Raw genomic sequence first — 56,119 nt, forward strand, 5'->3', positions numbered from 1 at the left:
TAGGGGAGCATATCACATATGATTGTTTGGGTTTTTATTCACTTTAAAAAGATAGTTTTTAGTTATCATCTACAAACTGATTCACTCCGTTTTTCCCTGGGCTATAATTATTTTCGAAAAAATTGAAGTGGAGCGGAGATAAGGACACTCCACTCCTACAATAAGAATAGACGCTCTTAAACCTCGACGGCACGCTCTTACGAATAGATGTCAGCAAGGCATTTATTTAAATTTATTGATTCGTCTTTACCTTCTTATTTAGTTGTTTGTCAGCCTTATTATTAACAAACTAAAAAACACTAATCCTCATCTTTAATGTCTAAATCCTCAGGAATTGGCTCACTTAATACTTCTTCTACAAACGTTTTATATTTTTCCACTTGCTTAAAATGCGTATTAAATTGCTCCTTGTTAATAAGATAATCCGTCCCATCATAAATAGCCCTAATCTGATTTTGTAAAATAAGGTTTTTCACTTTCATTTCTGAAATCGACAGCAATTCTGCGGTTTCTTGCACGGATAAATACATAAAAACACCTCTTTCATCTATTTGCTATTCATCTTTACACTGACTCCATTTAAACTTAACTCTGTCTTTATACTGCCTTCATCAATAAACGGTATAGTTACCATATCAGCACCATCAAAAGGAGGATGAATAAATGAATTTCGTTCTAAACAGCTTATTTTTAGTTATGATCTTTTGTTGTTTCTCTTTCATATTTTATCAGTCTTTCTTTGCTAAAACTAGAAAGGAAAATGCCCCCATTTTACCAACTATTAAATTAGAAAATGATTCTTGTAAATCAAAAAATACAGGAGCCTTCTCTAAAGATATTAAATTATCTGCAGAATAGTCACATAAATCAACCACCCTATTTCACTTATCATTTCTATTTATCTCAAAGATCCCACGAAAAGAAAAGGATCATCCTTTCTTTTAACTTAAAAGCGGATGATCTTATTTTTCAAAATTCTATCCTGTTTTTTCTTCTTCAAACATATAAAGCCACTCTTCCAAAGCAAGATTATTCATCGGTTTAGCATAATAATATCCTTGGATAATCGGCCATTTATTTATGGTAGATAAATATTCAATCTGCTCTTCTCTTTCTACCCCTTCTATCACAATGCATAAATGCAAAGAACTTGCCAAGGCAATAATAGCTTTAATAATTTCTCCATCTTTTTGCGATTCTGGAACTTCATCAATAAAGGATTTATCTATTTTCAATGTATTGACTGGAATTCTTTTTAAATAGGACAAAGATGATACCCCAGTACCAAAATCGTCAAGAGCAACAGAAAAACCTGCATTTCTATAAGCTTGCACGGATTGAATTGCTCCTTCCATATTACCGACGGCGCTTGTTTCAGTAATCTCTAACTCGATTAATGATGGACTTAGCTTATATTTCTCTACATACGCTTTTAAGTTTCTCATTAGTCGTCGAGAAGTAACATAAGGACCAGGAATATTAAATGCCACAGATAGGCTTCTATCTTGATTTTGCCATCTGGCCATTTGCTTGCAGATCTCTTCCATAATCCAGTCAGTAACTTCCCACATTTTGTCAGACGCTTCTAAAATAGGAATAAAAACTCCTGGAGAAATCTCCCCATATCTAGGATGCTTCCATCTTAATAAAGCTTCCACTCCTGCTACTTCCTTTGAGTTTAAATTTACTTTAGGCTGATACACTAAGTATAATTGTTTTTTTATGAGGGCATCTTCTATCTCACTCACAAGATGATTAGCAAATGTTCGCTTATGTTTACCTGAATCATACTTTATTATTTCATTTTCATAGCGAAGCGAATAATGAGTTAAAACTGCTTCAGCATTTAAATATATTTGTTTGGCAGAAACCTTTTTCTCATTAACAGACAATGCAATAGCTGTCTCTATCTTGATCATTTGATCATCAATTATTACAGGACTAGATATTATGGCTGTTAGACGATTAAGTTCTAAAATTAATTTCTCTAGATCCTCATTTGTCCTACTTAAGAACGCAAAACGATTTCCTTCTATTCGGAACAATTCTATATTATGGCCTACTAGCTTCCTACACACTTCTTCTATATAAATAATGATTTTATCACCAAAATAGTAGCCATACTTACTATTCCATTTATTTATATTATGAATATGAAGAATTGCTATCCCACTTAAATAAGTAGCAGAGCCTATCACTTTTTCAAACTGCCTGCGATTGGGGCGCTTCGTTAATGCATCAAAATGATTTAACCGATAGTCGACATAGCGATCCAGCAAGCTAGATAAAAAAGAAAATAAAAAAAGAATAGCCATACCAATTGATATACCGAGAATGATTGATTTTATACTAAGATGATTTGCGTGGGAATGAATAAGTTCTCTTTCTGAATCCACATAATACCTGACAGCATGCATTCCAGTATAATGCATACTTGATATCGTAATTCCCATCAAAAGAGAGGTAATACATTTCACAATAAAGTTATTCATATATGGCTGTAACTTTAGAAAAATAAATAAGGAAGCAAAAGAAGCAAGCACGGCAATAACAACAGATAAAGTAAAATAGCCAAAATGATAGGCATAATTAGCCTCTATAACCATTGCTCTCATTCCAATATAGTGCATAGCACTAATACCAATCCCCATAAATATCCCCGCGAATACAATTAATCTACTAGAATTTCTAGCTTTGCTTGATAGGCTGAAAGCCAAAAAAGCAGCTAGAATAGCTGGTACTATTGAAAGTATCGTTAATGGAATATTATATTTCATATTTACTGGGAGCATAGAGGCGCTCATCCCAATAAAATGCATAGACCAAATTCCGAACCCCATGGTAATAGATGCTAATCCTAACCAAATATATCGATGAAAAAAACTATTATAAACAATCCGCTCATTCATGGAAAGCGCCGTATAAGATGCTAAACATGCGATTAAGATCGATAATAGAATAATAGGAATAGAATATTCCACTTGTAAATAAGTTACTGAATCAGCATTAGGCAATGTAAAAATAGTAATTTCCCCTCTAAAAATATTCTAATAAGCGATTTCTCTTGATTATCTCTTTTTCGCTTTCGATTAACGCATGTTATTCAAAACTTTTTACCTAAGACTTTCTACTTGTATAAATTGAATATAAAGGAAAAATTCACTTTAGACAATCCTTTCATTAATGGTATTATCTCCCAAAAAAAATTAAAATAAATTAAATCCCGTTAAATCTTTAAAGATTTAACGGGCAAGAAACAATGCCTAATAAAGAGATTGATAAATGATAAACGTATCCTTTTCTGTCCTATTCCCGACTTTCACCTCTCCTTTCTTTTTGAATAATGCATGGTTATCCATAAAAAATCGATATTCATCTGAAGGAAAATAGAGAATAATGTTGACCTTGCGACTATTTTGTTCCAGTGAGTACACGATATTACTAATAATTTTTTGAAAGATAGGCAAGGAAAAAGGATTAAAAAAATAGAAATAATTATCTTCTGGCTGTACCAAAAAATCCTCTGCTCTTCCTAAATAAAAATGTATCTTTTCTTTCTTTTTCTTTCTGCTTTTTGCGTATTGTTCTAAATTAAGAAGCGCTTGATAATAAAAGTCTTCATTGATTTCAACTCCCTTTACAGTCGACTGAAATACATAATGAATATAAAAGTTTAAACGCCCTTTTCCACATCCAAAATCAACTACATAATCTGTCTCACGAAGCGGAAATTCGCGAAATAATTGCTCCAAATGCTCATATGGAGTTGGTTCATATCGATGATAATGATAGGACTTATGGAATCCTACTTGTATTTCTTCTGTTTCAATATGTAATAATTTATCGTAGTTCAAAGCATTCACCTTTCATCTAGTTTCCTAATACCTAAAAAATCCCAAATATACATTTTCACTCTATCTTATTTCCATCTCACGGTATTCATTAGGTGAAACACCTATGATTTTTTTAAATACTTTGCGAAAATATTTATCATCTTGGTATCCAATCATATTAGCAATATCATAAACTTTCAAATTACTGCTTTTCAATAATTCTTGAGCTTTTTTCATTCGGATGGTAACTAAATACTCTGAAATATTGACATGATACTCTTGTTTGAATTTTCTTGAAATATATTCTCTACTGATGTAAAAGTGCTCCGATATTTCTTGAAGCTTAATCTCCCGATGAAAATTTGCTTTTATGTACTTTTCAATTTCGTGAATAACATTTTGCGATCTTCGGGCATTTTGTCTTTTTACTCGTCGAAGAAACAATGCTATTTCTTTTTTCTTCCTTGCTTTATATGCTTCCAACTGAAAAATACCCTCTTTGTCCATAAATGAATAAATACGCTCCTCAATATTGGAGGGAATTCTTATCGGGAGATTGAACTCCTTAAACCATCTTGTACTTATCATTAAATATTCATGCTCCAAATGCAAAAGCTGGCTTAATGATAATGGTGGATTATTCATCATATCTTTTTGGATCTGCCCAATAAGTGATTGAAAAGCATGTAATTCTCCCGTTTGAATGGCCATTTTTATCGAGCTTGAATAACCCATTAAGCTTTTTATCTCATATTCTTTTTTCTCTGTCATTATTTTTCCTTGTTGATTCCCCAAAACATCTCGATTCATCATAATAGACTTAGCATACTGATAAGAAAGATTCAACTGGTTAACGGAAGTAACTTCTAATCCCATTGATAAAGTACAAGAGATTCCTAATAACTTTAGGATAGTAGTATGTACTTCTCTCATGATGACAACCGCTTCCTCTTTCCTTCTTAAGAGAAGAAGGACAATTTCTCCTCTTCCGGTTACATAATGAAAGGCAATTCCCTTATTATTGCTTCTAAGCTCCTCATTTATTACATTCAAGAGTGTAAAAAGAGTGAGATCTTTATCCCATTTAAATTCTTCCACGATTCCATTACTTACTTGTAAGAGTCCGATTGTATAGGCCTGTGCTTTGGTTAAAAGAAATTCCTCCAAGACATGTTTATCGAATGGATCATTATTTAACATCTGTGTTAATTGGTGATCACGATACGCTGGCTTCATTTTATTAATAAGTTGTGTTCTATTAAGCTTCCTTTTCCTTTCCTCTTCCTCTTGTTTCCACTCGTTCACTACCCTCCTTAATGTATCATTCAGCATTTCAGGGTTAATAGGCTTCAATAAATAGTCTGAGCTTCCGTAATGCATTGCCTTCCTCATGTAATGATAATCATCATAACCTGTAACTACTATCGTCTTCCCATGAGCGTAATGCTCATCCATCCATTTTAAAAGCTGAGTACCGTCGACCTTTGGCATTTTCATATCAGAAAAAATAATTTCGGGATTTGCCGCTTCTATTATTTGAATAGCATCTTCTCCATTACTTGCTTCGTAAATGTCTGTAATTTCATTTCCTGACCAATCAGCAAGAAGCTTAATTCCTTCACGAACATGCCTTTCATCATCAACGATTAGTGCCTTCATCTTCATTCACTCCTTCATGTGAAATTATTGGGATACGAATCATTACGGTAAACTCTTTCTTTTCGATACTGTCGATTACAAAGCTTGCTTGTCCCTCATAGTAAAGTTGCAAACGATCGTAAATATTATTTAATCCGATTGATTCTCTTTCTTTATCCTCCTTTCTTCGTTCCTCATAATATAATTTTTTATGAATCGTCTGTAGTCTTTCACTGCTTACTCCTATCCCATTATCCTCGACAATAATTACTAAATCATCATCCTCTGTATAAGCACGGATTGTAATTCTTGCGCCCTCCATTTTATTACTAAAACCATGTTTAAAGCAGTTTTCAATAATTGGCTGTAGCAGCATTTTCGGAACAACAATTTCATGTGTGCTCGGTTCGATTATTAATATTATATTTAGCTCATCCTCAAACCTCTGTTTTTGAAGAGACAGATAGGATTGTGTATGTTTTAATTCTTTCGATAGCGGCACCATAGCTTCTCTCATATCCATACTGTATCGCATCATATCCGAGAGAGAAGTCAATAATGTATAAACAGGAACTGCATTCATTTTTAGAGCAAGTGTGCCTATGGACTGAAAACTATTGTATAGAAAATGGGGATTTATTTGTGATTGCAATACCTTTAATTGAGCTGACTTATTCTCAATTTGCAGTTTATATTCTTTGTCTATTAATCTATTGATTTGTAATACCATCGATTTGAAACGCCTACCAAGCATTCCGATTTCATCATTTCCTCCCGCCTCAAAGTTTGCCACAAAAATCCCCTTCTCTACCTTTTTCATATTTTCCATTAAAACTTTAATTGGAGCAGTAATCTTAAAGGAAATAATCATTGTTATGACTAATACAATAATTAAAGCCACTAAGGCAATCATCGTATTCATAAATGCCGTTGCCCTCGCACCTTGATAAAGACTAGAGTAAGGGATACTTTTTACCATATACCAATTATTATCCTGAACAGCAATATTTTCATAAAAAATAACCCCTGAAAAATCTTTACTTTCCCACTTTATGTTATTTTGTTGGGGATTTGTTTGAACTTTATAAAACCATTTATCCTTTGTTTTTTTGCCGATTACAGCTTTATTGGAAGAGTAAATTACAGTTCCATTTTCATTTATAATGGAAATACCTTCCTTATCTTTATATAGCCTATTCACAATCCCATCTATTTTTGAAAGATTTATATCAATAGACATAAATCCCAAAATATCATTAGATGGCACATTTCTAATCTTATTATGAAGGGATAGAACAGTTGATTTCTCAGAGTTAGGAATAATCGATAAGCCATTATAACTGTATATCGTATGTGGTGGTTCGATAAGCGAATAATTTGTTTCACTTTCCTCTAATCTCCGATAATATGGATGAAAATAGATATTTTTATTTTCACCTCTCCCACTTATGCGCGAGTGATAATTTGTAACAGAATCTCTCCCTTTATTAATATATAAATGCATTTGCTCTATTTCTGAACGAGAATTGTACACATATGCCAGCACTCGACGTACCTCTTCCATATTCTCCTTGTTATTCTCTCCCACTCCCTGTGTTAGTACATTCATGAAAGGAGTATAACGATATAATACGGTAGACATTAAAGCAATATCCTCTAAGTACGTACCTAACTCTTCCTTTCCCTTCTTCATTAACTCTGTATTGTATGCAACTGATTCCTTGTTAACATGATGAATGGTTTGAAAATAGGTAAGGACGATACTGCTTCCAAAAGGAAGAATAGTAGCAAGAAGCAAGAAAATCATTAATTTTTTTCGAATACCCCATTTCATTTTCGGTCGAGAAGCCTTAAATAAACTCCGTTTTTTTGATATACGCCTAAAGTGGACATTATTCTAATCTCTCTCTCCTCCTCTCCAAACCATTCCTTATAAAAATAATACATAAGGAGTGGTCAATATATTACACCTTCCTTGTCAATGTAAGCGGTTACCCAAAAGGTATAACCATTATATTATAAAAATAGGAGGTGCAGAAAGTGAATAATCCAAATAATATAGAAAAAATAGAAACTCCCCCTGTACACCAGTCAAGTGTAACGAGAAAAAAACCACTCTCTACAAAAAAGAAGAAGAACTGGAAGGAAGCAGGTTTATTTTCTCTATTTGTAGGTCCTGTTTTTATTGCATTTACAATTGTGGTGCTTGTTCCATTTTTTTCTGGCATCTATTATTCCTTTACCGATTGGAATGGCATAACTGGAGAGATTAAGTGGGTTGGATTGGATAATTTTAAGTATATCTTCACAGACGATAAACAGTTTCTCCAATCTTTTAAGCTGACTGCTGTTTACACTGTTGTAGCGATTATTTTGACAAACGCCATTGGTTTTAGCCTAGCACTGCTTGTTACTCAAAAACTAAAATCTAGCAATCTATTACGTACTGTATTTTTTATGCCTAATCTACTCGGCGGCCTCTTACTCGGCTTTATCTGGCAATTTATCTTTATTAGAGGATTCGCTTCTATTGGAGAACTTACAGGGATACCACTATTTGAGTTAGCATGGTTAGGAGATAAAAATACCGCCTTTTGGGGAATTGTAATTGTCAGCGTATGGCAAGGAGCAGGATATATTATGCTCATTTATATAGCTGCATTGCAAAACATACCAAAAGAACTAATTGAAGCAGCAAAAATGGATGGAGCAAACCGCTTTCAAGTGCTGCGAAATATTAAAGTTCCACTTGTTGCTCCTGCTGTGACAATATGCTTATTCTTAACAACTGCATCTTCCTTTAAAATATTCGACGCCAACCTTTCGTTAACAAATGGAGGTCCTTTTAAATCAACGGAAATGCTGGCTCTTAATATTTATACCGAAGCCTTTGTTAACAATCGCTACGGAATTGGGGAAGCCAAAGCACTTATCTTCTTTATTGTTGTAGCAGCCATCTCCATTTTACAGGTTACTCTTACTAAGAGAAAAGAGGTGGAATCTTGATGGAAAACAGGTATACTAGCAAAACTTTCTTAATGGAACTGCTTGGTATTATACTAGGCTTATTATTCTTGATTCCCTTTTATTATGTGATTTCTAATTCACTCAAGCCTTTTTCAGAAATACTAACAAATACCTCTTCCTTACCAAGTACGTTTGAATTTGGAAACTATCTAAATGCTTTTGAAAAGTTAAATTTCCTAAAGGTTTTTAGCAACTCTCTTCTTATAACGATAGCTAGCAATATTGTATTAGTCGTATTCTGTTCGATGGCTGCTTATATGCTGGTCCGGACGAAAAAGAAAATTAGCACGATTATTTTCATGGCCTTTGTTGCTGCCATGATTATCCCTTTCCAATCTATTATGATTCCACTTATTAAAACAGCCTCAAGTTTACACTTACTTAATAGTATTTGGGGTCTAGTATTTATGTATTTAGGCTTTGGGTCTGGGATGACTATCTTTTTATATCATGGTTTTATTAAAGGAATTCCAGTTGAACTAGAAGAAGCTGCTATTATGGATGGCTGCTCTCGTTTTGGGGTGTTCTGGAGAATTGTTTTTCCATTATTAAAACCAATTACCGTAACAATCATCATCTTAAATAGTCTTTGGATATGGAATGACTACTTATTACCATCACTTGTCTTACAAAATCCAGAACTGCGGACAATACCACTTGCTACTTTCTTCTTCTTTGGCCAATACACAAAGCAATGGGATCTCGCTCTAGCAGCACTAATGATAGGAATTGTCCCACTGTTAATCTTCTTCTTTTCGATGCAAAAGCATATTATACAAGGGATTACTAGTGGATCTATTAAATAGGGAGCTAAGAGGCTGTGTTCACAAAGCCACCTCTTCCATATAAATAAGCTATTTCTATAAACAGGAGGAAATCAAATGAAATTTAACAAAATGAAAAGGTATTCCTTATTAACTGGTATCTTATCTGCTTCTCTGCTCTTTGCAAGTGCTTGTTCAAATGAGGGTGCCTCAAGTAACACCTCTTCAAGCAAAGGAGAAAAAGTAGTGGTGGACTTGTTTAACGGAAAAGTAGAAATTGCGGATCAATTAAAAGCATTGACAGATCAATACTCAAAAGAACATCCAGATGTAACCTTTAATATTGAAACAGTCGGTGGAGGAGCAGATGGAACGGCTGCTTTAAAAGCAAAATTCGCCTCCAATACAGCTCCTGATATTTTTGGAAATGGTGGATATCAAGAAGCCTTAACTTGGCTGGATAAATTAGAGGATTTGTCAGATCAACCATGGGTAAAGGACGCATATGAAAGTGCCTTAGTTCCCATGACAGTAGATGGAAAAATTTATGGCCAGCCAGTTAACCTGGAGGGATATGGATTTGCCTATAATAAAGCATTATTTAAAAAGGCAGGTATTACGGAAATACCAACAACATTTTCTGAACTAGAAGCAGCTGCTAAAAAGTTAAAAGCTGCTGGAATTACACCTTTTTCGATTGGTTATGGTGAATGGTGGGTTTTAGCTAACCATGGACTAAATGTTCCTTTTGCTTATCAAGAAGATGCCGACGCCTTTATTAAAGGATTAAATGACGGATCGGCAAAAATCGAAGGGAATGAGCATTTTGACAAATACTTTAATTTACTGGATTTAACCATTGATTATGGTAATAAGAATCCATTAACAACAGACTATAATACCCAAGTAACTCTTTTTGCAACAGGTGAAGCTGCGATGATCCAGCAAGGAAACTGGATTCAGCCGATGATTGATAAAATTTCTCCTAACTTGGAGGTAGGCTTTATCCCAATGCCATTAAGTGATGAGAAGGAAAAATCGGATAAGCTAATGGTGGATGTGCCTACAAACTGGGTTGTTCATAAGGATGCTCCTGAAAAAGATAAAGAAGCAGCATTAGATTTCTTAAACTGGATGGTTACTTCCGATTTCGCAAAAGAATCTATTGTAAAGGACTTCAAATATGTTCCAGCATTTGAAACAATCACTGCCACAGCTGAAGATATCGGTCCCTTAGGCGCAGAGATTCAAAAATACTCACAGGAAGGCAGAACATATACATGGCAATTTACGAAATATCCTGATGGTGCTGGACAGGAGTTTGGTGCTAGTCTTCAAGCATATGTAGGAAGTCAAAAATCACGCGAGGAAACAATGAAAGCATTGGACGATACTTGGGCTAAACTAAAAAAATAGTAGATGCACAATATGAGATACTAGCTAATATTCATACATTTATCTTATCTTAACAATTTATTTAAGATTTATTGATAGTTTTGTCATATATTATTCATAATATATGGGTATGATATAGCTATAGTCATTAAATTTCTTTTTCAAGTCCCCCCTTGAAAATAGATAGTATGAAGGAGTGCCAAATAAAAGGCATTCCTCTTTTTTTCGCAAAAAAAAAAGACTCTTCACACCTGAGAGTCTATATAATAAGAAGAATAGTATTAAATTAATTCAAGATTTTTATTTTGACTGTTTTCCGTCCCCAAGCCTTTGCTTTGCTAGTTGATGGCATTAACACGTCTATTTTATGTCCTTTAATTGCTCCGCCTGTGTCTCCTGCCACAGCTTCTCCATAACCTTCTACCCAAACTTTAGAACCTAATGGAATGACTGCTGGATCTACTGCAATTAATTTCATATTCTTATTCTTTTTAATATTATATCCAAGTGCCGTAAAATCAGATTTTGTATCTTGATGACTATAAGCAGTTGAGGTTACATAAATAACATCTTTACTGCTTGAAGACTTACTAGAAGGTGATTTGCTCGTAGTAGGTTTTGAGTTAGTCGATGCCCTAGCAGCTTTTTTAGCTGGACTATTTACCTTTACGACATTCTTCTTCGCTTCTTCTTGCTCTTTCTTCAATGCGGACTCTGCTGCATTTATTTGATCAAGTACTGCTTTTTTCTGGTTCTCAGCTAATTCTACTTCTTTAGAAACAGAAGCATATTTTTTCTGTACAGCCGTTACTGCCTCTTGTCTTTGAGCAACATTTTGCTGCAGTTCATTTTGAGTAGCCGCTAATTCATCATATTGTCCTGTTAATTCTTCTTCTTGCTGATCAATTGCTGCCTTTTCTTCTTCAATTTTCTGAAGATCTGCTTGCTGCTGCTCTAATATATCTTTATCACCATCAAAAATCATCGAAATAGCTGTTGCTCTACTAATAAAGTCAGCGAAGTCCTTTGAATTAAACAGCACTTCTAAAACAACATTTGTTTGGTCTGTATTCTGCAAGGAAACGAGACGATCTTTCATCACGTCTTTACGTGCCAATACTTTATCTTCTAGAACAACAATTTCTTCTTTCTTTTTCTCTATTTGTTGTTGCGTTTCTTCAATTTTCGCCTGCAGATTTGCTATTTTATCTTTATTTTGCTGCATTACTGTTTCAATAGATTTTAAATCCTCTTGAACAGCTTCCAACTCTTTTAAAGTTTTTTGCTTTTCTGCTTCTTTTTCATTAATCAATTGCTGATTTTGATCCAACTGATTTTTCGCCTTGTTCAGTGTTTCTTGACTCGTTTCTGCTTGTACCATAATCGCTGATGTCAAAAAGATGACACTACTTAACGAAATGGCCATTAGTTTTTTTAAGGAACGCATCTAAAAACCCCTTTCTCTATTGTTATAACACATGAAAGAGGCTTCTAAATTACAATTCTATTAAAATAATAAGTCAATCCTTTTAAAATTAGTTTACAAGCCAGCTATTAAATATCGCATATTTTCTAGCATTCTGTAAGTCTAGAAGGGAAAATGACCCTTTGTTACCTTTGTAATAATTCTGTTAATTATTAATATTTACCCTTTTCGAAATTGAATTATATATCCTGTTTGAGCTTTATCATATCCATACACTGAATTCCATTTTCATAGATTTCCTCTTCATAGTGCTGGAGAAAAAAATCTTTCTCAATTCGATCGATTCGAAACCCGCATTTTTGATAGAGAGCAAGTTGTGAAATACTGCTATTCCCAGTCCCTACTTCTATTCTGTTATATCCTAATTTTCTCGCCTCTTCAATCGCGTGCATAACTAACCTTTTCCCTAAGCCTATTCCTTGATAGCTTTCGCCCACAGCAAGATTGATTAATTCTATTGTTTCTTCTTCCATTGGTAATAAAACATAGACACCGATAGTTTGATCCCTATCTTCCGCAATATAGCAAATGCCCTTTTTAAGATATTCTCTGATTAAATGTTCAGATGGGTCTGCTAATAATAATAAATCAAAAGGGGGAGTTTCTCCTTCTCTAAGCTTACGAATCTTCATCAATCGTTCATCCTTTCTATAGACAATGCATCATTTTTTCCGCTTCTTGCCAAGGAACCGTATATCCTGCGCCTTTCGCACAGAAAATAGATGAGGATGTATATGCTGGATCAGCATTTTTATCATAGTCTAGTCCAGCAATCACTTCTTTTTCATTATGACAAGGGTAATAACCCGCAAAGGTAAAGGAAAGCTGACCTTTTCCTTGTGTAAAAGAGGCTAAGATTGTGCTGTATTCCATAAATGTGGCAACGGGAGCCTTGCCGGTAATAATTGCTTTATTATCTATTGTTTCGGGCGTATCAAATGCTCCATGGGCCATTTGAATATCAGCCAGCACTCTGCCCATTTGTTCGATAGCTACTTTTATTTTGAAAGCATAATAAGGCTCTAATAACCGGTTCTGTACTTTTTCTAGTCCTTGGCGCAATGCTCGAAAAGTAGCTTCCCGAAAATCACCGCCGTGTGTATGTTTATTATGGGCTCTCCCTGTTAATAATGTCACTTTTATATCTGTTAAGGGGGAACCAGTCAAAATCCCATGATGATCTCGCTCAAAAAGATGCTGGCAGATGAGATGTTGATTTGCTATAGATAAGTCATCTGTATGGCATCTACTCTCAAATGTAATACCTGTATTTCTTTTTCCTGGCTCTATACGGAGATGTACCTCCGCATAATGACGTAATGGTTCAAAGTGTCCATATCCGACAGTAGCTGTTTCGATTGTTTCTTTATACAAAATTTCCGGTTGACCAAAGTGCACATTTAAAGAAAATCTTTCTAATACTAGCTCCTGAAGAACCTCTAATTGTATTTTCCCCATCACATGCAAGTGAATATCTTGCTGTTTCTCCTCCCATGTTATCTGAAGAGATGGATCCTCTGCTTCTAATATCCGAAAAAGCTTTAGTACCTCTTTTTTATTTACTCCGTCTTCAACTACCACTTTTGAACGAAGCGTTGGTACCAATTCATATACTGCTTTTTCAAGCATTGCTCCGACTCCATCTCCCACAATTGCCTCTGTAAGACCTGTTACAGCAAAAATTTCTCCGGCACCGACTTCATTTACTTGTTGAAATTGTTTTCCATTATATTTACGAATTTGCGTAATTTTCTCTACCATTCCATCTCCATATGGAAGTTCATCTCTGACATGCAGAGTACCACTTATTGCTTTTAGAAAAGTAATTCTTGTTCCACCTTGCTCGTAGCGAATTTTAAATACTCTTCCTGCAAAAGGTTGATCCTTCCTATATATTGTTTTTGTTAATTGATGAAACTGATCGAAAAATTCCTTTATCCCAATATCCTGAAGTGCTGAACCATATCCACAAGGAAAGAGCCGCGACGAAATAATCATTTCTTGGATTTTTTCCATCCACAATATCGGTTGATAGCCATTATCCATATAGTAATCCAAGAGCTCTTCATCCCGCTCTGCAATAAATTCTATTTGCTCTTCCGACATACTGCTATTATCTAAAGAGGAAATATCATATACATCTGTCGTAAATTGGGAACGAATTTCTTCCAGAACACGCGCTGCATCCGCTCCTGTCCGATCTGTTTTATTAATAAAGAAAAATGTAGGAATCTGATGCTTCCTTAATAGATTCCACACCGTTTCGGTATGCCCTTCAATCCCTTCTACCGCACTAATAATCACAATAGCAAAGTCCATTACTTGAATCGCTCTTTCCATTTCTGGAGAAAAATCAATATGTCCAGGAGTATCAATTAAATAATAAGTAGAATCTCCATGTTCAATGATTCCTTGGTCTGCAAAAACCGTAATCCCTCGTTGCTTTTCAATTATATGACTATCTAAAAAGGAATTTTTATGATCTACACGGCCTCGTTTAGTTATACTATTTGTATGATATAGAAGCTGCTCTGAAAAAGTAGTTTTTCCCGCATCAACATGTGCTAATATTCCAATTGTCTTGTTCATTTTGAAAGCGACTCCTGCTTTTTTAGTTTATACCTTTCATTATAGCTGAAATGGCCATAAGGATGGTATAACTACCAGAAAAATCAATTGTAGATCAGCCTCTTTTACTTCTCCAAACAAAGAATGTATCTACTATACAAGCCAGTAAAATTCCTGCTGAATAGCGTATTAAATCCATTAATAGGAAGCCCTTTCCTAGAATTAACGCTCCAATTGTTGTATCTCGAAGCTGATTAAGCCAATCCGCTTGATATAATTGACTGCCTTCGATTCCAAAACTGAATAGTATGCTCAGTATTCCTGCAACTAGGAGGCTATTTCTGATAAAAAGAAACCGAAACCCAAAGTAAACCATCATCGCCCAAATCATATCTCCTGCATGAACGCTTATAAAATCAGGAAGATGATTACTAAATTTTCTAGAAGATAGTCCTAATAACAGCATAAGTATGGCTGAAACAAAATAGAATAATCGATACATTTTTTTCACTCACAATTATATTTTATTTAATATAGCTTGATAATCTCTCCCCCTCCTTTCCTATCTGCCCCTAAAAAAAAGAGACCCGATTTACTGATATGGTCTCTAGAATTCAACTAATTTTCTATTTGTTTAACATTTTGTGCCACTTATCCTAAAAATAAATCTAAAATATTAGAACCTTTCGATGCTTGTTTATTATAAAACTCTGAGTACCCGCATTTCTTGCAAAAGACAACCGTAAATGTATTATGCTGGATATCCATTAACTTGGATAAACCCGTTCCTGTCATGGCCACATCTTTTGTTCCTATATCTGTTCCACCGCATTTTACACAGCCTTTGCTTTCCATGTTATTACGCTCCTTTTTTGTTATATCTTTGCTTCTGTTTTAACATCTCCTTTATTATTACGAAGTAATACGATATTTAGTTTCATTTCTCTCAATACAAATAATGATGAATTATTTGTAAAAGTTTATCTAAATTTTCTTCCGAGACATTTTCACTTAATCGTGCCGCTGCCACAATTGGAATCCATTGAAGGATATCTTCTTTCGTTAAGCCTGTCTTGCTGCAATATATATGCAGGTATAAATCTGCTAGATCCTGATGATTTTCCGCATAGAGAAGATAAGTTCTGCATACATCTGCCCGAGAATCTCCTGCTCCTGCATCCACCCAATCGATTATCCAAACACTGCCCTCAGCTTTTACAAGATTGAATAAATGCAAATCCCCATGACAAAGCCTTGTTTCCTGCGGCATTGTTTTTAGTTTGTTTAAAAGAAGGGATTTACTTTCTTCGTCTAGAATCTGAGAGTCCGCTATTTGTCTTCCCCATTTGTAAGATATCGGCTCAAGTGCTATTCCATCATGCTGGTGAATCTGTTGTTGGATATCAATAGACAAGCTCATATAATATTCAGCTTTCTTTTCGTTTTTAAAAAGAAGCTCCCCCAATGTATTTCCTTTTATATATTCCATTATCAAAACTTGTTTGTTCTCTACCATTGTCACATCTAATACTTTTGGAACAGGTAACCCACAAGCGTGAGCAAACCTTTGTTTCCTTGCTTCCATTTCCGCTTCGGCAGGTGGAAGATAATCTTTATACACTTTCATAATCGTTTTATCATTTACATAAATAGTTGCCGTATTTCCGGTCGCAATGGCTTTCCCAAACTTCAACTTACCCACCCCTTTTTAAGATTCTTCCTCTCGCAAAGATATTATTTTGTTGTCATTTCAAGAGGCTTTTCACACAAAAAACGAACGTTATTTTATTACAAAGTAGGAGTATTAGGAAATAACAGATATTTATCTTAATCCCCAGTGATTTCGGTTCCATAGATAGGAGCTTCCTTTTGAAAAAAACACCTAAAATATTCCATGCATTTGAGCTAGTTCAAACTTCCGGATGAAATTCATACTAATTTATAAAATATTTGCTTCCTATAAAATCGCAAGAAATTATTAATAAAATTCACTAAATTTGTTGCAAAATAATACGCTTAGAAAAAATAAGGAAAATAAATAGCTACTGTTAAAATAAGGGATAGAATAATGAAAATAATCTGTCCTAGAATCACAGAATTCACTTTTAAGGTGAATATCTTAACACTTCCTGTTTCCATTCCCGTCCATCCTTTATTGCCTGCGTTTAATAGATTATTTGTTTGATTTATATTTAGACCAAATAACCAGTACACACCAAAGATAAGTACACTCCCTACTAACACTAAATCTGAAAACCTCCATCCTATTAACTTGGACACAACATAAATAAGTGTTGCCTCTATTAATATGGTTATGATGATAACTATTAGCTTTTTCATACAATTCCCCCCTATTTTTTATCTATTCAACTCTCTTAAAGACTTGAGTTATCATAAACAGCTGGAAAATAAATATATGTATACTATTCAAAATTATCACATTAAATATTCATTTTCAATTTTTTTGAAAATTAACCTATTTTTACATAATGAAAACCCACTCTCGTGCTAGAAATGCAAAAAATTGGCTGGCAAGAGTTCGGTTATTACCGATTTATGCCAACCAATTCACTATTTAAAATATATATTGTTTAAGTTATATTAGCCTACTATCCCTGTCTCATCAGCATTCTTCGATTCGAAATCATCAAGCATAGCACGGACATCATCAGACGATTGCGTACTCATCAATTGATTTCTCAATTCACTTGCCCCTCTAAATCCTTTCACATAAATCTTGAAAAAACGGTGAAGGGCTTTAAAAGATCGTGTTTCTAATTCCTGTGAATATTTGTCATGAAGATCCAGATGTAATCGTAATAGATCAAGCAGTTCTTTACTGCTATGCTCTTTCGGTTCTTTTTCAAAGGCAAATGGATTTTTAAAAATACCGCGCCCTATCATAACACCATCCACTCCATATTTCTCAGCCAGCTCCAACCCAGTTTGACGATCAGGAATATCACCGTTAATCGTTAAGAGTGTATTTGGTGCCACACGATCACGAAGTTTTTTGATTTCTGGAATCAATTCCCAATGTGCATCCACTTGACTCATTTCTTTTCTTGTACGCAGATGTATCGAAAGATTCGCGATATCTTGTTCCAAGATATGTGTTAACCAGTCCTGCCATTCCTCTATCTCCGTATAACCAAGTCTTGTCTTAACACTAACAGGCAGCCCGCCTGCTTTTGCTGCTTGCACAATTTCCGCAGCAACCTCTGGACGGAGGATAAGTCCGCTTCCCTTCCCTTTTGCTGCGACATTAGGAACAGGACAGCCCATATTGATATCGATTCCCTTGAAACCAAGCTTGGCCATGCCTATACTCATTTGTCGAAAATATTCAGGCTTGTCTCCCCAAATATGTGCAACCATTGGCTGTTCATCTTCTGTAAAAGTCAAACGTCCACGTACACTCTGTGTTCCCTCGGGATGACAATAACTCTCCGTGTTAGTGAACTCCGTAAAAAACACATCAGGTCTAGCCGCCTCACTGACTACATGACGAAAAACAACATCCGTCACATCTTCCATCGGGGCTAATACAAAAAATGGCCGTGGTAATTCACGCCAAAAATTATCTATCATATAAAACTCAGTTCCTTTCATATAGATCCAAGATTAAACTTCTCGTCTCATAATTAAAACGAAAAATATCCCTTCCTACTTGATCCTTTCGTTTCAACAAGTTATATCATCCGATCACTTAAATCGAAAATTTATCATTTATTAGTAAATCTTTTAAAATTATACCGTCTTCTATATTAAAAGGCTTTAATTCCTCTGTCAAATCAGTATATCTCTTGCCTGTTATAAGTCCCCTCAGTACTGGAAAAAGACTAAAAATATTTTCTTAATCTGATTAGTATTCCCCTTTAAACTAATCAGATAGACAAAATCATTTTTCTTATAAAGGTCTAAAATTTACATCCTTTTCATATTTAAAATAAGAAGGGTTTTTCCAATGCAGTAATTTTTTGAAGCATACATCCATTTCCAAGAAATTCTTTTACCCCTTTCTTAAGATTCTTGATTGGCCCCTCCAGCTAATCTGGTTCATCCGCTTGTAAACAATCATCCTCCCATTTACAAACAACACATATTTCCCAATCATTACGTTCACCTAACATTTTATACTCACAACAAGGACAAGCAACTATTCTTTTTCTTTTGTTTATCAATATATCCATTTCTTACTCCCATAATAATCTACGGTGGATAAGTTTTATTCTTGATAATCAAAACATTTTCTTCTATTCGCTTTCTTTATATCATAAAATATATCAATACGCCTCTGTAGCTATAGAAGGGAAGAGCGCCGGAAAACATTGTTGGTACCGGGTCGCAAGGCAAGGGTTTCAGAAGCACCGAAAAGCAAAAAAGCTGAGGCAGGTGAAATTCCTAGCCGGTGAAAGTCCGTAGGGAAGCGTGTTCCCCCTAGCCTATGCTTACGAAAGGAGTGCGGGTTCGAATCCCGTCAGAGGCATCTTATTTTCTTCCAATGAAACTTTCTACCATCAACCGTGTTACTGGTAAATAATCCAAAGGATGAGGATGTCTGTGAAGCTGAATTAACTAACTTAATTACCAATCTAGTATGCTTTCCCTTTTGCACTCCACAACTCTAGGTACTTGGCTTAAGGTGGTCGCCATACTCGGATTTTCCCTTAGAGCAGCGTATGACATCACTAAGTACCGTAAAAATAAATCTCATGATTCTTAACGGCATTCTTGATGAAAAATCCACTAAAATATACCTATTACCACAATTAATTAAGGTATTAATACCTGATTTTCCACCACTTCTTTTTCCCTGTTTTTAACAATTTCCCCATTATTGATTTACTTTATAAAGACTTAATTTTAAACTTAATAAAAAGTCTGATTGAGGTGGTTTCCTTGAAGTTTAAATCTATAATCTGTTTCCTTAGACGAAATCATAAATTTAGTTATTACTCAAATAGCTGTATTAGGTGCGGGAAAAAAAAATCTCATTAGGGATTCTTCTGTCCTCACTCTCCCAACTGATAGAAGGAGAGTGAAAATCTAATCTATGATGATACTATCATGTAACCCCCACCCCTATTTCTACTTTCATCAGGATCCAAAACATTCTAAATAAAATGCTATTTGTTGAGTTTTAATCTCCATAATAGAATTGCTAATTATTTAGCATTCGTACAAACCCTAGAAATAGCGTTATATCAACGCTTCTAGGGTTTTTTATTTATTTTCTGCTTTGTAAAATACAATATTTTAAAATATTTATTTGGGGCTCATTGGGGCTTAATTGGGACTGATAAAAAAAGTCGTGGACAGACTTCCCTTAATTTTATTCACCACCCCATCTTTTTCTTATATAACTGTTCCTTAATCATTTGCTTTGCAAAGTCATCCTCCACATAATCAGCGGCCGAATTAAGATAAGCATAATCATCCCTTGATTCAGCTTGATTAATTAACTTTCCAATTTCAAATGCATTCACTGTTCAAAGATGACAATAGACACATATATTCAAAAAATAAATGTAACATTTTGTCTACTTTTGTCGAAATAATAGTATCTTATAATCGCAAACTATAAGATATCATTAGATAAACAAAAGTAGGGGGAATAACTTTGAAACAAATTATATGGCCAGTGTTATTAGGAATACTGATTTTATCTGGTTGTGGTAATAGTGTACATGAAAATATTAGCGAAGAAATGGCAACTGATACAGAGCAGATACTTGAAATATTCGACGAGAATATTAAAGAAGAAAGATCACTAAATGAGCGTGAAGAAAAAATATTTGAATCATACTCAACAAAATATGGAGCTCATTATAAAACAGATGGCGATCTAACAGAGGAAGAAACGAGACTTTATATATTAACGAATAATTTAATAGACATGTACGATCACTTAACAACACTTTCTAGCGATAAGGAAAATTATGAAAACCAAAAATCTGTAATCAAGAAAGTAATCAAAGAAGGAGAAATTTGAATATCTTCTTTATCGCCAAATAAAATAATAGCCCAACTCATTTGAGAAGGGCTTTTATTCATACTCTCTTCAATTGCAAAATATCCATAAATGGAACTTTAATTGTTTCGGTGAATCTTTCTATATGTATGAGTTTTGTGTTTCCGTCCATCTTTACTACTTTCCCCCGGACTGGATCTTCTCTCTTCCATACGGTTAATCTAAGTTCACTTTTATCCTCTAACGCTTCGATTAAAGTATTAGCAATCTCCTCTAGTTCAAATTCGTCACGGCTTGGTCTTGATGGCTTTTTAACCTTCTTAGGTTTTGTTAACGTCATAATTATGCACCTCTCCTTATTTTCCGAACTGGTCCAACTGATAGAATGTTGCTTATCTTAAAAGTGCGTTGCTGCTTACGAGTAAAGCAATAAGCACTAAAGGACTCTTCATTCATTTTAATAACCTGAATCCTACGTTGGCTGAATTCCCCTTTATTGTTTTGATAAATCATTTCTAAAACCTCTTTACTTTCTGCAGCTCTTTTAAGTAAACCTATCATCAGTTAGACCTCCCTTTTTGGATATATTATATACGAACATCCGTTCGAAAACAATATTGAAATCGAACAATTGTTCTTATATAATTATCCTATCGAAAAGGAGATGGGGATATGTTAAAAGACCGGGGTACTAAAAAGTGGGTTGCAATGATGCTGCCAGAACATGTAGCAGGAGTAAAAAAAGTTATTGAGAGCCAAAATAAGATTGAGCAGCCTGTGCTGAACGAAGACAAATTAAATGATATAGATATACTAATACATGAAGGTATGGAATATAATCAGCTGCTTAAATTTAGCCTTTTTAACAAGGGTTATATAGATACTTTGATTGGCCGCACTGTTTACATAGATTATTTAAACAACCAGCTACGTATTCAGGATGAAAAAGATTATATACATTACGTATCATTTAGAAAATTAGTTGATGTAGAAAAAGAATAAACGGAGCAAAATTTATGAGTAGACTTAATGATGAAGAAAGAGACATTTTTGAGAATGCTATATATTTACCGATGCTGTTAACCGTGCTTGATCGTGACTTTAAGGTAGCTGAGACTGCACCGTTTAAACTCAATCAAGTCTACCTAAACTTAATTGAACACACAATGAAAAAAGTTCAAAAGGACATGCGTGAAAATAAAACTAAGATGTATAAGAATAAGTGGAAACTAACAAAGGGAGAGAACGATGGGTATTTTACCGAGTATAATTTCTATTTTAACGGGTACCATGAGGTGCACAGATACTTTAATGACAACTTACGGAATAACACAGAAAAGCTACTTAATTATTATTTTTTACATCGTCATTTGGATTGATCAGCAGGAAAGTTATTTAAAAAGGTTTCGATTAGAAGTTTTAAATCTGAGGTGTCTTGCGTAGATTCATATTGTTCTTTCAGCTGCAGCAATATTTCAAAGTCGGTCATTTTATCCCTCCTTTCTATAGGAGGTTTCTTTATTGTGGAAGTAAATTCCTTTTAGTTCACAAAAAATACAAAATAAAAAAGCTCCTACTCAGAGTGAGTGGAACTTTAGTTTTTGGTTGATATCTTGAATTTCCCTCGCATATCTTGAACTATGATAATTATTGCTATTAATGAAACAACCATAGAGATTATTGCTGTAACAGCGTTAGAAAATATGTTGTACAATAAATTTGCTAATGCCACTATTACTATTAAGCTTACAATAAATACTTGTCTCTTTCTTTTTTCACTCATTACAAATCCCCCCTCTAATATTATATTCTATAAATATTGAAAAATCCCTTCCAAAAACAAAAATGCCCCACTCCAAAGAGCAGGGATTTTCGAGGTGTTCATTTAATGTGAACGATTATATTATACTCTCTATTAAAACATCTTATTCCAAGTGTATTTACCGACAATGCCGTCTGCTTCTAATCCATGGCGTTTTTGATATGCTTGTACAGCTTTTTTAGTAGCATTACCAAAGATTCCATCGGCTATTACCCCTACTGCACGTTGGATACGTTCAACGTCTTTTCCTTTACTTCCAACCTTGATTATATGCCCTGGATAAGGTACTATAGCTTCACTATTCGCTTTATTCAGTGTGGATGGCTTCTTATACTCGTCTAACTTATTAGCTGTGACAGGACCATATACTCCATCTACTGCTATTTTTACAGCTTTCTGAAAAGCTTTGACTGCATTAACTGTCTCATCTCCATAATGTCCGTCTGCTCCGTATTTCGTTAGTTTAAAACCTTTATCAATTAGTTTTTGTTGCAACTTTTTAACGGCAGTTCCTTTATCTCCTTTTTCTAATACAGATGGAGTAGTAACAATCTCTGAACCAACTTTGGTTTCTTCTGGTACCACCGTTATTTTTCCAGTGTACTCTAGATGTGGATTATCTTTAAAGCTAGTCCAGTCTCCACCCCATTCGAACCCTTTGGATTTTGCGATAGCTGCAACACGTTTCCAATCTTTATTAACTGTCCAGTATGCTGCTGTACCTTCTTTATTTGTTAAACAAAAGTCTACCGCAATACCTTTATTGTGGTTAGATTGTCCACCTTTTGCATTTGTAACAATCGGGCCCGGCTTAGTTCTGCCTTGGGCATATAACGCATCTTGTTCAGCGTTTGATCGGTAACCATCTGTAATTAGAACGTAAATTCCTTCATCATACGCTTCTTTAATGATCTCTAATACTTTTGTTACAACAATTGCTTTCATTCCAGAACCCATACGTTTAATAGCTTTATCTTGTAAAGTTTTCAAGCTCATTCATTCCACACTCCTTAATATTTTTCGTTTAATAAGATTTCAATTTCTTCTTTGTCTACTTTGCTAAAGAACCATTTAATTTTCTTAAACACCCTTATCACTCCCATTTAAAAAGAGCAGCCGTTAAGCTACTCTTTCCTTCCATTTACTTTTTCTTTTAGCACTGCAATGATATTGCCCAACGGTCCTAATGGAACGCCAATCTTTCCAGCATTTTCAGTAATGCTAATAAATTCAATTGCAATGTATGCCCATGCTGCTCCTTCTCCACCTGCTGCAGTTCCGTTCAAAGATATTTCAATAAGATATAATAGACCAATTAAAATAAGGACAATCAACTTTTTTATAAAGCCTCTTGTCCCCTTTGCGCTATTTAATTCTTTATTAACAAACGCACAAAATATTCCGGTCACATAATCAGCAAGCATTACTACTAACAGTACTGATACCGCTAGACCAAAGCTGCCAACCATTACTGACCAAATACCTCCAATAACCCCAATCACAAAACTTAACCAATGTTGTTTTTCCATATTTCTCTCCCTTTCAAAGCAAAATAAAAAAGCCTATTCGGCTTCTGTTCCTACAATAGCATCCATCACTTTTTCTTTTACCTTATCTTTTAAACCTTCTATGTCATTTGCGATTGGAGTGTATTCTTCAAATGTAAGTGGGATATACCCGTTTAAATTTATTGTTTGATGCTCATGTGTTGCAAAAAAGTTAACATTAACCCCACTGACTACCCCTTTTGAATACGCAATATTCACGCTCGTTACTTCAATTGTAATCATTATTCATTTTCCTCCTTTAGTTTTTCACTGGTCTCAAAAGCTTCGTATAAATAAGCATAATCATACGATTCTTTTCCTACCCACTCAACCTCTGACTCTTCTAACGATTGTTTAACAGATTTTAGGAATACTGGCGAATCACCCCCTTCGATTACTACTGTTTCTTTCAAAAACTTGTCCATATCTTCTTTTAAGGCATCCATATCTTCAACATCGTATTTTCCATCGATTACAATTGCTTCTCCCTTCTCATCTTTTTTACTGTGGTCTTTCTTTAGTTGTTCTTCTTCTTTGGACACGCGTTTTAGATTTTCGATTAGAATGTTTGCTAGTCGTGTGCGGTGTATTGATTTAAGACCCTTAATCTGTAATTTCTCTAGAACTGAAATACATCCCACAAGTTTTCCGTTTTCAATTGCTATTTTCATGTGTTTTTCCTCCAATTTAAAAAGCTGACCATATTAAATTGATCAGCTTTTCTTCTAATTTTTTATGCTGCATAAACAACCTTTTCTAACTCTGCTACTCTTCGCTTTAAGGCAAAGTTTTCTACTTCTAATGCTTTATACAATCCGAACAATTCCTGAATACCTAACCATGATAAACTGTTCATTTGATATTGCTCAACTCCGTCTCCGTCCACAACACAGGAGGGGGTGTTATATCCTGGTCCGATAACAAGTCCGGTTCGAACTCTGTCCTTACCTTGTGCAACTTCTGAGCGTAATCGATAATCATAGATAGTAGCACTATTAATAATAGCTAGGGCACTATCGGTGTGCGGTCTAATATCCTGTTTGTACTCGGCAAGGGAAGCAGTGGGAAATGACGATGCACGTACAGGCACATAGCTATCTGTTGTATTTTCTAGGGTTGCTCTTACTTCTCCTCCAGAAGCAGGCTTAATATAAATATTAATACCACTTGCTCCACTATTTCTTTGTAAAGTATTTGCAAACAATTGCCTTGCTCTTAAATCAACATAACTTTCTGTCGTATTTGCTGCTGTTAATCTCAATTCTCCGCCTGCGCTCGGTTTAACATAAATGTTCGTTCCGCTAAAATCGTTGTTGTACTGAATGGTATTAACAAATGCTTGCCTTGCCCGCATATCTCCATCCACAAACAACACATTATCGCTACTTGAAGCTCTTGTTAACGTGATTCCTTGAGTAGCTTCAATTCTTAAACTCTGCCCAGAAAAAATATGCATTCCAAGACCTTGCACACCCGAAGTTAACGTTTCGTCAGCAAAGAAATCTATGAATCTAGCGCCGTTTTTATCGGTTGTTCCCGAGTGAACCGCGCGCTGTGTTGTGATTCCTTTGTCAGTTAACATCGTTGCTCTACCACCCGCAGAATCTACCCTTTCAACGCCATTTGATTTTTTGCTAGTTATACCTACACGAACCACACCGTTGTAAGAATCAAAAGTAGAAACATATGTCGCTATACTAGAAGCGCCAAATATTCGAGTGATTGTACCCGTAGAAGAAATATTTCCCCCTGTAATCTCTGTTGTATCTCCGCTTGCTGTTGAAATAATCCTAACACCGCTTAATGTTCCTGTTTTGATATTGGAAGCATTAAGATTTACAACACTTACTTTGGCAGCATCCAATGTGCCTGTAGTTACTTTCCCCGCATCTAAGCTAGTGATATTACCACTAGCGACTCTAAACGAACCATTTACGGTTGTATTTCCATCTAAAATAAGGTTCTTCCCTTGTATTAGGATACCTTGCGGGTTTAAGTTAATTTGAGTCATTAAGTCATCTTTTGTAACTCTTAGATTGATAGCATCTGATAGTTGACTAAATTGTGATGCGGTTGCCATATCCTCTGGTGCAGGAGTAAAATCGGTTGCTTTATTACCTTTTTCTAGCTTTACATTAGCTATTTGGAACTTTGTAGATACCGTAGATGTAGTGATTCGAGGTGTTCCATAAACAGATACCATTCCGACAGGAACTGTAAATGTCTGCACTAGACGATACCATTTACCTTGTTGTAAATCAGTAGTTACTCCCCCGATAGGATTGCTTTCCCCTCCGCTACTATTTCTAAATTTAAGTAGCATACCAACAATTCCATTTCCTGCTGTGGTTCTTTTTATCCAAACAGAATAAGTATAAATTTCACCTTCATTTACACTTACTGGATTGTGCGCAACAGCTGGTTGTCTGCTGGATGATGAACTATCTATTGTAGCTTCTAATACCTTTCCGAATGTCGAATCATTCACTACGTCTATCTTTACTACATTCTGAAAAGTTCTCCATCCGTGACTAGATTGAAAATTACCATTTTGAACTAAATTTCTTCCACCAATTTCAAGATTATCTAAATTGGTTTGAACACTAGAAATTTTACTTGTTAAACTGTTACTAGTTTGAGTTAACTGACTTTGTGTAGCAAATTTATTATTAGCGTCCGTTGTGCTAATCTTTGTATCTACAACAGTAGCTAATTGGGTAACGGTTGATTTATCAGCTTTATTTGAAACCGTAGTTTGAACGCCGCTTAGTGTTTGTGAAATGGAAGAAATATTTCCTTCAGCATTTGAAATTCTAGTAGCAAAACTACTAGCAGTTTGTTGTAAAGAGCTTATATTTCCTTCTGAAGTACCAACCCTTGTTGTGATTCCGTTCACTGTTTGTTCGATTGTACTGAATTGAGCGATTGTTACCATGTCTTCTGGTGCTGGTGTCCAGTCGGTAGCTTTATTTCCTTTCTCTACTTTTGCTTCTTTATATCGGACAGTATCACTAGGTGTAGAAGAAGAGCTATGTCTAATACCATATTCTATTATTTTAATATCTTTATTAGGAACAGTAATCGTTACTGTAGAATATCCCTCTTCTCCTGCTTTTATTATATTTCCTCTATATTGACTATAAGTATTATCTTCATAGCGGACATGAATCATTATCGATGCTTCTTGGCTTGTAGGTTTTAAATAAATCCTACCTGTTAAAAGCATCCCCTTTTCCCAATCCATAACTTTATCTTTAAATATATAATCCCAACTAGAAAAAGTTACGGACTTAAAATCTTTTGACGTATTAGTAACTAAGTTTCTACCACCAATTTCAAGGTTATCGAGATTGGTTTGAACTTGTGAAACAGAAGAAATAATTCCATCTGCTTTAATATCAAGACTAGCTATATTGCTATTAATAGTGTTAATATTTGATTCTGTAGAAGAAACACGATTAGTTATACCATTTATCGATAAATCAATTTGAGACATCTTACTTGTATAAGTAGATGTATCAACTTTTCCTTTCAAAGAAGAATCAACTTGTGCCTTTGTATAAACGTCCTCGGCTTTAGCCATGAGCGATATTTGTCCAGCCATAGACTTGATATTGCTCTCTGTGTCGGATACTCGCCCCGTGAGTGTGTCTACACTTGTTTTAGTTGCTCTTAACTCTATTTTTTCATCTAGTGCTGTAATAACCGTTTGTTGTTCCGATACAACTCCATCTAAATTAGATAGCGTTCTAATTGTTGTAGTTAAAGAATTATTAATCGTATCCACATTTTGTTCAATGGTGGTTATTTTGCCGCCTGCTTCTGCTAAATCATCACTTATTGATCCCACTTCTGTCTCTAAAGAAGTAGCTTTATTTAAAGCATTTTGAGCATTTTGTTTTGCCGTATTAGCCACATTTACCGCATCAACTGCAATACTATTGACAGCACTTGCCGTATCTAATGCATCCTGTGCTTTATCAAATGAAGTTTGGGCATCTTCAATAGCTTTTTGTGCATTTTCGGTTGCTTCGTTAGCTCTGTTAAAAGCATCTTCCGCTCGTTGACTTGCTTCTGCAGCTTCTTGTTTTGCCGCATTAACATCCATGTCCACAATTAGTTGCCATTGAATCCCATCGAATCGATAGGTTTGAGTGAAATCATCATCAACTAACTTGAACCATAAATCACCCTCTAAGAAAGACCCGACAGGTTCATTAGGGCCAAAATAAGTATTGTTTTTTCCATTAGCAGAAACAATTGCTTGATTTGCTACATTGAGAGCTTGTTTTACCGCATTTTCCATATTGGTTGATTTATTCACTTTATCTGTTAAACCAGCCTGTACACTTCCGATGCCTACTGCGCTATTTTTCTGTGCAATAACATCATATTCAATGCGATTTACTTTCGCGGTTACATCAATCCCCATCTTAGTATGACGGACTGTGACAGTATCGCCCATCCCAACTAATTCTAATACCGCTAAATTTTTATACTCTTCTGTATCCCATAATGGCTCAAATTCAACGTCCATGGAAACCGTCGGTAAATCCTTCCCGCCAGTGTTGAAATAGTTTTTCGAAGCATTATATAAGCTTGTGGAATCCGTTATATTTTCATCCCCGGAAAAGTCAACGGGTTCAATTTTGATATGTTCATAAGCGTTGATATTTGGACTGTCAATATACTTGTTTGGGATAGTAATAAGCACATCGTCCTTTATCGCAAAAGGAAATATCCTTGTTACTACGTTAGACATATCAAATTTCGCTTCTAAGCCTGTTAAATTCTTTTTATATGCTATAAGTACCCCATCATCTTTTCCGCGTCTAGCGTGCATTACAAGGCGGAAATTATCACGTTCGATTTCTCCGCCCCAATTATCTAAAATAGATCCATCCATCCCAGCAACCATTTGCAGTGGATTAGTACGATATAATTTAGTACTGGATCTAGTCGTTGTATTAGGACTAGAAAAGGTGATCTTCGAAGGATAAGCAAGTTTGGATTGAAGTGTTTGCATTGCTACATCAGTCGTGACATTATTTAACTCTAATTCTTCTACAAAGTTGCCAGCTGCATCATATGTAATATGCTGACAATGTATCAAAATATTATCGTTTTGAAAGCTCTTATCAAAGGAATAAATACGGAATAATTGTTCTTCTTGTTTATCATTAACTTTTGCTTTAACAATCATCTCATAATCTATTTCATCGATAAGAAAGCCTTCTGGATCATATTCAATTTCTAATTCAAATAACCCATTTAGTTCTTCTATTGCTTTTACGCTTATTGCATCTTTTAAGACACCTAACCCATTGTGGATGAAAGATGTCTCATTAGCTTTATAAAGTATCGGAAACATTAGATCCACCTCCATCTTGGGTTAATTTCAAGCTTAGTTATGTCTCCATCAAATTTAATTACATTACTTCCACTCACTAAAACAGGAAAATCACCAATCATTTTATTGTTTAGATTGGTGATTAATCCATTTTCATTTCTATAAGCATTCATCATAGTGGAATCTATTTCAATTGTTCCATTTACATCTTTGATTGTAATTACCTGTTCCCCAATATATACCTTTCCTGTTCCCGTTACATGAGCCTTTATATATGGTTCAGATTCATATCCTTGGTTGTTTAAAGTAGTTGGGCCCGTAATTGTTTGGATAGGGTTAGTCTCATATTGGAAAGGATCCAATGTAAATATGACAGTAAATTCCCCGAACCTTTCAACCAGATTTTCTGCAGTTTCGATTTGAACACTTTTCACTTTATAATGAACTTCATCGTCATCATCAAACGAAAGTTTTTTAGCATTAAATAGATACATTTTCGCTTTTCGAAAAGCCTTTTTAAATGATTCTTCACGAATCGTAAAATGAACTGGTAAAGGAATATCCTTAAATCCATATTTCCTTGTAAGTGATCCATTCCTACCCTTGATTTCTTTATACTCTATGTCCTGTTCAGGAGTTGGAATTTCAATTCTGTTTTTGGGATGGATATTATATTCCTCTGTATAAACACTATTTATTTTCACTTTAGAAGCATTTAATTTCATTCTCATCCACCCCACGCTGCTCTTCTTCTATCAGAAATTCCATTCAAAAACTTATCTGTATCTTTTGCTGTTACCTTCGCTATTTCTTTTCCACCAATTTGTATACTTTGCCCAGATTCAATAGCTAAAGCGATTCTCATTAACAAGCTCAAACTTTGTTGCAAATGAGTATTTTGCTCCGATATGGCTTGTATTAAGCTATTGTCATTACTGTTATTAACATTCACACTCGATAATTGATTAGGACGTTTACTCTCTTTAATTTGTTTGCCCGCTAACGCTAATAGTTTCATTGAATCGGTTTTAACCGGATTGTTAGAAACAGATTTAAAGATATCTCCTATCCCATTAGCATATCCGGGGAAACCATAACTTTTGAGAATGCTTTCTGTTTGCTTATTAGGAAGAACAGCTGTCCCTCGCGGAAGATTAGGATGAAATTCTGCGCCTTTTGTTCCGAGTAACGTCATTCCTCTTCCAGGTATAAAACCTAATTCAGGACCTTCCTCACCTACAATTGCAGGACCGCCCGGATGACCTGTTGAAGGAGTACCAGTTGCATATCCAGGTTCAGCGTGATATCCACCAACAGTACGAATATTAACGGTTTTTGCAGTTGGATCAGATAAACTTCTGTAATTACCATCCAATGCTGTAAAGATTGTTACCTTTTTTCCTACATTACTTGAAAGTTCTCGATTAAGATTTTGAATAGTAGGTGAAGTTGATACTTTTACATTTTTATAAACTGTTTTACCTGCTACTTTATTCATTTCAGCAAGTTTCTTTTTTGCAGCATCGATCTTGTTTTGTTGCTCATTAAGCGCTGAGTTTTGACGTTGATATTCATTAAGACCGATTTTTTGTTGGGCAAACTGTTCTTTTAATTTCGCTCTTGCTGTATCAATTTCTTTTTGTTCTTTCCTTAGAGCTTCATTAGCTTTTCCTTTTTCAGAAACAATACCTTGTTGGTATAAAACTTGTTGTGCATAGTCAGAAAGTAATCCATCAAATGCTTTAAGTTCTTTTTCGGTTTCTTTTAGAGAGTTCTTTTTCTTTTCTATCTGTGTATCTATACGGTCAATATTATCGTCCAATTGATTATTATGAGTAGTTAACTTGCTACTTTCAGTTTCCAATAGTTTAATCTTGTCGTCGATCTCTTGGCGTTGTTCTATATTACCATTAAGCTTTTGGTTTTCTAAATCAACTAACTCTAAATCAATTTCACGTTGTCGATCGTTATTTGCTAAAATCTTTTTGCTGAGACCCTCTCTCCATTGTTCCTTGCTTTTAATCTCATCTTGTAATCTGATTTGTTTTTCGAGATTATCACTTTGCTTACTCATCTCATTGGTTATAGCCATGTAAGTATCATCAACGAGTCTTTTTCTTTCAACATCATTTAATTTTTTTAACTCTTCTACAGTTCCGGCATAAGCATTTCCTTGTTCGGAAATAGCCTTGGTTGTGGATGGAGATTTTTCAACGATCTTATCATTTAGCCCTAAGAATTCTTCCATTTCTTTGTTGGTGAGTCCTGATTTTTCAAGCAATCTGCTTTGCTCATCAGATAATGCTTTGATAGCATCTTCACCTTTGGTGTTTTTTAACTCATCCACAATATCCATGTAGCGTAATGTTTCATCTGTTGATAATTGATTCTTTTTTTGTAACCTTTCATATTGTGAAATAAGTTTATCTGTAGAATCAATTTCCTTTTGTCGAGATTCAATAGATTCGGCGATCCTTTGGGTGCTTTCCTTACTAGCTTCTGAAACCGCGTATATACCTAATGCTAATGCCCCAGCTCCTGCAATAGCAAGACCTACGGGATTTGTCGCTAATGGTCCTAGCATGCCGATTTTTCCGAGTAATCCTGCACCTCCATCTTTTCCAAGAAGACTTACCAATCCTCCTCCTGCCTTCATAAGCCCGCCTATACCAGTAGAAAGACCACCAATTGCAACCATTGCTGGTCCAGATGCAGCGGCAATTCCAGCGATAGCAAGAATAGTTTTTTGTCCTTCTGGTGAAAGTTCAGCAAAAGCACTAGTAACCTTGTCTACTGTATTAGCAACTTTCGGTAGAACATCTTCTGCGATATCCAGCATTGTTTCGCCAACTGGTTCCATATCAGCAACAAAATCTCGCCAAACTTTTGTAGCGCGAGCACCAAGATTATCTTGAAGAGCATCACTTGCCTTTTTTGTAGCTCCTTCCACATTCTTTAAGCCTTTGCTTGCACTTAACATTGCATCAAAAGCTTTTCCGCCTAAATCTTCGTATTGGGTACCAAATAGCCCTACAGCAGCAGCGTTCCGTTCTCCTTCATCTTTGGTATTCTTAATAGCTTTAACAACCTTAGCGAATGCTTTCTTGGCATCCTCTCCGCCTTTATTAAACTGCTTAGTCATTTCCTTCGCATTTAATCCAAGTGCTTTATATGCCTCTGTACTGCTCTTAGAACCATCTTTCGCACGGAGAGTGAATTCCTTCATTGCATCCCCAATTTTATCTAACTGAAACGCTCCACTTTCAGCTCCAGCTTTGAACTTTGCAAACATATCTTCTGCAGACATTCCAAATTCAGCGTAATAAGTTGAGTACTCGGAAATACTATCAAGGAATTCCCCGCTATAATCTAAATTATCTTGGAAGCCCCTTGTAATATAGTCCATTGCATCAGATGCAGACATTCCAAATTGTTTCATTAAAATATTTGTAGCTCTTAATGCTTCTTGTTGGTCGGCCCATCCTCGCTTTTCGAAGAGATCCAATCCTTTAGTTACATAAGATAAATCTACTTTACTTAAATCACCTAAAGCCTTTGTAACGCCAGCTACTTTAGTTGAAACACCTTCAATCGAATCTCCGAATCCGTCCTTCCACAGTTCTTTTGCAACATTATTAAGCTTTTCTGCTTGCTTTTCAGTAATCCCTAAGTCAGCTTGGATATTTCCAGAAGCTTTATCGAATTCAAGTGCAGATTTCCCCGCTGCTATTCCAAATCCTGCTATAGGAGCAGTTAAGCTAGCAGTAAGACTTGTACCTGCGCTTTTAGCTTTATCTCCGAACTTGGTTAATGATTCACCAGTATTAGAAATTCTAGTACCTAATCTTGTGAATCCTGATTCCGCTTGTCGTTGTTCTTCTCTGAAGTCAGCTAGTTCTCTTTGAGTATTTTGTAACCGTCTTTGCAAAGTATTCAGTGCAGCTACTTCATTGTTATAAGATCTTGCTGCTCTTTCCGCTTCTCGTGATCCTTCTCCATGCTCTCGAACCATTTTTTCGTATTCTTGTCTAGCAGCAGTGGTTACAGATTCTTGAACCTGTAATTTTCGATTTAACCCTGAAATGATGGTTTCATACTTGGCTACAGAACGTTCACCGCGATCAAAAGCAGAAAGATTAGCTTTCATTTCGCTATTAACTGTCCGTAAATGATCTTTTAACCCTTTTAACCCTCTATTGAGCGCTGTGGAATCTAAATCTAACCCTATCGATAAGCCTTCGATTCTTTCAGCCATATTCCCCCTCCTTTCTTTACAAAATTAAAAAACCCCTAACCACCGAAAGCAGCGATAAGGGATTTTTGCTTTTTAGGTTTATTCTGTTCAACCATTAAATCAATCACGAATTGGTATGGCATATTTAAAATTTCATTAACGTCCTTACCTTGTTTCATTAACTCCCGGACGAGTTCATCCAAATATTCCTTTTGTTTGGCTGGCGAGAAATCCTCGTCCCTTAATCTTTCTTCGCCAGGTACTTTTTTGTTTCATCAGTTTGACGACCTCTTGTAATAAATATCACTTGTTCGGTTAATGTTTTTATGGCATCAGGAGCATGCAACCCATTTATTAATTGTTCTTTTGTGAATTGATTTTTGTATATATCGTTCACAACAAAATCAGCTAGCTTCTCCACATATTCCTTTTCGTTTTCCTCTGTCATTTTCATAGATTCTACATTCAAATCAATTGCTTGATAAACAACAGATAAGGGAATAAATGGTGGTGTTAAAAACTTCTCTGTTACAATTTCGCCTTCTTTTACTTCTTTAACTAGTTCGATCATATTACGTTTTAAATTAGCCATTTTCATTACCTCCATAAAAAAAGAACAGGAATTAATCCCGCTCTTTAATTAGTACTCTATTCATTTTATTTTTTGTGGATGACAATTCTTTAATTCTTTTAGGAGTTGGCTTTTTAGCTCCTTCTGCCGGATAAGGGTCATTCTTAATATAAATTCTGTCGTTATCCTTTAAGTCTTTAAAATCAAAAACAACATCATATTTCTTTTCTTTTGTTTCTTCCTCATTTTTTACATCTACGATTTCTTGATTTTCAGTTGTTTTTTTAGCCATTCGATTACGCTCCTTCCGGTACTGTAGTTTCTGTTGGATATGGTAACCCAAAAATTTTCATGAATAATTTGTCTCTATCGGTAGTTTCTCCTGGTGGATCATAAGCAAAGATAACAGATTTATCTTTTGTGAATCCATCCACTTTACGGTCCATAAATTGTGCAGCTATTTCTTCTGAGCTGAATTCAACACCTTCACCTTTTGTATTACCCGTAATATTTGGACGAGTAAATAACCCTTTCGGTAGTCCTACATATTCACGAGAACCATCTTCGTATGTTTTTGCAAAGATAACCGCTACATATGGAGGATTATCCTCGCTACCCATTGAAGTAAGACCATCTACTACTTCAAGTCCTAATAATCGTTGTTTGTCCTCTAACGGTATTTTATGGAATCCTGATGTTACCGAAACATCTCCGCTAGATACAGCCATTTCGGCTGTTTTGTTATCTCCACGAGCACGAACAATTTCTTGTGGCATTTCTACGTTAATTGTTTGTAGGAACTTCACTCGTTCAATGTATGCTGCAACAATGCCTTCTCCTACTTCTCCATAGTAAAATTCATCTACACCAGTAGATGCTCTGTATACTTTCTCTTTCGGCACACTAATCACTCCTATAAATTATTAAAATCTTCTCGATAAACTTTCTTACCATAACGTCTCGCAACTCGAAAAACTCCTGTTGCTTTATCCCATTCATCAGGTCCATTGGTTTCCGAGAAACCATTTTTATCTACTAAGATCTTTCTTATCCTTTTAGCGACCAAATCCCTTGTTTTGCGGTTTTCTGACCAGATATCAACTTGTATTAAGCTGTCTTCACTTAAATAAACGTTGTCTGCATAATCACCTATCCTATCGGAGTCAATAGGATCAAATACTATATAGGTGCCGCTAAAATCTCCAGTTTCCGGATATTCATAAAACTTAATACGGTTGCCTACATATTCTTTAATAACTTCATCCGCAATAAGAAGAGAATACATGTAATCTAACATTAAATCCCCCTCCTTAACTCGCGCTTGACAGTTTCCCGGTACGCATTCTCTGCATTCCTCATCGCCCTTGCAACGGCTCCTTTACCTCGTGGATTAGGATTATTAACAGTTCCCCATTCGTTTAAGTGAATGATTCTATAACGATTATGTGGACCACGCCAGTGTATTTTCACTGTTCTTTGTCCTGCTTTTCCAGTTGGTTCAGAAATAGTGATTTCTTCTAATGAGTAACCCTGATCTTTAAAAGTAGCGAATTGACGTTTGAGTTCTTCCACAAATACCCTTGCACCTGCTAATAATGCTCTATCAATAATTTGTTGGGTTCTTCGTTGTCCTAATCGGCTTTCTATTTCCCTCATTAATTGGCTATTTCCTCTGATGTTTACACTCATGAAGTAACACCAGCAACTACTTTTATAAACGCACTATTCTGTGGATCCGGAAAAGCATTTTTGATATTAAATTTCTTATCACGATATCCACGAGTATCCACAGAAACATAGTGTTTATTAGTTGGAATATAATCATCTAATGGGTCACGAATTGTAATAGTTATATCTTCTTCAGTCCCATTTGTTTTCGCCTGTTCTAAATCCTTCATCCATACATTGTCTACTTTTGCTAAACACTCGAAAAGGACTTTATCATCCTTCTCACCCGGTTCTGGACCATCATTAGGTTTATACTCATAAAACTTTACAGGGACTCTCAAATCGCCTGTATTAATTCGTGGAGGTTTATATTTAAATGGTTGCATTTAAATCATCCTCCTCCGGCATTAAGGAAAGTCCTAAACTAGTAATCTCGCTTAAAAAATTATCTTCAAAATATTCAAGTGCATCATTATACAAATAGCGAGTACGTTCAAAAACTAATTCCTTTGCTCGTAAGTCTGTGTCCTTTTCTCCATTTACATCAAACTCTCCACAGCTATTTTTTAAAGCAGAAATAGAAAAGGACAACAATCTTTTTAAATTGTCGTCCTCACTAGAATGATATATATGCATACGTTCTTTAAATTCTTGTACTAACTCTTGTGTGATTTCCAATCACATCAACCCCTTATGCTCCTGCTGGTTCAGGTTGTGGAATATCTAATGTGTAAATTTCAGCTACTTTATTATCACGTGGTTTACCGAAAGCGAAAGTCTTCGCAATGTGTAAATTACAATCTTCAAGGGCTAATGTTTGATCATATTCCTTTACTTCAATTCCACCACCACGGTAAGCATCATAACGATCAGTTACAAATGCAATAACTTCTCCGGCTGTTGCGAATAATGATGTGATGATTTTGAAATCAAACGGAACGTTTGTAATAAATGCGCCTTGTGCATTTCGAGTAGTGAATTTCGCACGTAATTTCCATGAATCAGTTGGATTGATAATTAGAGCTACTTTGCCATCTACATTCAACGGTTTTCCATTTTGTTTAACAGATAGTAATTCACCGATTCCAGCGAATTCCTCAATAATTTTCCCGTCATCCGCTAATGTTAATGAACCTGCTACAGTTTTCTTAGCATGGCCATCTGTTGGATCAACAGCTGCTTGTAAGTCACGAATTAGACCAATAGGTTCATGTTTTGTTGGACCCGCACCATTAATTACAGCAGACTCTATAGCTACAGCGTATGTTTCTGTAATTTGAGCTTGTACGTATGCTTTTACCCATGCTGGGCCGAATTTCGCAAGATCTTTTGGTAATACAACGAACGCTGTTAATTTAGATTGAGCGATGTTTTCTTGTTTGAACACCGCATCTAGTTGTCCTTTGATATCACCAAAGATTGGTCCCCATACAGCAGCACCTTCATACTCAGATGTGATGGTTGTTAAAGTAACCGTCCCTAAGTTTTGGAAGTTAATAACTGATAGTAAAGGATGTTCTGTTCTAAGATCATCATAAATGCGTTCAACGATTGTTTCTGGTAGAACTAATTCGTCTGTAAATCCATCTGATTTTACAACTGCATTGAAAAATGTACGTTCTTCCGTAGTCATTACATCAGCACCACGGTTTGCTAAAACTACTTGATCAACTGTATTAGCAGCAACTTGATTAGTAATTTGTGTTGTTAATGAGTTTACTAATGCATCTTGCATTGCTATCCACGCTGTTTCAACTTGTTCCGGTGTAGATTCTTCATTCTTAACTACATTCGCATAATTTAATTTAGCTTCCTCGTAATTCTCTGTATGGTTGTTTAATTTAATTGTCATATATAATACCTCCGTTTTATATTAAAAAAGGAACCCTTTACGCTTGTTAGTCGGTTGTACCGGATTAGGCGTTGGTTCCTCTTTTTTTTGATTTTTTAATTGTTTTAATTCGTTTTCTAAATTTGCATTTTGAGCTCGTAGGTTCGCAATTTCATCAGCTTTATTTCCTTCCACAGATGATGCAGATGACGTAGCAAAGCCAATTTCAACAGCTTTTGAAGCACTAAACCAAGTTTCAGCGTCAACCTTTTTACGAATTTCCGCTCTGTCAACATTAGCTTTAGTCATATAGATATCTATGATTCCTTCTTCTAACTCTTCTAATAAATCTGCTTCACTTCGGAAATCTCCCTTAGCTCCCCAAACACCACTAGAAGCTTCGTGAATCATAAACATAGAACCTAGACCCATAACCAATTCATCAGCTGCCATCGCAATTACTGATGCTGCTGAACAAGCCCATCCATCAATATAAACTTTAATTTTTGCGCCTGTTTCTTTTTTGTAACTCATTAGGCGATTGTAAATAGCGATACCATCAAATGCGCTACCTCCTGGTGAATTCAATCGGATTTCTATGTTATTGGTACCAGCTTCTTTCAAAGCATTATCAATATCTACCGCAGAAGTCCAATTTTCATTCCACCACGATTCTCCAATCACTCCATAAATAGTTAACTCCGTTACAGCTTTTTCACTATCATGCTTTACTGCAAAATTATGCGGAACAGCTTTTAACTCTTCATCAAATTGAGTGTTTTTATAGTTAAATAGACGTTTTACTTTCATTCATTCTCACCTCCTTTAACCGCTTCGGTAGTCTGATAGTTCTTAGTGATAACGAACTTGTCCAATTCCGGATCATCGGATTCTTCATATCCTGCCTCTTTCCTTAGTTCATTCCGTGAAAAGCCACCGGAAGCAACCAGCTTATCAAAGGACTCAGCAATTTCAAAAATGCTGCTATACGCAATAAACCTAGCTTCAACTTTTGAACCAGCTAAATGCTCTTTTTTTGTAAAAAGCTTTGCATTAAGTTCATCTTGTATTTTCCTTAGTAAAGGACTTATACAAAACTTTACATAAGCTTTAATAGCTGTTTCATATTCCGCTAGTTCTCCATGTATCAATGCATTAGGAATACCTAATATATTGGCCACATCATCAATTAAGGATCTTTTTAATTTCGTTAATTCATCGATTGGCTGCCCTTTTGTTTCTCCACTTGCAACTTCTTCATACTCAAAACCTTTTAGTTTTGGAACAAGCGCAATGGAATTATTTTTAAATGAATTAAATAATTTATCGATGAAGTTTTGTAATTTGGTTCTATTTTCTTTTGTGAGTTGCTGGGTCGAGTCAATTCCAACCATTCCTCGAATTTGATAATTTCTAAGAGCAATTTCAAGCATCCTACTAAATAAATTAGCGTAGTCATCAAACATCCCATCAGTAAACTTTGACAATTTTTCATTGTTGTGAGTTAAATAAATAACTTCATCCATTTGATATGTTCGTTGAAAGGTGTACCCCTTCACCATCACATTGCTAAATGTATCAGGATAAACAGCAAATTCATTCCTGGTGAAATCATCTGCAATTAAAAAATCATCACTATCAGTCTTGATTACTAATATTTCGTTTTCATCGATCAACCTATAAGTGAAATCCTGCCAAAAATCAGCAGCACTCTGATCAGTATTCGGTCTAACGTTAAATAAATAATGCCAATTATTTAACTGTCGCTTTCCGTTTTCTATAAAACGAAAGTCTGATTGGCTGATTGTGCGAGCGATAAAATTAATGCATGTTTCCAGCGCCATCTTTTTTAAATAAGCTCTTTGAGTTGTTTCATCAAGTAATTCAAGGTCAAACATCCATGACAGCTCACTATTGCGTTTTAATACCGAATCGAAAAATCCCATTTTACATATTCACCCCCCTCCCTAAAAATTCAAGGCATCTAATGCTTCTAGCGCGTCTGTAACATCATAATCTTCTAAATCCCTTGAAGCCCAAACTCCATATAAGAACATCATAAAACCATCTGTTTTCCGCTTCACTTCTTCCTTCTTTCGATAAACTTTATTACCATTAGGAAGACGCTTAACGAGTACATTATTTGTATACCAGCGCATTAAAGGATTATCTCCAAATATCACTTGTTCGTTTTCAAAAGCAATTTCCACTCTTGGAGCTAATAAACCACTGGCAGCATCAGGATTCCGGATAACCTCAACTATAAATCCTGATGCTTCAAATAACGGTTTGAGAACATCCATCTTAAAACTATCACCTATAATTTTTTTGATGTTCCAACCTTCATCACGTTTTTTAACAAACCAATTAACTACTAAATGCGGATCCATGGTTTCAATCTTTAAGACAGACAAAAAACCATCGTTTTCCCACTCACGGATTGGAGCGAATTTCCGATGGTCCTTCTTATTGTTATTTTCAGCCTTTTCTTTACTATAAGCATAATGTTTATCAGCAAATGGTTTACATACATATGAATGTGTTAACTCTTTAGGAATTAAGTAATTTTCATTTTTCAAGAATAGTAGACCCATAGCAACAAAATCCCTTACAGATGCATAGTCTAAACACCCAATGCATTCTCTTCTTTTTAATTCATCTAAATCATAAGGCTGATTAGTTGCTTTAATTTTTGTCCAGGACGTTACACTCTTTTCTAAATCCACTTTAGGTAAATTCATACGCTTTGTTATGAATTCCTCATAACCATCTGGATCATGTTCCAATTTGTTGTATTGCTTTTTTACTGTTCTAAATAGCGTTTGAGCATAATCAGATAACGGCGGGTGGAATTGTGAGTTTGCCTTTTGCCACATTTCAGGATTATGCATTTCTTCCTCACTATCTAAACAACACATAAACGGAAAAAGGCCATCGTCTCTAATACTTACAGAACCATCTAGTATACTGTCTGCTCGGTCTAGAAGTTTGTCCAAAAACCCTTCCCGAACATAACCGTCAGAACCAACATAAAACACCCTTGGATGTTTTACTTTTCCTAGTCCTGATGTAAATACATTAATTACTGAAGAATCTTCATATCGATGAATTTCTTCGAAAATAACACATCCATCTCTAAGACCGTCTTTTGTGCCGGCATTTGAAGTGTGGTATTGAAATAATGATTTAGTATCATATGATTCGATAAGAGCTTTTTTATGGTCAAAGAATACTTTCAATCTGTCATCTTTGTCGATTGTGTTAAAAACTTCTGTGAATGACATCTTTGCTTGCTTTTCGCTGTTAGCTACAACAGAAACATTATAGTTATTTATACCATGCAGATCACTAATGAAATAATTCGCTAGTGTAGAAATTCTTCCCGTTTTCCCTCCGCCACGTCCTTCATAATCTAAATGCTCATCGAACACTAAGGAACCATCTTTGTAATATAAGAAAATAAAACAAGTTTTGAATTTCTGAGTAAGCGTAAGTGGAAAATAATATTTTTCTGTAAAAGTTATATAACTTTCAATTTGCTCACTATCGAAATACATATCGTCAGCAGTTAATATTTCGCGTTCAATCAGTTCAATTAACTTAATTCGCCGCTTATTTAAAATGATTTCTCCATTACGCCACTTACGAATATATTCATTGACATAACTATAACCAATCAAATTAAACTACCACGCTTCGGTTGGTCATCCACAGTTGATGAAGGAGTAGGTGGAGTAGGTGGAGACGTGGTTTTTAATTTGAATTTAATTGATTTTTCTAGCGCAATCTTTTGAGCGTTGATTTTCATTTTCTCATTCATACTTGGATGACTCTTTATAAATTTTTGTTTTCCATTTTCAATAGTTATACTTACACCGTCACGATCAATCACTTTATCACATTCTTCATCTAGTTCATGCAGCCGTATCAAGTCATTTATTTTCTTGACTTCTAGCAAATCATCGGTATCAATTCGTGATAATAATTGATTTTTTAATTCATCAAGGTTCATACTACCCCTCCCCCCTAGACCCCTAATGTGAAAGGCTTATTTTTTTAATATTTTTAGACGAAAGGGCCCCTATAACCGGTATCCCCAGAGTGAAAAAAGCAAAAACTTTTGACCCGGGGGGTATATTACCATCGTTCATCATCTGCCCATTTGTTTTTCTTAATTACAAACTTCCATATTCGTCCATGCTTTTTGTTATGACAGTTAACACAAAGAGTTTCTAGGTTATCATCATCCAGTGCTAATTCTGGATAATCTTCTAACTCTTTAATGTGGTCAACGACTAACATGATCTTCTTACGTTTTGCTTTCTCGCTGTATTCGTTTGTATCAATAGATAACTTACCTTGGCGCTTACACTCTTGGCACTCATAGTTATCACGCTTCTTTATCCTTTCTCTCGCGCCATACTTTGGATTCTTCCACGCTGGAGAATTATAGAACTTAGCTTTCTGTTCTTTTGTTTTGTATTCAGTCACATGCATGACCCTTCACTCTGCGTTCTATTCTGTTAACTATAAGACCAGGCTCAACATGTTCAATTGAATAAGTTAATCCACCTGCGATAGCTTTATCTGATTCCCAATGGAAGAATATTTCTCGGTTAAGTTCAATCTCTTCACCTTTGTAGAATACTTTCGGTACTCCTTTCTCTTCATCCAAGGTTATTTGGAGTAATGGTTGTTTATCTTCTCTAGGCAATTCAATAGTAATTGCTTTTAATCTCTTATCATCTTTTGTTTGCTTAGCTTCAAGTCTTACTGTGTAGTCATTATCTTTTGCGTCATAATCAATATAAGATACATCATAATCATTTAATAACTCCACAACCTTTTGTTTAGCTGTTTCTTTTATTTTGTTTTCCATATATCTCACCTTTCTTTCCACAAAAAAAGCATCCACAGTAAAAATGTGAATGCTTAATCAGATGCTTTATCGTCATAAGGTCTATACAACTTTCTATTTTCCTCTAATGTTTCCTTAAACTTCATAACATCTTCTTTAAAGAATAATTGTGTATTACCACTTTCTTTAAAAGGCTTGATGTTCCCCCTTTTTAAGTGACTATGCATAGATTGTCTTGATAATCCTAATAAATCTAATACTTCTGGTTTGGTTAATACTTCTTCTGCAATTAAGGCTTTTAAATCAGGTGTCAGTTCCATAATTATATCTCCTTACTACTTATTTTTTCTCATTATAACTATGGTTGCCGCAATAACTACTAGTGTGATTATTGTTACAACTACTGATGCTATGACCATATTATATCACTCCATATTTAGGTCAGAAGGCAATAGCATCAACCCCTGCCTTCCTTTCTTTTTAGTATATCAGCTTTTAGAAATAATCGATCTCGCTCAAGGGTCTTAATTGGAACTAACTTACCATTGTCGACTAGTCTTTTTATATTTTGTCTTGTGCAGCCTAATATCTCAGCAGCTTCAATTGTCCCAATTGCCTCGTTTTCAAGAAACCTTCTTAGTTCTTCCACAGATTGAATATTCACCATAAATCACCCTATTTTTTCTTATTATCCTTGTCAGCAAGCTCTTTTTCTAATCTTGCTTTTTCGCGTTTATAATACTCTTTTCTAACTTTTGCTACTAACAGCATTACACCAACAATGACAACAGCACCAATTAATATCAAATTTACTGTTTCCATAGCTTCGTGGTATACTTAGGATTAGAACAGGGAAGCTGAACCCTTCCCCGTTCCAGAGGTTATTTCCTCTTTTTCTTATTAGTCATTTTCAACTTTGTTGCTTTGTTCTCTAGCTTAACTTTCGTTCCCTCGAACCAGAGTTTTCGAAAAGTTGCTATTCCAACCAGCAAAGTTGAAAATGCTGTTACATATCCTAGTATTTCCACGTTTTCACCTCCTTGACTTGTTAATTATATTATACCATAATCATTTACCACCGTAAACCTTTTTGATGATATTTTTGGATATTTTACATATTTTTTCTAGGATAATCCTTATTTCTTTAAAATAAAAAGACATCGCAAAGGATGTCTAGTTTAATAGCTATTCAGCTTTAAATATTGCTCCAATTCCTTCTTTTATTACAACAGGTGTAGTTATTATTCCTCCATCATCACTTAATAACTTTCCTGTATTATCTCCCCAACCGTAAACTTTACCACTTTCACCTAGGGCAATCACGAAACGATCTCCAATAACTATATCGGTAACTTTCTCTGATATGGAAACTTTCTCTGATTTAGAAATAGACCTACTTGATGTATCACCTAATCCGAGTTGTCCATAATTGTTACTACCCCACGTATATAAATCACCATTCTTATCTAATTGATACATTGCATCATTCCCAATATATATATTAGATTGTGCTGGTTGATACTCACTAATTGGAATTAATTTTCCGTCACTATCAATATCAATAGCATCTAAACGGTAATCAAATTGATTACCAGTTCCATCTTCTATAACAATTACTTCTACTAGATGATTTTTTTTAGATAAACCAGTTTTTGTATAACCTACTATTTGAGTAGCAAGTTCCGGATCTTTAGTAATACCAGCCTGACCATCCATTACTCCAGCATCTACACCATCAATAGTTACTTTTATATTGCGACTATATGAAGAAGTTGTAGTTAATATCAAAGAAAATTTGGTACCATAAAAAGCAAAACTCATTTTTGCTTTCTTTCCTTTTATAGCCCCCATAGCACTATTATTCTTATATTGACCAGGATCAATATAAGGTTTCCAAGAATTATCTTTATCACTATACGAGATTAGCGAGTTTGTATCATCATACCGTTGCCAACCTTCTTCAGGTGCTGTTAATTTTTGACCAACAGTAGCAGCTTCAACTTTACTACCATTAAACGCATAGATGGATACACTAAAAATTACAATTGTTACTGCGGAAATAATCATTAATATCTTTTTCATTTTTCTCCTCCAAAAATTATTTCTAAGTATATTATCCTATATACAGGCATATATTCCTATATGAACCATTCGACTAAATACGACATATTTCTTCTTTCTCCAAAATAAAAAGACACCCGAATGGATGCCTTAATTAAATAACATATTTATTAACGGTTGGAACTCTTCTTTAGCTGCAACCTTAACAATGTATACTATTACAGCGATAATACCGACGATTTTAAATTTGTTATTCGGAATACGCCATATCAAAATTAATAATATAACAACAATAAGAATTGGCAGAATAGGCCCTATTAAAACATTTACCATATTTCCTACTGTATCCTTGATCACAGATGTATCAAAATTCAAACTCATTCCTCCTTTATAATTCTTATTATCAAATAAGTATTAATGCAGGACAAATACTATCGTTCGACTTTAATCGACAATAATTCCAATTAATGCTTACCCTCTTTTGCAATTTAAAAGACATATATATTCTTTCTTTTTATTTCTTTTCTTTTCTTTTGTGTACTTATTGCATACATAAACGATAGTTATTGCATACATGATGTAAACAGAAACCATAGTTAATGTTAACAATAACCCTAGTTAATGCATACATTAATTCTTAATTTTCGGACTCGAACCCTTTTTAACAAACTATATAGAATTTGCTAGTATGAGAGAGTATGTCGAAGTATCCAAGAGATAATCGATACTAAAACTATGTGAAATCAAACATTGATAGTATTTTTGAGTATGAGTGAGATAATTAAACATAATTGCTTTTAATCGTCTTATAGAAGTTTGTGAATTAGTGAAAACTCGCTTTATCCTGTTAAAGACCACTCTTTTTTTAATCTTAATACCGTGTATAATAAATCAGTCGAATATAAATAAATCGAAACCAAGGTGAATGACATGTCAGAAGAAAAATACAACGGCTACGACACATCAATCATTTATGATTATAAAGAGTACCCAGATAAAAAAGCTGGAATTTGTGATAACTGCGGCAATGCTCAATTTAAGAGTTCTGTTAAAGATTATGTTTTCTTACGCGAATGCAGACAGTGTGGAATGAAGAAAACTATTTGACCCTTTGATGGGTCTTTTTTTGCATATAAAAAGCACCCGATTATTCGGATGCTTCGATATCTCTTATTTCTTTTTCTACTTTTTTGATTAATTCCTTAACGTGATCAATTTTGGTATATTCAATATCCTTAGTAAGATGCGTTAATTCTTCTTCTTTTGTTTCGATTAACTCCTGAACCTTATCCAATTCTTCAAAAACGTAACCTTCTTTTGTATTTCTTCCTTGTTCGAATCTAAAAGCAACATTACTTAAAATTCTTCTTTTAGTTTTTAATAAATCAATCTCTCTTTCGATTTCTCCAACTTGATTATCAAAATCGTTAAGTTGATTATTTAGTTCATTCAACCATAAGATAAGATTTTCTTTAATTATTTTGTTTTTTTCCACATAACATCTCTCCCTTCTCTTTAATTATCAAAGAAAGGGAAAATAGGTACAAGTTACTATCGTTCGTCAAATAACGACAAAATCAATTAATGATTCCTAATTCAAATGTATTTATCGCTTGTATTATTCTCTCTCTTTGATTCCTTGATGAATAGAGAACATTATTGCTTTCAATTGCTAAAAAGTAGATTACTTCAAGAACAGGTAAAACCACTTCATCAAGTGAACCAATTATTGAATAACCACTAGGCTTAAAATGAGAAAAATCATCTCTATATTTCTTCAGTAAATCTATCGATAACCTTTGATTCTCCTTCAACTCTAATACTTTTCCAAATTCCGTTGTTAACATATCCTTATTTTGACACAACTTAAGAACTCCACCGATACCCTTCAAATCTCTTTCATAATATTTCTTTTCTCTCTTACTTTCTACAAGGACTCGATCAGAAGGATTCGTTCCTCTTACATTACAGACCGCAAAACCGTATAGAGCTCCATGTAGGCTTATGCACACCCATTTAAATCTATGGTTACTTTCATTATCCTTGTAAAATACTGCTGCTTGTTCCAAAAAATCAATAGCATTTTCTAATTCATCAGATCTATATACTTCAAACATACAACTCAACTCCTTTTATTTTTAGTATTAATTCTACAAAAAAAGTTGATTTCCTACTTTTTTCTCCTAATAGCCCCATTATGCCTTTTATAAGTATCCCTGTTAGTACCCATCAATTCACGTAAATCCTGCTTAGATAATTTCTCTTTCCTAATCTTCTTTAACTTCTCTTTGGTGTCAGTTCGTAGATGATTTTCAAGTTTCATAATCACCACATCCTATAATAGTGTTCAGACTTACAGAAATAGCCTAAATTTTGTTTTTAATAACTCACTAGAGTATTTGTTCATTAAAACAGAAAAACGCTCCTATGAGTCTAGGAACGTTTCTTTTGAATATTTTCTTGATAATATAAATTTAACACGGATAATACCTAATATCTTAAAGTACTGTTAAACTTTTTTTAAATTTTTTTTATATTTTATTAATTATTTGGCTCTACATGAACGTGTACATCATAAACTCCATAATCGTCCCTTAAAGTACGTTCGATAATATCAGCTATATCATGTGCTTTTCTTATGTCCAATGTTGATTTTACAAGAACTTCAACATCAATAACTTCATTGTTCCCATAATTCCTTCCTTTAATTTCTTTAATTCCTTTTACTCCTTCTATATTCATTATTGCTTCCTGGTAAGTCATTATCTTATCCTCATCAAATCCATCAGAAAGTTCATGAGTAGCTTCTTTAAATATCCCCAAAGCAGTTTTGCATATTAAAATCCCCACAATAAATGCAGTAACTGAATCTAACCATGGCATATTCATCTGAGATCCAAAAATTCCTATTGCAGTTCCTATACTCACCCAGGCATCAGAAATATTATCTTTGGCAGCAGACATAACAGCTGTACTTTTTATTCTTAATGCTAGTTTTTTATTATAACGATAAACATAGTACATAACTATTGCAGAGATCAACCCGACATAAGCTGCAACAATGTCGGGTGATTCACTCTCACCTCTAAATAAAGACGTAGTAGCTTCAAATAATACTTGTAAACCAACTACCATCATAATAAAAGAAGCTACCATTGAAGCAATGCCTTCACTCTTCCAATGTCCATATTTGTGATTACTATCTGGTGGTCTTTGAGCTAATCTTAAGCCTATTAATACAGCAATTGACGCTATAATATCAGTAGTGTTGTTTAGTCCATCAGCTTTTAGAGCAGCAGAATTACTAATATACCCTACTACTAATTTAAATATTGAAAGGACTATATAAGCAATAATACTTATAATCGCTCCACGTTCACCTAGTTTTAAATTTTTATACTTTTGTTCTTCCATACAATCCACCCCTTGCCAACATAAATCTAATATTAACAAGTAAAATTCGAGTGGGTCTACAGAAACCTTTTTGTCCATTTTTATAAAAAATTGATTAAGTTAACTAAGTTGGTAAAGGTGAAATTTCTTACTTAGGGACAATTATCTAGTAATAGCTACATTAAGGTTTAAAGCTAATCGATAAAATGCTTTCCATCGGATTTTGTTATATGTCACATGGCTTATTGGTGGTTGAAATTTAAAACAATATACATTGTAATCCGTTATATATTCAGATTCATTGGTCATGTACCTTTCTTCAATCAAGAATCTCTCCATCTTAGGCAACCTTGCTACAGCTCTTTCTACTCGATTGATGAAGTTTTGTCGATATGCTTGTTGATCTACGTTATATGTAGCAATATTGGAAGTCTGGTCGCTTGTCTGATTAGTTGGTCCATGGTATCTGGATTCTGAACTTGCAGTAATACTCGCTTCTCTTTCTTCAAATTCTAGATACTTGAATAATCGATATTTCTCTAGTTCGCCTTCCACAGCCTGCTGCGTTAATTTTCTATCTATCTCAGGAAGCACAAAAGACATTTGTTTCAAGACGACTCCCCCCATGATATAATTTATTTAGGTTGTTTTATTTATTGCTGGGAAGAGTATTCCTGGCTTTTTTTATTTGATTCCATATTTCTCTTTCATAAACTCCACTTCATTAGTTACTTTCTGAAGAATACGTTTTTCGACCATGATATCATTCTCTGTGGCGTTAGGACGTTTAATATAATGCTGTAAGGCATGCTTGATTATCTGCAGCTTTTTATATTCCTTCATTCCCCTCCACCTTTCAATGCTTTTCTAGAAATATTCACCATGTTTTCTCTTAAGTTAAAAGGCATATTTGCGATTTCTTTCAATGCTTTTTCATATCTCTCCATTTTTTTAAGCAATTCATGATACTGACCATTTATCTGAACAACTATATTACAATCACCAACAGTTAACGCTCCAACAGGATCATTTTCAATCCATTGGCGACTTGCTTCTTGCATGATGTATCCTAATTGATGATGATTTTTGGATATAAATTTTTGTACCTCATCCATTTCCCTTCACCCTCCAATTATTTTATTCCCATCACTACATAGCCGTCTTTTTGTGCATAGTCTGTTATATATGTGATTTGTTTTAGCAATTCTCTGTTAGTGTATCTATTTTCTTCTGGTACAAATTCTGTTAGCAGTATTTCATCTCCAATTTTAAAATCACGGTCATTCCGTCTAATTTCAAACGTTTTTACTCCCGCCAAAACCGCACTGTAATATTGTGGTTCTATTTTCAGTTCATGCCTTTTCATTTCCCTTCTCCCTTCCTTTCTGCGGATAAGTTTCGTAATGTGCGTATTAATATTCAGTTGAACAAATGATGCAAGGTTTAGTTATTTTTTCGTTTTCTATAACCCAAGAAAAAGGCTTTAATACGAATAATTCCCCACCAACATTTCTCATATTCAATTGAGTGAGTGTTTGTTCTTCTGTTGGTAAATCATCAACGTTGACATACATAGTTTCCGATAGGGACACTTCTCCCCATGATGAAAAATCAGTTTCTATTTCTTCTTTTTCAAATCCAGTTTCTTTTTCATAAAATTCCTTTGCTTGAACTTCGTTTTCAGCACACACCCAATCACAATCGTTCATTCTAAATACTTTCATTTCAATTCCTCCTTTTTATTGAATAATAGTTATCTATGTTTTCTCTCCTGGTGCCTATATCCCAAATACATAACCGAAAAAAGAAATATCTGACCTAGACAAAAACCGAAGAGAAATTGCATATCAACTATTCAACATCGCTTGTCGTTCGGCATCTTTTAAACGTTTATACTCTCTAAACACCTTAGTCAGCTGTTCTTTCTCCCCATAAACCCAAATGCGATCATATGGTAAATTCCAATCTTTTAAGGTCTCATAAGAAACTTCTACACCATCACCCACATTCGCCCAAATACGAACTGTAGTTATATCTTCAGGTGGTTTTCCATCAACAAGAAAAGTAGTGTGATTGATATTGCCATTTGAATGGAACAATACTCCTTTATTAAACTTTTCTAATTCCTCCTGTGCTGCAAGTAACATAGCTGCTAATTCTTCTTTTTTATGTTTTTTCATTAGAGTTTCAATTTTCATTACTGCCAGCTCCTTAATATAATGGGTTTAATTCTCCCCTTCTCGAAAGAAGAGGAGCAAATCTATTAATCTAATGAATCCTCATCGTTTGGAGAAGCAAATGGATCTCCGTCTAGTTCATCTTCTTCCTTGTCTACATCATCTAGAGAAAGTTGATCTGGGCTGATATTAGCTGTCCCATCTTTATCAACTGAATAAGGAATGCCCTCGTGCTCGTCCTCAAAATCATCTGTGCTCATTTGAGTTTCAACAATATGGAGTGTTACATCTGAGCCTGCTTTTTTATAAAAATTGAATGTATTTTCAGCAGAAGCATCGACTTTCACAATGAACTCTAAAACTGTTTTCTTACTGTCCTTAGTTGTCTTGCTAAATTCACATTTTAGCTTATGTTCCACTCCTTCAATTTCAAGAAGAACCATTTCGCGAGTGAGCATATTTAATTCCGGCTTTTTCTCGTCTTCACCCTTCACATGGAATTGAACAAGCTCCTTTTTGCTATCCTTCGTTTGTTTGTTAAAATGCGCTTTAACAGATACTTGCATGATTAATTCGCTCCTTTTAAGATAGTGTCGATTACTTCATTTTGATAACTAATTCCGTATTCCTTTATTAATGGGCTATGCTTGGTGTAATATACATCTCTTGCTATTTGAGCCAATACATAAGCATCAATTACGTTGTCGCTTTTATGAGAATAATTAAAGTGTTCCTTTACAGCCGCCTTAACAGCTCTCTTTTTTTCAGGACCAGATAATCTTCTCTTACTTCCTTTTTCTCCTGTCCAACCAGTTACGCCAACATATTTTTTTAGTGCATTTGGTGCAACTTCAATGTAATTCATTTTCCTAGCATCAAGCGCCATACGGATTCCCCATCCAATGCCACCATTCTGCACTGCTTGTTGAGAAGCAAATCCAAATCCCTCAATAGCGATAATGTCATCCTTTTTTATGTGGTCCATAACATCTATAATCATGGTTCTCATGCGTTTTGGATCTACAGTACCTATTCCGGTAATCTCTTTTTCTTTTAAAATCCCTTCCTCATCATCTAATGCAACAAATCCTGTCTTCGTGGATGGATCTATACCTATAAATCTCATAAACTCACCTTCTTAATTTAATGGACCGTTTTTTTTTATTCATCAATTGAATCTGGGATATTATTTGATTAATATCAAACCCTAGATTGCTTTTAACGATAATACGATTCATTCTATTTACTACTTGATAAAATTCTTCTTCATTCCAATTTAAAACGGCAGAAACAACATATATCAAACTCACTCTTTCCTTCACGTTGTTAACCTTTCTAGATTGAGCATACTTAACTAATACATCCTTTAACTCCGTTAATTCTGCTGATAATTCTTTTCCATCCAATAATGTTTCTAAATCTTTATCAGTTTGGGTTTCGGCCATCTTTTATTCCTCCTATTCCTTACTAGGTAATTCTGTAAAATGCTGCTTCCATCCTTGGAACAACAATCTGAAATCATTCAAGCCTGTATCTCGACCTTTTGCTATTGTCTGTTGAATAACTTTTCCGCCCATTTCCGTATCGTCTGGATTGTGCCAAAGGAACTCAACTACATCTGCATCCTGTTCAATGGAACCACTCTCTTTTAAATGTGATAGCTGCGGCTTCAATGCCTTTTCAAACTCACGAGACATTTGAGATAGCATATAGAAACAACACTCTAGTTCTCTTGCAATCTGTTTAGCTGCACCTGTAACATTTCCAATAGCTTGCGATCTACTTTCGCCTTTACGTTGTGGAATGTTCATAATCTGTAAGTAATCCACTGCAATTAAAGCTACTTTTCCATGTTTCTTTTTGAACTGCCTAGCTATTGCCCTTACTTCATCAATAGTTATATAAGGCTTGTCTTGTATGAAAATAGGCAGAAATTCAAAACCTTCATACGCATTTTTTAAGGTATCCAGTTCTTTTTCACTTAAAGTTTTTGCTTTAATTCTTTGATAAGGAATACCTGTAACAGAAGACATCATCCTGTCTTTCAGTTCGTCTTCCCCCATCTCTTGAGAGAAAATAAGAACTACACCTTTATGTTGTTTAGCAGCTCCATAACACGTTTGAAGCATTTTAGCTGTTTTACCTACTGATGGTCTTCCAGCACTTACATATAACCAACCTCGCCATAATCCCTTCGCCCAATTATCAAAAAACTTGAACTCTGTTTTTATGTAATCTGCTTGGGTGGATAGATGCTTAAAGTAATCTTCTTTACTTTCAGAAAAGCTTCTCATTTTCACATTATCCTGCGGTCTCATTTCACCAACTAATGTTTCAATAGCTGAGAAATACTCTTCGTCCGTTTCATAATCATCCCTAGTCATTCCCTTGATAATCTCGCCCATATTCTTTGTGCGTCTTTCTAATGCCTTGGAACGAATAATTCTTGCATAATATTCCGTGCTGGCTGTAGAAGGACAGGCGGCTGTTAAATCCATAAGGTAGGATACACCGCCCATATTTTCTACTTGGTCGAATTTCACATAGGTTTCTGTAACAGTTACAACATCAACAGGAACACCTTTTTTCTCTAGATACCTCATAACCTTGTATATTTGTTGGTGCCTTTGAGAAGAAAAATCTCTAACTTCTAGAAAAGTAATTTCATCCAAAACATTCGAATCAATAAGGATAGCCCCTAATACAGATTGTTCAACCGATATATCATTTATTTCTTGTTCAGCTGCTCCAATCGAATTCAGAAGGATCACCCCCTGCTGCAACAAATTTAGAGAATGCTATATCCTTATCCCTAAAATCTTGTTGTGGTTGTTGTTGAGTTGGCTGTTTAGTTGTCTTGCTTGATTTCATCTTGATAGCTAGTTCTCCAAACTTTTCTCTTAATTTTTTGGCGCTTAGTACATTGGTTCTCCAAAATGAATCTTTTGTTACCCAATCCATAACATCTTTTGCAAGACGTTTATCCACTTCATCTATTTCAATTAGCTTTCTAAATTCATCCGCCCATTTTTGCATATTAGCTTTTTTAACTAAGTGCTCAACTCCTGCATCTTTTGCCACTGTCAAAACTTTGTCATAAAAATAAGTAGCCATTTTAAAATAAGAGCTTTCCTCGTCATACTTTTTTTGTTGACGAGTATTTTTCTTTATATTTTTCTTTTTTCTTTCTTGTGGGGCTACGTCGCCTACAGTTCTGTGGGGTACGTCGCCTACACTACTGTGGGGTACGTCGCCTACACTACTGTGGGGTACGTCGCCTACACTTACAACTGTAGGGTGCGTCGCCAACAGTGGTTCTTTCCATTCATCAAAATTCTTGTTAAAACTAATAATGTTTGCACCTCTAGAACCTTTCCCAATGGCAAATATTATGTTGCGTTCAATCAAAATTTTCAGTTCTCTGTTGACGCTCTTTCTATCTTTAATTCCTATTGCTGTAGAAAGAAAAGAACTTGATAACTCATGCTGTTTTCTCTGAAAACCATAAGTGTAACGCCAAACAACCATAACAATTCGAAATTGGGTGCCATTGAGATTGGTTTTCGAAATGTGTTCTAGAATCTCGTTGGCAATCCTAGTGTGTCCTTGTTCAATTTGTGGGTTTGCCATAACGAATCATCCATTCATCATTTTTGTAACAATATTCGCCCTTTAATAAATTGTGTAAGTTCCTGAGCGAAATTAAATCTATCTTGCTTTTCATCGCCTTTATACTCTGTATCTAACCAAGTATTAATCAATTGATCTACTTGCTTTACTAATTTTGTTTCACCGTCCAATTTATACCCATTAGCAATCGCACAAACGTATTTGGTAGGATGTTCTAAAGCAAATTTTTTCAATACGACTGAATCTCCAACTGTTTCACTTGCAAGGTGAATTATCTGCAAAAGTAATAAGTTAATTTCATCTTTATTAACAAGTTTCCCCCATGAATTCTTTACTCCCTCAAATGCGTTATATACATCAAGTGGTAATTCAACCTTTTCCACCTAAATCACCTCAATTTTGTAATGTTCATCTGCTTTGAAGCTTTTTTTCATCAATGCCCTCATAGTAGTCATTTTGGCTAGCGCAGGCATGTTATTTTTGCTTGATAAATGTGTTAGGTATATTTGCTCTCCTAATCCCTGAACTAGCTTAGAAAGGGCTGTAGCTGTCTGCTCATTAGATAAATGTCCAACATTTGATAAAATCCTAGCTTTTACTCTGTCAGGATAATCGGAAACCTCCACCATGTTAGGTTCATGATTTGATTCGATAATATAAATCTGTGAGAACTCCATCTTTTCAAGAATTAGTTCATCTACATGTCCAGTATCTAAACAGATAGAGCATTTATTATTTTCATAGTCCGTTACTGTATATCCGACTGGATCATAAGCATCATGATGAGTCTTAAAGGATTCAATAAAGAATTTATCTTCAAAATTAATACTCTCTCCTGCTTTAAATACTCTTTTTAATTCCTCATCTACTTTAGGCATTGACTTCCATTCATTCTCTGCAGCATAGACCGGAATCTTATACTTATTAGCTATTGGCAATCCCTGAACATGGTCCTTATGGGCATGTGTGATAAAGATGGACACAATGCTTGTTGGTGAAATACCAACTTCTAACAACCTTTTTTCAATCTTTGTTTTGGCAATACCAACGTCAACAAGAATAGTAGATTGATTGGAACGAATGGCAATCACATTGCCACTCGAACCACTTGCTATAATGTCTACTTTCATGAGTATCAGTCCAAACTGTCCGCACTAGACTCTTGAGCTTCTTTCAAATCGATATGCATGTCCAATAAATCATTTAATCCAGTTAGTTGCGCTAACGTTGGGTTTTTACCAACTAAATCAGGTGCATGCTGTTCGATATATGCAGCAATTGCATCTTTACCAACAATGCCTAGCTTCTTAAATTTAGCGTTCATTTCAGCACGAGCCTTTTCTGTAGGAGTTAGCTTTTTAGGATCTTCTTGCTTAGGTGTATCAATTACTTCTTGTGTTGGAGTAATATCTTTTCTTTCTTGTGGCTTATACTCTGGAATATTAGTTTCTGGCTCGCCATGAGTGATTGTTTCATCTTCAAACTCTAGTCCATATTGTTTTTTCAAAGCACGTTGTTGTACGTGTTTTCCAAACATATCAGCTGTCCACTTATTCCAGTTATCTTTATTTTGACCAGTGAACATATGAGACACTTCTTCAATGTCCATGATTACTGTTACAGGTCTATGTCCATCACGATAAGCAATAGAATAGGCACCGATAATCTTTCCACGCGGGAAACCAATTTCATGAAGAACAACTTCCATTTCCTTTGTTTCTTTGTTCATCGCGATTTTAAATTCATCATTCTCATGAACCATTTGAGTATCCGGTGGTTGGAAGCCTTCTTGTTGTCTAGCCTTAGCAAGATACGCTTCTGCAGCAAACTGAATTCGAGCTGTGTTTCCATATTTGATAAAGAAAATTTCATTTTTAAATGGATCTAGACCATAAGAAGCTGCCTTATGTGCGAATAATAAAAACTCCTGGTCACTTGCTGTTGGTGCTATCGATGTTCTAATTACCTGTAATACTTCTGGTTTAAATGCTTCTGTGATTTCTGGTGTATATTGTACGATTGAGTTATTAGCCATTTTTAATTCCTCCTAGTATCTTGAATTTTTATCAAATTGAACTGTAATTGATGGAGACCATTCTCTATTCAAATTCTCCATAGTGCTATCGATCATTGACTTGGTAAATGCTTCAACACTTCTTTCACTGGACAGTTGTTTTTTCAATTCTGCTTTCAGTGCATCTCTATTTTCTTGAATAATTTCTAAAGCCATTTCTTTGCAAACATCTGTTACTGTGCTATGAACATAGTAATCAATAAGGTTATATTTATTAT

Annotated in this window: 73 protein-coding genes (1 of these 73 cut by a window edge); 8 read left to right on the forward strand and 65 right to left on the reverse strand. The window is 34.9% G+C overall.

The features are described from left to right. Positions 1–299: 299 nt before the first annotated feature. The gene (locus tag BCI01S_RS19900; protein WP_047941795.1) at positions 300–530 is read right to left on the reverse strand and encodes an excisionase family DNA-binding protein; all 231 of its coding nucleotides are present in this window, start codon (positions 528–530) and stop codon (positions 300–302) included. Positions 531–663: 133 nt separating this feature from the next. Here BCI01S_RS19900 and BCI01S_RS19905 point away from each other — a divergent pair, with 133 nt between their 5' ends. Continuing rightward, positions 664–858 (forward strand): hypothetical protein, encoded by a 195-nt coding sequence (locus BCI01S_RS19905; protein ID WP_047941796.1) that lies wholly within the window; start codon positions 664–666, stop codon positions 856–858. 119 nt (positions 859–977) lie between these two features. On the opposite strand, the gene BCI01S_RS19910 is transcribed toward BCI01S_RS19905, so the two are convergent. The 4 genes from BCI01S_RS19910 to BCI01S_RS19925 all read right to left on the reverse strand — a co-directional run bounded on the left by BCI01S_RS19910 (position 978) and on the right by BCI01S_RS19925 (position 7,278). Further along, positions 978–3,014, reverse strand: a complete 2,037-nt coding sequence (locus tag BCI01S_RS19910) for a bifunctional diguanylate cyclase/phosphodiesterase (protein ID WP_053215648.1) — start codon at positions 3,012–3,014, stop codon at positions 978–980. Between the two features lie 249 nt (positions 3,015–3,263). After that, on the reverse strand, positions 3,264–3,863 hold the full coding sequence (locus BCI01S_RS19915) for a class I SAM-dependent methyltransferase (protein ID WP_047941798.1): 600 nt from the start codon (positions 3,861–3,863) through the stop codon (positions 3,264–3,266). A gap of 51 nt (positions 3,864–3,914) precedes the next feature. Continuing rightward, the gene (locus BCI01S_RS19920; RefSeq protein ID WP_061800840.1) at positions 3,915–5,492 is read right to left on the reverse strand and encodes a response regulator; all 1,578 of its coding nucleotides are present in this window, start codon (positions 5,490–5,492) and stop codon (positions 3,915–3,917) included. Next, positions 5,473–7,278: a sensor histidine kinase gene (locus BCI01S_RS19925; RefSeq protein WP_235844544.1), complete on the reverse strand. Its 1,806-nt coding sequence runs from the start codon at positions 7,276–7,278 to the stop codon at positions 5,473–5,475. Before BCI01S_RS19925 ends, BCI01S_RS19920 begins: the two co-directional genes overlap by 20 nt. Before the next feature lie 260 nt (positions 7,279–7,538). On the opposite strand from BCI01S_RS19925, the gene BCI01S_RS19930 reads away from it, so the two are divergent. The 3 genes from BCI01S_RS19930 to BCI01S_RS19940 all read left to right on the forward strand — a co-directional run bounded on the left by BCI01S_RS19930 (position 7,539) and on the right by BCI01S_RS19940 (position 10,678). Further along, positions 7,539–8,477 (forward strand): carbohydrate ABC transporter permease, encoded by a 939-nt coding sequence (locus BCI01S_RS19930; protein ID WP_373694333.1) that lies wholly within the window; start codon positions 7,539–7,541, stop codon positions 8,475–8,477. Further along, complete coding sequence (locus tag BCI01S_RS19935) at positions 8,477–9,304, forward strand: carbohydrate ABC transporter permease (RefSeq protein ID WP_047941802.1); 828 nt, start codon at positions 8,477–8,479, stop codon at positions 9,302–9,304. The genes BCI01S_RS19930 and BCI01S_RS19935 overlap by 1 nt, the downstream gene beginning before the upstream one ends. Before the next feature lie 75 nt (positions 9,305–9,379). Further along, positions 9,380–10,678: an ABC transporter substrate-binding protein gene (locus tag BCI01S_RS19940; protein ID WP_061800842.1), complete on the forward strand. Its 1,299-nt coding sequence runs from the start codon at positions 9,380–9,382 to the stop codon at positions 10,676–10,678. A 265-nt stretch (positions 10,679–10,943) separates the two neighbouring features. Here BCI01S_RS19940 and BCI01S_RS19945 read toward each other — a convergent pair whose 3' ends face one another. The 10 genes from BCI01S_RS19945 to BCI01S_RS25405 form a co-directional block, all read right to left on the reverse strand. Continuing rightward, positions 10,944–12,104: a 3D domain-containing protein gene (locus tag BCI01S_RS19945; RefSeq protein WP_047941804.1), complete on the reverse strand. Its 1,161-nt coding sequence runs from the start codon at positions 12,102–12,104 to the stop codon at positions 10,944–10,946. 218 nt (positions 12,105–12,322) lie between these two features. Further along, entirely contained in the window at positions 12,323–12,775 is a 453-nt protein-coding gene (locus BCI01S_RS19950) for a GNAT family N-acetyltransferase (RefSeq protein WP_061800843.1), read from the reverse strand. A gap of 16 nt (positions 12,776–12,791) precedes the next feature. Next, positions 12,792–14,732: an elongation factor G gene (locus BCI01S_RS19955; protein WP_061800844.1), complete on the reverse strand. Its 1,941-nt coding sequence runs from the start codon at positions 14,730–14,732 to the stop codon at positions 12,792–12,794. 94 nt (positions 14,733–14,826) lie between these two features. Further along, positions 14,827–15,213 carry a ribosomal maturation YjgA family protein gene (locus tag BCI01S_RS19960; protein WP_047941807.1) on the reverse strand — a complete coding sequence of 129 codons (387 nt, stop codon included), beginning with the start codon at positions 15,211–15,213 and terminating at the stop codon, positions 14,827–14,829. 149 nt (positions 15,214–15,362) lie between these two features. Continuing rightward, positions 15,363–15,566 (reverse strand): zinc ribbon domain-containing protein, encoded by a 204-nt coding sequence (locus BCI01S_RS19965; RefSeq protein WP_047941808.1) that lies wholly within the window; start codon positions 15,564–15,566, stop codon positions 15,363–15,365. A 91-nt stretch (positions 15,567–15,657) separates the two neighbouring features. Then, positions 15,658–16,404, reverse strand: a complete 747-nt coding sequence (locus BCI01S_RS19970) for a phosphotransferase family protein (RefSeq protein ID WP_047941809.1) — start codon at positions 16,402–16,404, stop codon at positions 15,658–15,660. A 323-nt stretch (positions 16,405–16,727) separates the two neighbouring features. Further along, positions 16,728–17,051, reverse strand: a complete 324-nt coding sequence (locus tag BCI01S_RS19975) for a hypothetical protein (protein WP_047941810.1) — start codon at positions 17,049–17,051, stop codon at positions 16,728–16,730. Between the two features lie 261 nt (positions 17,052–17,312). Further along, entirely contained in the window at positions 17,313–18,323 is a 1,011-nt protein-coding gene (locus tag BCI01S_RS19980; RefSeq protein ID WP_213087976.1) for a tRNA dihydrouridine synthase, read from the reverse strand. 437 nt (positions 18,324–18,760) lie between these two features. Continuing rightward, positions 18,761–18,904, reverse strand: a complete 144-nt coding sequence (locus BCI01S_RS24950) for a CPCC family cysteine-rich protein (RefSeq protein WP_082810102.1) — start codon at positions 18,902–18,904, stop codon at positions 18,761–18,763. A 1,146-nt stretch (positions 18,905–20,050) separates the two neighbouring features. Beyond that, entirely contained in the window at positions 20,051–20,200 is a 150-nt protein-coding gene (locus tag BCI01S_RS25405) for a hypothetical protein (protein ID WP_156485469.1), read from the reverse strand. Positions 20,201–20,334: 134 nt separating this feature from the next. Between BCI01S_RS25405 and BCI01S_RS19985 the strand changes: the two genes are divergently transcribed. Beyond that, positions 20,335–20,706 (forward strand): hypothetical protein, encoded by a 372-nt coding sequence (locus BCI01S_RS19985; protein ID WP_061800845.1) that lies wholly within the window; start codon positions 20,335–20,337, stop codon positions 20,704–20,706. Between the two features lie 58 nt (positions 20,707–20,764). Here the strand turns inward: BCI01S_RS19985 and BCI01S_RS19990 are convergent, their stop codons facing one another. Next, positions 20,765–21,025 (reverse strand): YolD-like family protein, encoded by a 261-nt coding sequence (locus BCI01S_RS19990; protein ID WP_061800846.1) that lies wholly within the window; start codon positions 21,023–21,025, stop codon positions 20,765–20,767. 2 nt (positions 21,026–21,027) lie between these two features. Further along, entirely contained in the window at positions 21,028–21,246 is a 219-nt protein-coding gene (locus tag BCI01S_RS19995; protein WP_061800847.1) for a WYL domain-containing protein, read from the reverse strand. A 111-nt stretch (positions 21,247–21,357) separates the two neighbouring features. Between BCI01S_RS19995 and BCI01S_RS20000 the strand changes: the two genes are divergently transcribed. After that, complete coding sequence (locus tag BCI01S_RS20000; RefSeq protein ID WP_061800848.1) at positions 21,358–21,687, forward strand: YolD-like family protein; 330 nt, start codon at positions 21,358–21,360, stop codon at positions 21,685–21,687. Positions 21,688–21,701: 14 nt separating this feature from the next. Further along, a complete protein-coding gene (locus BCI01S_RS20005) occupies positions 21,702–22,064 on the forward strand; it encodes a YhjD family protein (protein WP_061800849.1) in 363 nt (120 codons plus the stop codon). On the opposite strand, the gene BCI01S_RS26255 is transcribed toward BCI01S_RS20005, so the two are convergent. The 30 genes from BCI01S_RS26255 to BCI01S_RS20135 form a co-directional block, all read right to left on the reverse strand. After that, positions 22,052–22,174, reverse strand: coding sequence for a hypothetical protein (locus tag BCI01S_RS26255; RefSeq protein WP_268874875.1), 123 nt, complete (start codon positions 22,172–22,174; stop codon positions 22,052–22,054). The two genes, BCI01S_RS20005 and BCI01S_RS26255, sit on opposite strands and share 13 nt — an antisense overlap. A 105-nt stretch (positions 22,175–22,279) precedes the next feature. Then, the gene (locus BCI01S_RS20010; RefSeq protein ID WP_061800850.1) at positions 22,280–22,468 is read right to left on the reverse strand and encodes a hypothetical protein; all 189 of its coding nucleotides are present in this window, start codon (positions 22,466–22,468) and stop codon (positions 22,280–22,282) included. A gap of 132 nt (positions 22,469–22,600) precedes the next feature. After that, positions 22,601–23,503, reverse strand: a complete 903-nt coding sequence (locus BCI01S_RS20015; protein WP_061800851.1) for a peptidoglycan-binding protein — start codon at positions 23,501–23,503, stop codon at positions 22,601–22,603. Between the two features lie 128 nt (positions 23,504–23,631). After that, positions 23,632–24,036 (reverse strand): phage holin family protein, encoded by a 405-nt coding sequence (locus tag BCI01S_RS20020; protein ID WP_061800852.1) that lies wholly within the window; start codon positions 24,034–24,036, stop codon positions 23,632–23,634. A gap of 33 nt (positions 24,037–24,069) precedes the next feature. Beyond that, positions 24,070–24,297, reverse strand: a complete 228-nt coding sequence (locus BCI01S_RS20025; protein WP_061800853.1) for a hypothetical protein — start codon at positions 24,295–24,297, stop codon at positions 24,070–24,072. Further along, entirely contained in the window at positions 24,297–24,725 is a 429-nt protein-coding gene (locus BCI01S_RS20030) for a DUF1617 family protein (RefSeq protein WP_061800854.1), read from the reverse strand. The genes BCI01S_RS20025 and BCI01S_RS20030 overlap by 1 nt, the downstream gene beginning before the upstream one ends. Positions 24,726–24,787: 62 nt before the next feature. Continuing rightward, positions 24,788–29,425: a phage tail spike protein gene (locus tag BCI01S_RS20035; RefSeq protein ID WP_061800855.1), complete on the reverse strand. Its 4,638-nt coding sequence runs from the start codon at positions 29,423–29,425 to the stop codon at positions 24,788–24,790. After that, entirely contained in the window at positions 29,425–30,129 is a 705-nt protein-coding gene (locus tag BCI01S_RS20040; RefSeq protein WP_047941199.1) for a phage tail domain-containing protein, read from the reverse strand. Before BCI01S_RS20040 ends, BCI01S_RS20035 begins: the two co-directional genes overlap by 1 nt. Before the next feature lie 2 nt (positions 30,130–30,131). After that, positions 30,132–33,659 (reverse strand): phage tail tape measure protein, encoded by a 3,528-nt coding sequence (locus BCI01S_RS20045; RefSeq protein ID WP_061800856.1) that lies wholly within the window; start codon positions 33,657–33,659, stop codon positions 30,132–30,134. Positions 33,660–33,694: 35 nt separating this feature from the next. After that, a complete protein-coding gene (gpGT, locus tag BCI01S_RS26260; RefSeq protein ID WP_268874876.1) occupies positions 33,695–33,817 on the reverse strand; it encodes a phage tail assembly chaperone GT in 123 nt (40 codons plus the stop codon). A 62-nt stretch (positions 33,818–33,879) separates the two neighbouring features. Continuing rightward, positions 33,880–34,230 (reverse strand): phage tail assembly chaperone G, encoded by a 351-nt coding sequence (gpG, locus tag BCI01S_RS20050; protein WP_047941201.1) that lies wholly within the window; start codon positions 34,228–34,230, stop codon positions 33,880–33,882. 31 nt (positions 34,231–34,261) lie between these two features. Further along, a complete protein-coding gene (locus BCI01S_RS20055; RefSeq protein ID WP_061800857.1) occupies positions 34,262–34,501 on the reverse strand; it encodes a hypothetical protein in 240 nt (79 codons plus the stop codon). Between the two features lie 4 nt (positions 34,502–34,505). Next, positions 34,506–35,111 carry a major tail protein gene (locus BCI01S_RS20060; RefSeq protein ID WP_047941202.1) on the reverse strand — a complete coding sequence of 202 codons (606 nt, stop codon included), beginning with the start codon at positions 35,109–35,111 and terminating at the stop codon, positions 34,506–34,508. Between the two features lie 11 nt (positions 35,112–35,122). After that, positions 35,123–35,506, reverse strand: coding sequence for a DUF3168 domain-containing protein (locus BCI01S_RS20065; protein WP_061800858.1), 384 nt, complete (start codon positions 35,504–35,506; stop codon positions 35,123–35,125). Continuing rightward, positions 35,506–35,898, reverse strand: a complete 393-nt coding sequence (locus BCI01S_RS20070; RefSeq protein WP_061800859.1) for a hypothetical protein — start codon at positions 35,896–35,898, stop codon at positions 35,506–35,508. Before BCI01S_RS20070 ends, BCI01S_RS20065 begins: the two co-directional genes overlap by 1 nt. Beyond that, the gene (locus tag BCI01S_RS20075; RefSeq protein WP_061800860.1) at positions 35,895–36,263 is read right to left on the reverse strand and encodes a glutathione S-transferase family protein; all 369 of its coding nucleotides are present in this window, start codon (positions 36,261–36,263) and stop codon (positions 35,895–35,897) included. Before BCI01S_RS20075 ends, BCI01S_RS20070 begins: the two co-directional genes overlap by 4 nt. After that, entirely contained in the window at positions 36,250–36,555 is a 306-nt protein-coding gene (locus BCI01S_RS20080; protein ID WP_082810104.1) for a hypothetical protein, read from the reverse strand. Before BCI01S_RS20080 ends, BCI01S_RS20075 begins: the two co-directional genes overlap by 14 nt. A 13-nt stretch (positions 36,556–36,568) precedes the next feature. Continuing rightward, positions 36,569–37,729 carry a phage major capsid protein gene (locus BCI01S_RS20085; protein WP_061800861.1) on the reverse strand — a complete coding sequence of 387 codons (1,161 nt, stop codon included), beginning with the start codon at positions 37,727–37,729 and terminating at the stop codon, positions 36,569–36,571. A 21-nt stretch (positions 37,730–37,750) separates the two neighbouring features. Then, entirely contained in the window at positions 37,751–38,518 is a 768-nt protein-coding gene (locus tag BCI01S_RS20090; RefSeq protein WP_061800862.1) for a head maturation protease, ClpP-related, read from the reverse strand. Continuing rightward, positions 38,515–39,654 carry a phage portal protein gene (locus BCI01S_RS20095; protein ID WP_061800863.1) on the reverse strand — a complete coding sequence of 380 codons (1,140 nt, stop codon included), beginning with the start codon at positions 39,652–39,654 and terminating at the stop codon, positions 38,515–38,517. Before BCI01S_RS20095 ends, BCI01S_RS20090 begins: the two co-directional genes overlap by 4 nt. A 21-nt stretch (positions 39,655–39,675) precedes the next feature. Next, positions 39,676–41,388 (reverse strand): terminase TerL endonuclease subunit, encoded by a 1,713-nt coding sequence (locus tag BCI01S_RS20100; protein ID WP_061800864.1) that lies wholly within the window; start codon positions 41,386–41,388, stop codon positions 39,676–39,678. Beyond that, positions 41,385–41,720: a hypothetical protein gene (locus BCI01S_RS20105; protein ID WP_061800865.1), complete on the reverse strand. Its 336-nt coding sequence runs from the start codon at positions 41,718–41,720 to the stop codon at positions 41,385–41,387. Before BCI01S_RS20105 ends, BCI01S_RS20100 begins: the two co-directional genes overlap by 4 nt. Before the next feature lie 125 nt (positions 41,721–41,845). Next, positions 41,846–42,205 (reverse strand): HNH endonuclease, encoded by a 360-nt coding sequence (locus BCI01S_RS20110; RefSeq protein WP_082810105.1) that lies wholly within the window; start codon positions 42,203–42,205, stop codon positions 41,846–41,848. Continuing rightward, complete coding sequence (locus BCI01S_RS20115) at positions 42,192–42,587, reverse strand: hypothetical protein (protein WP_061800867.1); 396 nt, start codon at positions 42,585–42,587, stop codon at positions 42,192–42,194. The genes BCI01S_RS20110 and BCI01S_RS20115 overlap by 14 nt, the downstream gene beginning before the upstream one ends. 53 nt (positions 42,588–42,640) lie before the next feature. Further along, the gene (locus BCI01S_RS20120; protein ID WP_061800868.1) at positions 42,641–42,886 is read right to left on the reverse strand and encodes a helix-turn-helix transcriptional regulator; all 246 of its coding nucleotides are present in this window, start codon (positions 42,884–42,886) and stop codon (positions 42,641–42,643) included. A 137-nt stretch (positions 42,887–43,023) separates the two neighbouring features. Continuing rightward, positions 43,024–43,233 carry a helix-turn-helix domain-containing protein gene (locus BCI01S_RS20125; protein WP_061800869.1) on the reverse strand — a complete coding sequence of 70 codons (210 nt, stop codon included), beginning with the start codon at positions 43,231–43,233 and terminating at the stop codon, positions 43,024–43,026. Between the two features lie 8 nt (positions 43,234–43,241). Continuing rightward, complete coding sequence (locus tag BCI01S_RS25410; RefSeq protein ID WP_156485470.1) at positions 43,242–43,388, reverse strand: hypothetical protein; 147 nt, start codon at positions 43,386–43,388, stop codon at positions 43,242–43,244. A gap of 59 nt (positions 43,389–43,447) precedes the next feature. Next, entirely contained in the window at positions 43,448–43,594 is a 147-nt protein-coding gene (locus BCI01S_RS25415; RefSeq protein ID WP_156485471.1) for a hypothetical protein, read from the reverse strand. Between the two features lie 157 nt (positions 43,595–43,751). Continuing rightward, positions 43,752–44,648 carry an RCC1 domain-containing protein gene (locus BCI01S_RS20130; RefSeq protein WP_061800870.1) on the reverse strand — a complete coding sequence of 299 codons (897 nt, stop codon included), beginning with the start codon at positions 44,646–44,648 and terminating at the stop codon, positions 43,752–43,754. Between the two features lie 129 nt (positions 44,649–44,777). Further along, a complete protein-coding gene (locus BCI01S_RS20135) occupies positions 44,778–45,002 on the reverse strand; it encodes a hypothetical protein (protein ID WP_061800871.1) in 225 nt (74 codons plus the stop codon). 555 nt (positions 45,003–45,557) lie between these two features. Between BCI01S_RS20135 and BCI01S_RS25420 the strand changes: the two genes are divergently transcribed. After that, complete coding sequence (locus BCI01S_RS25420; protein ID WP_156485472.1) at positions 45,558–45,734, forward strand: DUF8096 family protein; 177 nt, start codon at positions 45,558–45,560, stop codon at positions 45,732–45,734. A 40-nt stretch (positions 45,735–45,774) separates the two neighbouring features. Here the strand turns inward: BCI01S_RS25420 and BCI01S_RS20140 are convergent, their stop codons facing one another. The 18 genes from BCI01S_RS20140 to BCI01S_RS20220 form a co-directional block, all read right to left on the reverse strand. Then, positions 45,775–46,122, reverse strand: a complete 348-nt coding sequence (locus tag BCI01S_RS20140; protein WP_061800872.1) for a hypothetical protein — start codon at positions 46,120–46,122, stop codon at positions 45,775–45,777. A gap of 82 nt (positions 46,123–46,204) precedes the next feature. After that, a complete protein-coding gene (locus BCI01S_RS20145) occupies positions 46,205–46,744 on the reverse strand; it encodes a hypothetical protein (RefSeq protein ID WP_061800873.1) in 540 nt (179 codons plus the stop codon). A 424-nt stretch (positions 46,745–47,168) separates the two neighbouring features. After that, positions 47,169–48,041 (reverse strand): cation diffusion facilitator family transporter, encoded by an 873-nt coding sequence (locus BCI01S_RS20150; RefSeq protein ID WP_061800874.1) that lies wholly within the window; start codon positions 48,039–48,041, stop codon positions 47,169–47,171. Positions 48,042–48,182: 141 nt separating this feature from the next. Further along, a complete protein-coding gene (locus BCI01S_RS20155) occupies positions 48,183–48,623 on the reverse strand; it encodes an ArpU family phage packaging/lysis transcriptional regulator (protein ID WP_061800898.1) in 441 nt (146 codons plus the stop codon). Positions 48,624–48,704: 81 nt separating this feature from the next. Next, positions 48,705–48,863, reverse strand: a complete 159-nt coding sequence (locus BCI01S_RS25675; protein ID WP_167555740.1) for a hypothetical protein — start codon at positions 48,861–48,863, stop codon at positions 48,705–48,707. After that, a complete protein-coding gene (locus BCI01S_RS20160; RefSeq protein WP_061800875.1) occupies positions 48,860–49,135 on the reverse strand; it encodes a hypothetical protein in 276 nt (91 codons plus the stop codon). The genes BCI01S_RS25675 and BCI01S_RS20160 overlap by 4 nt, the downstream gene beginning before the upstream one ends. Before the next feature lie 17 nt (positions 49,136–49,152). Beyond that, complete coding sequence (locus tag BCI01S_RS20165) at positions 49,153–49,386, reverse strand: DUF3850 domain-containing protein (protein ID WP_061800876.1); 234 nt, start codon at positions 49,384–49,386, stop codon at positions 49,153–49,155. A 46-nt stretch (positions 49,387–49,432) separates the two neighbouring features. Further along, positions 49,433–49,744 carry a hypothetical protein gene (locus tag BCI01S_RS20170; protein ID WP_061800877.1) on the reverse strand — a complete coding sequence of 104 codons (312 nt, stop codon included), beginning with the start codon at positions 49,742–49,744 and terminating at the stop codon, positions 49,433–49,435. 123 nt (positions 49,745–49,867) lie between these two features. Continuing rightward, positions 49,868–50,218: a hypothetical protein gene (locus tag BCI01S_RS20175; protein WP_061800878.1), complete on the reverse strand. Its 351-nt coding sequence runs from the start codon at positions 50,216–50,218 to the stop codon at positions 49,868–49,870. 65 nt (positions 50,219–50,283) lie between these two features. Beyond that, positions 50,284–50,763 carry a hypothetical protein gene (locus BCI01S_RS20180; RefSeq protein ID WP_061800879.1) on the reverse strand — a complete coding sequence of 160 codons (480 nt, stop codon included), beginning with the start codon at positions 50,761–50,763 and terminating at the stop codon, positions 50,284–50,286. Between the two features lie 2 nt (positions 50,764–50,765). Beyond that, the gene (locus BCI01S_RS20185) at positions 50,766–51,323 is read right to left on the reverse strand and encodes a RuvC family protein (protein ID WP_061800880.1); all 558 of its coding nucleotides are present in this window, start codon (positions 51,321–51,323) and stop codon (positions 50,766–50,768) included. A 4-nt stretch (positions 51,324–51,327) separates the two neighbouring features. Continuing rightward, the gene (locus tag BCI01S_RS20190; protein ID WP_061800881.1) at positions 51,328–51,642 is read right to left on the reverse strand and encodes a hypothetical protein; all 315 of its coding nucleotides are present in this window, start codon (positions 51,640–51,642) and stop codon (positions 51,328–51,330) included. 12 nt (positions 51,643–51,654) lie between these two features. After that, positions 51,655–52,968, reverse strand: a complete 1,314-nt coding sequence (locus BCI01S_RS20195) for a replicative DNA helicase (protein WP_235844545.1) — start codon at positions 52,966–52,968, stop codon at positions 51,655–51,657. Next, a complete protein-coding gene (locus BCI01S_RS24955) occupies positions 52,937–53,827 on the reverse strand; it encodes a replication protein (RefSeq protein ID WP_082810106.1) in 891 nt (296 codons plus the stop codon). Before BCI01S_RS24955 ends, BCI01S_RS20195 begins: the two co-directional genes overlap by 32 nt. Before the next feature lie 17 nt (positions 53,828–53,844). Next, a complete protein-coding gene (locus tag BCI01S_RS20205; RefSeq protein WP_061800882.1) occupies positions 53,845–54,210 on the reverse strand; it encodes a hypothetical protein in 366 nt (121 codons plus the stop codon). Next, positions 54,211–54,957 carry an MBL fold metallo-hydrolase gene (locus tag BCI01S_RS20210; RefSeq protein WP_061800883.1) on the reverse strand — a complete coding sequence of 249 codons (747 nt, stop codon included), beginning with the start codon at positions 54,955–54,957 and terminating at the stop codon, positions 54,211–54,213. Between the two features lie 5 nt (positions 54,958–54,962). Beyond that, the gene (locus tag BCI01S_RS20215) at positions 54,963–55,862 is read right to left on the reverse strand and encodes a RecT family recombinase (protein WP_053215722.1); all 900 of its coding nucleotides are present in this window, start codon (positions 55,860–55,862) and stop codon (positions 54,963–54,965) included. Between the two features lie 12 nt (positions 55,863–55,874). Beyond that, a protein-coding gene (locus tag BCI01S_RS20220) for a hypothetical protein (RefSeq protein ID WP_061800884.1) crosses the window boundary here: on the reverse strand, positions 55,875–56,119 show its 3' portion. It continues 187 nt past the right edge of the window; the window shows 245 of its 432 coding nt (coding positions 188–432); its start codon lies off the right edge, out of view; the stop codon is at positions 55,875–55,877.

Source organism: Niallia circulans NBRC 13626 (genome assembly GCF_001591585.1).
Classification (GTDB): domain Bacteria; phylum Bacillota; class Bacilli; order Bacillales; family Cytobacillaceae; genus Niallia; species Niallia circulans.

Excerpts from the sequence above, each read along its gene's own strand:
- gpG (WP_047941201.1), bottom strand. The coding sequence starts at position 34,230 with ATGGCTAATTTAAAACGTAATATGATCGAACTAGTTAAAGAAGTAAAA.
- BCI01S_RS20175 (WP_061800878.1), bottom strand. The coding sequence starts at position 50,218 with ATGAAAATTGAAACTCTAATGAAAAAACATAAAAAAGAAGAATTAGCA.
- BCI01S_RS20035 (WP_061800855.1), bottom strand. The coding sequence starts at position 29,425 with ATGTTTCCGATACTTTATAAAGCTAATGAGACATCTTTCATCCACAAT.
- BCI01S_RS19900 (WP_047941795.1), bottom strand. The coding sequence starts at position 530 with ATGTATTTATCCGTGCAAGAAACCGCAGAATTGCTGTCGATTTCAGAA.
- BCI01S_RS20105 (WP_061800865.1), bottom strand. The coding sequence starts at position 41,720 with ATGAACCTTGATGAATTAAAAAATCAATTATTATCACGAATTGATACC.
- BCI01S_RS20090 (WP_061800862.1), bottom strand. The coding sequence starts at position 38,518 with ATGAAAGTAAAACGTCTATTTAACTATAAAAACACTCAATTTGATGAA.
- BCI01S_RS20000 (WP_061800848.1), top strand. The coding sequence starts at position 21,358 with ATGTTAAAAGACCGGGGTACTAAAAAGTGGGTTGCAATGATGCTGCCA.
- BCI01S_RS20005 (WP_061800849.1), top strand. The coding sequence starts at position 21,702 with ATGAGTAGACTTAATGATGAAGAAAGAGACATTTTTGAGAATGCTATA.
- BCI01S_RS20030 (WP_061800854.1), bottom strand. The coding sequence starts at position 24,725 with ATGAAAATAGCAATTGAAAACGGAAAACTTGTGGGATGTATTTCAGTT.
- BCI01S_RS20190 (WP_061800881.1), bottom strand. The coding sequence starts at position 51,642 with ATGGCCGAAACCCAAACTGATAAAGATTTAGAAACATTATTGGATGGA.
- BCI01S_RS20020 (WP_061800852.1), bottom strand. The coding sequence starts at position 24,036 with ATGGAAAAACAACATTGGTTAAGTTTTGTGATTGGGGTTATTGGAGGT.
- BCI01S_RS20170 (WP_061800877.1), bottom strand. The coding sequence starts at position 49,744 with ATGAAAGTATTTAGAATGAACGATTGTGATTGGGTGTGTGCTGAAAAC.
- BCI01S_RS19995 (WP_061800847.1), bottom strand. The coding sequence starts at position 21,246 with ATGATAGGTTTACTTAAAAGAGCTGCAGAAAGTAAAGAGGTTTTAGAA.
- BCI01S_RS19950 (WP_061800843.1), bottom strand. The coding sequence starts at position 12,775 with ATGAAGATTCGTAAGCTTAGAGAAGGAGAAACTCCCCCTTTTGATTTA.
- BCI01S_RS20155 (WP_061800898.1), bottom strand. The coding sequence starts at position 48,623 with ATGTCTTTTGTGCTTCCTGAGATAGATAGAAAATTAACGCAGCAGGCT.
- BCI01S_RS20145 (WP_061800873.1), bottom strand. The coding sequence starts at position 46,744 with ATGTTTGAAGTATATAGATCTGATGAATTAGAAAATGCTATTGATTTT.
- BCI01S_RS20075 (WP_061800860.1), bottom strand. The coding sequence starts at position 36,263 with ATGCAACCATTTAAATATAAACCTCCACGAATTAATACAGGCGATTTG.
- BCI01S_RS26255 (WP_268874875.1), bottom strand. The coding sequence starts at position 22,174 with ATGACCGACTTTGAAATATTGCTGCAGCTGAAAGAACAATATGAATCT.
- BCI01S_RS20095 (WP_061800863.1), bottom strand. The coding sequence starts at position 39,654 with ATGGGATTTTTCGATTCGGTATTAAAACGCAATAGTGAGCTGTCATGG.
- BCI01S_RS20065 (WP_061800858.1), bottom strand. The coding sequence starts at position 35,506 with ATGTTAGATTACATGTATTCTCTTCTTATTGCGGATGAAGTTATTAAA.
- BCI01S_RS20015 (WP_061800851.1), bottom strand. The coding sequence starts at position 23,503 with ATGAGCTTGAAAACTTTACAAGATAAAGCTATTAAACGTATGGGTTCT.
- BCI01S_RS20185 (WP_061800880.1), bottom strand. The coding sequence starts at position 51,323 with ATGAGATTTATAGGTATAGATCCATCCACGAAGACAGGATTTGTTGCA.
- BCI01S_RS19920 (WP_061800840.1), bottom strand. The coding sequence starts at position 5,492 with ATGAAGGCACTAATCGTTGATGATGAAAGGCATGTTCGTGAAGGAATT.
- BCI01S_RS20010 (WP_061800850.1), bottom strand. The coding sequence starts at position 22,468 with ATGAGTGAAAAAAGAAAGAGACAAGTATTTATTGTAAGCTTAATAGTA.
- BCI01S_RS20115 (WP_061800867.1), bottom strand. The coding sequence starts at position 42,587 with ATGGAAAACAAAATAAAAGAAACAGCTAAACAAAAGGTTGTGGAGTTA.
- BCI01S_RS25420 (WP_156485472.1), top strand. The coding sequence starts at position 45,558 with ATGTCAGAAGAAAAATACAACGGCTACGACACATCAATCATTTATGAT.
- BCI01S_RS20125 (WP_061800869.1), bottom strand. The coding sequence starts at position 43,233 with ATGGTGAATATTCAATCTGTGGAAGAACTAAGAAGGTTTCTTGAAAAC.
- BCI01S_RS24950 (WP_082810102.1), bottom strand. The coding sequence starts at position 18,904 with ATGGATATATTGATAAACAAAAGAAAAAGAATAGTTGCTTGTCCTTGT.
- BCI01S_RS20040 (WP_047941199.1), bottom strand. The coding sequence starts at position 30,129 with ATGAAATTAAATGCTTCTAAAGTGAAAATAAATAGTGTTTATACAGAG.
- BCI01S_RS19940 (WP_061800842.1), top strand. The coding sequence starts at position 9,380 with ATGAAATTTAACAAAATGAAAAGGTATTCCTTATTAACTGGTATCTTA.
- BCI01S_RS19945 (WP_047941804.1), bottom strand. The coding sequence starts at position 12,104 with ATGCGTTCCTTAAAAAAACTAATGGCCATTTCGTTAAGTAGTGTCATC.
- gpGT (WP_268874876.1), bottom strand. The coding sequence starts at position 33,817 with ATGAAACAAGGTAAGGACGTTAATGAAATTTTAAATATGCCATACCAA.
- BCI01S_RS25410 (WP_156485470.1), bottom strand. The coding sequence starts at position 43,388 with ATGGAAACAGTAAATTTGATATTAATTGGTGCTGTTGTCATTGTTGGT.
- BCI01S_RS20160 (WP_061800875.1), bottom strand. The coding sequence starts at position 49,135 with ATGGATGAGGTACAAAAATTTATATCCAAAAATCATCATCAATTAGGA.
- BCI01S_RS20120 (WP_061800868.1), bottom strand. The coding sequence starts at position 42,886 with ATGGAACTGACACCTGATTTAAAAGCCTTAATTGCAGAAGAAGTATTA.
- BCI01S_RS20045 (WP_061800856.1), bottom strand. The coding sequence starts at position 33,659 with ATGGCTGAAAGAATCGAAGGCTTATCGATAGGGTTAGATTTAGATTCC.
- BCI01S_RS20110 (WP_082810105.1), bottom strand. The coding sequence starts at position 42,205 with ATGCATGTGACTGAATACAAAACAAAAGAACAGAAAGCTAAGTTCTAT.
- BCI01S_RS19925 (WP_235844544.1), bottom strand. The coding sequence starts at position 7,278 with ATGATTTTCTTGCTTCTTGCTACTATTCTTCCTTTTGGAAGCAGTATC.
- BCI01S_RS20150 (WP_061800874.1), bottom strand. The coding sequence starts at position 48,041 with ATGGAAGAACAAAAGTATAAAAATTTAAAACTAGGTGAACGTGGAGCG.
- BCI01S_RS20085 (WP_061800861.1), bottom strand. The coding sequence starts at position 37,729 with ATGACAATTAAATTAAACAACCATACAGAGAATTACGAGGAAGCTAAA.
- BCI01S_RS19975 (WP_047941810.1), bottom strand. The coding sequence starts at position 17,051 with ATGAAAAAGCTAATAGTTATCATCATAACCATATTAATAGAGGCAACA.
- BCI01S_RS20130 (WP_061800870.1), bottom strand. The coding sequence starts at position 44,648 with ATGAAAAAGATATTAATGATTATTTCCGCAGTAACAATTGTAATTTTT.
- BCI01S_RS19980 (WP_213087976.1), bottom strand. The coding sequence starts at position 18,323 with ATGAAAGGAACTGAGTTTTATATGATAGATAATTTTTGGCGTGAATTA.
- BCI01S_RS20070 (WP_061800859.1), bottom strand. The coding sequence starts at position 35,898 with ATGAGTGTAAACATCAGAGGAAATAGCCAATTAATGAGGGAAATAGAA.
- BCI01S_RS20180 (WP_061800879.1), bottom strand. The coding sequence starts at position 50,763 with ATGCAAGTATCTGTTAAAGCGCATTTTAACAAACAAACGAAGGATAGC.
- BCI01S_RS19960 (WP_047941807.1), bottom strand. The coding sequence starts at position 15,213 with ATGTATCGATTATTCTATTTTGTTTCAGCCATACTTATGCTGTTATTA.
- BCI01S_RS20165 (WP_061800876.1), bottom strand. The coding sequence starts at position 49,386 with ATGAAAAGGCATGAACTGAAAATAGAACCACAATATTACAGTGCGGTT.
- BCI01S_RS25675 (WP_167555740.1), bottom strand. The coding sequence starts at position 48,863 with ATGAAGGAATATAAAAAGCTGCAGATAATCAAGCATGCCTTACAGCAT.
- BCI01S_RS19955 (WP_061800844.1), bottom strand. The coding sequence starts at position 14,732 with ATGAACAAGACAATTGGAATATTAGCACATGTTGATGCGGGAAAAACT.
- BCI01S_RS20215 (WP_053215722.1), bottom strand. The coding sequence starts at position 55,862 with ATGGCTAATAACTCAATCGTACAATATACACCAGAAATCACAGAAGCA.
- BCI01S_RS19990 (WP_061800846.1), bottom strand. The coding sequence starts at position 21,025 with ATGACGTTAACAAAACCTAAGAAGGTTAAAAAGCCATCAAGACCAAGC.
- BCI01S_RS19905 (WP_047941796.1), top strand. The coding sequence starts at position 664 with ATGAATTTCGTTCTAAACAGCTTATTTTTAGTTATGATCTTTTGTTGT.
- BCI01S_RS19935 (WP_047941802.1), top strand. The coding sequence starts at position 8,477 with ATGGAAAACAGGTATACTAGCAAAACTTTCTTAATGGAACTGCTTGGT.
- BCI01S_RS20025 (WP_061800853.1), bottom strand. The coding sequence starts at position 24,297 with ATGATTACAATTGAAGTAACGAGCGTGAATATTGCGTATTCAAAAGGG.
- BCI01S_RS20055 (WP_061800857.1), bottom strand. The coding sequence starts at position 34,501 with ATGGCTAAAAAAACAACTGAAAATCAAGAAATCGTAGATGTAAAAAAT.
- BCI01S_RS19965 (WP_047941808.1), bottom strand. The coding sequence starts at position 15,566 with ATGGAAAGCAAAGGCTGTGTAAAATGCGGTGGAACAGATATAGGAACA.
- BCI01S_RS24955 (WP_082810106.1), bottom strand. The coding sequence starts at position 53,827 with ATGGCAAACCCACAAATTGAACAAGGACACACTAGGATTGCCAACGAG.
- BCI01S_RS20210 (WP_061800883.1), bottom strand. The coding sequence starts at position 54,957 with ATGAAAGTAGACATTATAGCAAGTGGTTCGAGTGGCAATGTGATTGCC.